Origin of the sequence: Streptomyces sp. NPDC051684 (assembly GCF_044453445.1) — a bacterium.
GTDB lineage: Bacteria > Actinomycetota > Actinomycetes > Streptomycetales > Streptomycetaceae > Streptomyces.
On sequence record NZ_JBITCS010000037.1, the window covers coordinates 1 to 55,500 of the forward strand.

Consider the following 55,500-nt stretch of genomic DNA (forward strand, 5'->3'; position numbering starts at 1 on the left):
CGCTACGACAAACGCGCCCTCCACTACAAAGCCATGGTCACCATCGCCTGCCTACGACTCTGGCTGCCATGACTTTGCGGACACGACCTAGGGCCCTAGAAGAGGGCGTCGGCCGTCGTAGGGGCCGAGCTGCCCCGGCGCTCGAAGGCGAGCAGGCGGCGCTTGCGGTCGAGGCCGCCGCCGTAGCCGGTGAGGTCGCCGTTCGCGCCGATGACGCGGTGGCAGGGGACGATGACGCCGACGGGGTTCTTGCCGTTGGCGAGGCCCACGGCGCGGGAGGCGTTCGGCTTCCCCAGCTCCTCGGCCAGCTCCCCGTACGTACGGGTCTCGCCGTACGGGATCCGCTGGAGCTGTGCCCAGACCGAGCGCTGGAACGGGGTGCCATGCAGGTCGAGCGGCAGGTCGAACTCCCGCAACCCGCCCTCGAAGTAGGCGTTCAGCTGGTCGATCACCGGGCCGAACGGGCGGTCGTCGCGGGTGCCGAAGGTCTCCTGCGGCGGGCGGTGGCGCTGGTCCGTCATATAGAGGCCGGACAGTGTGTCGTCGGTGGCCACGAGGGTGAGGGCGCCGTAGGGGCTGTCGATCACCGTGTGGTGGATCTGCTGCATGAGTGGAGTCCTTACGCGGGAAGGAAGTTGATCGGATGGCTGTCGGTCGCCCACAGGTACTGGGTGGCGTAGGCGCGCCAGGGGCGCCAGGCGGCGGCTCTCGCGGTGAGCGCCGCCGGGGTGTGCGGCAGGCCCAGCTCCTCGGCGGCGCGGCGCATGCCGAGGTCGGTGGGGAGGAAGGCGTCCGGGTCGCCGAGGGCGCGCATGGCGATGGCCTCGACGGTCCAGGGGCCGAATCCGGGGAGTGCGGAGAGCCGGGCGCGGGCCTCCTCCCAGTCGGACTCGGGGCCCAACGTCAGCTCTCCGTCGGCCAGTCGGCGTACGAGGGTGGTCAGCGTGGTGCGGCGGCTGCGGGGCAGCGCGAGCGACTCCGGGTCGAGGGCGGCGAGGGCCGCGGGGGACGGGAAGAGGTGGGTGAGTCCGCCTTCGGGGTCGTCGACCGGTTCGCCGTGGGCGAGGACCAGACGGGCGGCGTGGGTGCGGGCGGCGGCCGTGGACACCTGCTGGCCGAGCACGGCGCGTACGGCGAACTCGGCCTCGTCGACGGTGCGCGGCACCCGGCGGCCAGGCGCCTTGTCGACGAGCGGGGCGAGCAGCGGGTCGGCGCGCAGCTGGTCGTCGACGGCGACGGGGTCCGCGTCCAGGTCCAGCATGCGGCGGCACCGGCTGATGGCGACGGTGAGGTCACGCTGGTCGGCGAGGACCAGCCGGCAGTCGACGTACGCGGCCGCGGCGGCCGGCGGTGTCAGGGTCGCGATGCCGTGGCCGTGCGGCAGCCGGAGGGTGCGGCGGTACGCGCCGTCGCGCCACTCCTCGACACCGGGCACGGCGGTGGCGGCGAGGTGCCCGAAGAGGTTGTCGGGGTTGAGCGGCGCGCGGAACGGGAGACGGAGTGCGAGGGCGCCGGGCGCCGGGTCCGCGGTCCGCTGCGGCCTGCGGGCGCGCAGTTCACCCGGCGCGAGGGCGTAGACCTCGCGGACGGTGTCGTTGAACGCCCGGATGGACGCGAAGCCGGCCGCGAACGCCACGTCGGAGAACGGCAGTTGGGTGGTCTCGATGAGGAGGCGGGCCGTCTGGGCGCGCTGGGCGCGGGCCAGGGCGAGCGGGCCCGCGCCGAGTTCGGCGAGGAGCTGGCGCTCGATCTGGCGGGCGCTGTAGCCGAGTCGGCGGGCGAGTCCGGGGACGCCCTCGCGGTCCACGACGCCGTCGCCGATGAGGCGCATGGCGCGGGCGGTGAGGTCGGCGCGCCGGTTCCACTCCGGGGAGCCGGGGCTGGCGTCCGGCCGGCACCGCTTGCAGGCGCGGAAGCCGGCCTGCTGGCAGGCGGCGGCGCTCGGGTAGAACCGCATGTTGCGCGGTTTGGGCGGCACGACAGGGCAGCCGGGGCGGCAGTAGATGCGGGTGGTGACCACGGCGGTGAAGAAGACCCCGTCGAAGCGGGTGTCCTTGGCCTGCACCGCGCGTACGCAGCGATCCGTGTCGGTGTGCATGGGTCAAGCATCCTGCAAGGTGAGCGGGGCGGCTGGCGAGAATCCGACATCTACCTCCGGCCGGCGCAGGCTCAGGCCGCTGCGGTCCGCCACCCGGCAGCTTCAGCTCCTCGCGGACTCACCGTGGTGATCTTCGACGGGTCCGGCGGGGTGCGGCGAGCCGTTAGGAAGCGGCCTTCAGGTGGCGCGCGAACGCCTCGTGGGCCCGGTCGTCGAAGACCACGAAGCGGATCTCCTGCACGGCCGTGGTCGCGGACCGCACCGTCTCCACTGCGATCCGCGCCCCGTCGTCCAGTGGCCAGCCGTAGATCCCGGTCGAGATCGCCGGGAACGCCACCACGCGCGCGTGCAGCTCGTCGGCGACCCGCAGCGATTCCCGGTAGCAGGAGGCGAGCAGGCCGCAGCGGTCCTCCGTCGTCGACCAGCGCGGACCCACGGTGTGGATGACGTGGCGCGCCGGGAGCCGGCCCGCCGTCGTCGCGACGGCCTGGCCGGTGGGCAGGCCCTTGCCGTACCGCGAGGCCCGCAGCGCGCGGCACTCGGCGAGGATCTCGGGGCCGCCCCTACGGTGGACCGCGCCGTCGACTCCCCCGCCGCCGAGCAGCGAGGAGTTGGCCGCGTTGACGATCGCGTCCACTTCCTGCTGGGTGATGTCGCCCTGGACCAGCACGATTTGAGCTTGAGCAGTCATGACGCGCGCAGCCTCCTCCACACCGCCTTCGCGGCGTTGTGCCCCGACATGCCGTGGACCCCCGGTCCCGGCGGGGACGCCGAGGAGCAGATGTACACGGCGGGGTGCGGGGTGGTGTACGGGGACAGGGAGAGCTTGGGGCGCAGCAGGAGCTGGAGGCCACTGGCCGCGCCGGAGGCGATGTCGCCGCCCACGTAGTTGGCGTTGCGGACCGCGAGTTCGGGCGGGCCCGCCGTCGCGCGCGCGAGGACGAGGTCCCTGAACCCCGGGGCGAAGCGATCCAGTTGGCGCTCGATGGCGTCCGTGAGGTCGCCGTCCCAGCCGTTCGGCACGTGCCCGTACGCCCAGAACGTGTGCTTGCCCTCGGGTGCGCGCGTGGGGTCGGCGACCGTCGGCTGCACCGTGATGAGGAACGGCGCCTCGGGGCCGCGGCCCTCGCGGGACGCGGCGTGCAGCGCCTTGCCGATGTCCGAGCGGTAGGGGCCGACCTGCACCGTCCCGGCCGTGCGCGCCTCCTTCGCGGTCCACGGCACCGGTCCGTCGAGCGCGTAGTCGACCTTGAAGACGCTCGCGCCGTACTTGAACCGGTCGTAATAGCGGCCGAGTCCGGCGATCCTGGCGACGGCCGTCGGCGACGTGTCGAAGATGTAGGCGCGGGCGGGCGGCAGGTCGTCGAGCCGCTTCACCTCGTAGTCGGTGTGGATCGCGCCGCCGAGGTCCTTCAGGTATCCGGCGAGCGCGTCGGAGATCGCCTGGGAGCCGCCGCGGGCAACGGGCCACCCGCGCGCGTGCGCGGCGAGCGCGAAGACGAGGCCGATCGCGGACGTCGCGAAGCCGCCGAGCGGCGCGATGACGTGGGCGACGAGGCCCGAGAGCAGCGCCTGGGCCTTCTCGTCGCGGAAACGGCGCATCAGCCACGTCGACGGCGGCAGGCCGACGAGGCCGAACCGGGCGAGGGTGACGGGGTCGCGGGGCAGCGCGCTCAGCGGCAGCGACATGAAGTCGCGGACGAGCGTGTCCCAGTGCGGGAGGAGGGGCTCGATCAGGCGGCGGTACGCGCCCGCGTCGCGCGGGCCGAAGGACGCGGCGGTCTCGGCGACCGACCGGGACAGGACGGCCGCGCTGCCGTCGGGGAACGGGTGCGCCATGGGCAGTTCGTGCTGCACCCAGTCGAGCCCGTAGCGCTCCAGGGGCAGGTTCCTGAACGCCGGGGAGTTGATGCCGAGCGGGTGCGCGGCCGAGCACGGGTCGTGGCGGAAGCCCGGGAGCGTCAGCTCCTCGGTGCGCGCCCCGCCGCCCACCGTCCCCTCGGCCTCGAACACGGCAACGGAGAAGCCGCGCCTGGCCAGTTCAACGGCTGCGGTCAGCCCGTTCGGCCCCGCACCCACCACGACGGCATCGAGCATCGACGGCACCTTCGGACTCCTTTGTCAGCGGTTGGCCACTGCGAGGCCAGGATATGCCGGGCCACCGACACCACTGCCCGCGCGTCCACCTGGCCCCGGGGCTCCGCCCCGGACCCCGCTGCTCAATCGCCGCAGGGGCTCACGTAGTCCGCCACCCGCCGCACTGTCTCCGCGTCCCGCGCCGCGGTGAACGGCAGCGCGTTCCCCCCGCGGATCGAGAACGGGATCCCGTCGCGCGTGAGGTGTGCGCCGCCGGCCTCCTCGACCAGGAGGATCCCGGCCGCGTGGTCCCAGGCCAGCTCCCAGCTGAACGCGATGGCGTCGACGGCGCCGCGGGCGATGCCGAGGTATTCCAGGCCCGCGGAGCCGCACGGGCGCGGCGCGACGCCGTCCGTACGCAGGCCGAGCAGCGCGCGCTTCTGCTCGTCGGTCGTGAAGTCGGGGTGCGAGGTCGCGACCCGCAGGTCGGTGCCGGGGGCCGGGGGTCCGGCGTGCAGCACCTCGCCGTTGAGCCGCGCGCCGCGGCCGCGGACCGCCACGGCCATCTCGTCGAGCGCGGGCGCGTACGTCCAGGAGGCGAGCACCACGCCGTCGAGCGCGAGGGCGACGAGGGTGCAGAAGCCGGGGTCTCCGTGGACGAACTGGCGGGTGCCGTCGACCGGGTCGACGATCCACACCGGGGCGTCGCCCTGGATCGCCTCGTACGAGGCCGGGTCCGCGGCGACCGCTTCCTCGCCGACGACGACGGAGCCGGGCAGGAGGGCGGCGAGCTCGCGGGTGAGGTACTCCTCGGCGCGCTTGTCGGCGACCGTCACGAGGTCGTGCGGCGCGCTCTTCTCCTCGATCTCGTCGGCGTCGAGCTGCCGGAAGCGCGGGGTGATCTCGGCTGCCGCCGCGGCGCGGACGATGTCCTCGACGCCGGTCAGGAGCTTGTGGTTGATGTTCTGGGTCAGAAAGTCTTCGATGCTTTCCGTCTTCGTTTCGATCATGGCTCCATGAGAACACACGCCACTGACAACGCCCCCACGGCGGATGAACGACAGGTGGCCCCCGGATGATTTCCGGGGGCCACACACTGTGTGACGGGTCAGCGACCGACCGCGTATCCCTGCATGCCGCGCGGGTTCGCCGCCGCCGACAGGACGCCGGTGCGCGGGTCGCGGGCGACGGCGCACAGGCGGCCCTCGGACCAGGCATCACCGACGGTCACGTCGTGGCCGCGGCGGCGCAGCTCCTCGACGACCTCCGCGTCCATGCGGGACTCGACGGTGACCGAGCCCGGCCGCATGCCGCGCGGGAAGAAGGAGCCGGGGAACGAGTCGTTGTGCCAGTTCGGGGCGTCGATGGCGCCCTGGAGGTCGAGCCCGCCGCGCACCGCCCCGCGCAGCGCCACCGCCAGGAAGAAGTGCACCTGCCACTGGTCCTGCTGGTCGCCGCCGGGGGTGCCGAAGGCCATGACCGGGACGCCGTCCTTCAGGGCGAGCGACGGGGTGAGCGTGGTGCGGGGGCGCTTGCCGGGCGTGAGCGAGTTCGGCAGGCCCGCCTCCAGCCAGGTCATCTGGAGGCGGGTGCCGAGCGGGAAGCCCAGCTCGGGGACGACCGGGTTGGACTGCAGCCAGCCGCCGGAGGGCGTGGCGGCGACCATGTTGCCCCAGCGGTCGACGATGTCGATGTGGCAGGTGTCACCGCGGGTCAGGCCGTCCTCGCTCACGTCGGGCTCGCCCGGCACCGGGGACGTCGGGCTCTTGGCGACCGTCGGCTCGCCCGCGCCCGCGACACCCATGGCGTCGAAGCCCTCCTCCCCGGAGGCCACGGCGTGGGCGTGCGCGCTCACCCGCGGTTCGACGCCGAGCGGGCTGCCGGGGCGCAGCTCGTGGGAGGCCTTCTGCGGGTCGACGAGGGCGCGGCGCTCGGCGTTGTACGCGTCGGAGAGCAGCGCGTCCACCGGGACGTCCGCCGCGTCGCCGTACCAGGCCTCGCGGTCGGCCATCGCGAGCTTGCAGCCCTCGACGAGCAGGTGCACGTAGTCGGCCGACCCGTAGGCGGGCAGCTCCGGCGGGAGCAGGGCGAGCTGCTGGAGGAAGGCGGGGCCCTGGCTCCAGCCGCCGGCCTTGCACAGCGTCCAGCCGTTCCAGTCGTACGTCGCCGGGGCCTCGTAGGACGCCGACCAGCCGGCGAGGTCGGCGGCGGTCAGGGTGCCGACGTGCCGCTCGCCGCTGGTGTCCTTGGTGGGCCGCTGCGACTGGCGGACGAGGGCCTCGGCGATGAAGCCCTCGCGCCACACCCCGCGGGCCGCCTCGATCTGGGCGGCGCGGTCGTCGCCACCGGTCTCCTCGGCCTCGGCCATGAGGCGCTTCCAGGTCGCGGCCAGCTGCCGGTTGCGCAGCAGCTCGCCGGGCTTCGGGGAAGCGCCGTCGACGAGGTAGACCTCGGCGGACGAGGGCCACTCGGTCTCGAACAGCTCGCGCACCGTCTCGACGGTCTCACCGACGCGCTCCACGGGCGCGTGCCCGTCCTCGGCGTACCCGATGGCGTACTTGAGGACCTCGGCGAGGGTCTTTGTGCCGTGGTCCTTCAGGAGCAGCATCCAAGCGTCGAACGCGCCGGGCACGGCGGCCGCGAGCGGTCCGGTGCCGGGGACGAGGTCGAGGCCGAGGGACTTGTAGTGCGCGACGGTGGCGCCCGCCGGGGCCCCGCCCTGCCCGCACAGCACGCGCACCTCTCCCCCGGTCGGCGCGAGGATGATCGGCACCTCGCCCGCGGGCCCGTTCAGGTGCGGCTCCACGACGTGCAGCACGAAGCCCGCGGCGACGGCGGCGTCGTAGGCGTTGCCGCCGTCCTCCAGGACGGCCATCGCGGACTGGGAGGCGAGGTAGTGCGTGGAGGACACCATGCCGAAGGTGCCCTGGAGGGTCGGGCGGGTGGTGAACAAGGAGGCTCCTAGCTGGTGGCGGTGCGGGTGTTGGGGATCGTACGAGACGCTGCCGACAGCGCTTCCGAGGGCGCTGCCGCGTCCGGCGCGGTGCCGTCGTCGGCGACGAGGTGGCAGGAGACCTCGCGGCCGCCTCCCAGGGTCCGCAGCGCCGGGATCTCGGTGCGGCAGCGGTCGACGGCGAGCGGGCAGCGCGTGTGGAAGCGGCAGCCGGCGGGCGGGGCCAGCGGGCTGGGCAGTTCGCCGCTGAGGACGATGCGTTCGCGGCTGCGCTGGGTGGCCGGGTCCGGGACGGGCGCGGCCGAGAGCAGCGCCTGCGTGTACGGGTGCTTGGGGTCCGCGAACAGTTCGCGCGTCGGCGCCTGTTCGACGATCTGGCCGAGGTACATGACGGCGATCCGGTCGGCGAGGTACTCGACGGCCGCGAGGTCGTGCGTGATGAACAGGCAGCCGAAGCCGCGGTCGCGCTGGAGGTCGGCGAGGAGGTTGAGGACGGAGGCCTGCACGGAGACGTCGAGCGCGGAGGTCGGCTCGTCGGCGATCAGCAGATCCGGCTCGACGGACAGGGCGCGCGCGATGGAGATGCGCTGGCGCTGGCCGCCGGAGAGTTCGTGCGGGTGCCGGTCGGCGTGCTCGGGGCGCAGCCCCACCTGGTCGAGGAGTTCGGCCACCCGCGCGCGTGCCGCCTCGCCCTTCACGATGCCGTGCAGCTTGAGCGGCTCGGCGATGATCTGGCCGACCGTCATGCGCGGGTCGAGCGAGGACGACGGGTCCTGGAAGACCAGGTGGAAGTCCTTGCGCAGCGGCCGCAGGGCGCGTCGCGACATGGTGGTCACGTCGGTGCCGTTGATGCGGACGGTGCCGCCGGTGGGCTCGTCGAGGCGGACGGCGCAGCGCCCGACGGTCGACTTGCCGCTGCCGGACTCGCCGACGAGGCCGACGACCTCGCCGCGCCCGACGGCCAGTGTGACGCCGTCGGCGGCGCGCACGGTGCCGCCGGAACCGGCGAAGTGGCGCTCCAGTTCGATGAGTTCAAGCACGGGCGCGGTGCTCATGACGCGGTCTCCTGGAGGGTGTGCGGGTGCCAGCAGGCGGCGCGGTGCGGGGCGTCGGCCCCGGCGTCCGCGGCGACGGCCTTGAGGCCGGGACGGCCCGACGTACAGGTGTCGTCGGCGCGGGCGCAGCGCGGCGCGAACGTGCAGGCGTCGGGCTGGGAGTCGAGGCTCGGCACGAGGCCGGGGATCTCGGGGAGCCGCCGCTTGCCCTCACCGCCGGGGCGCAGCACGGCGGAGAGCAGCCCGCGCGTGTACGGGTGCTTGGGGTCGTCGAACAGCTCGTGCACCGGGGCCTGTTCGACGGGGCGGCCCGCGTACATGACGAGCACCCGGTCGGCGGTGTCGGCGACGACGCCGAGGTCGTGCGTGATGAGGACGATGGCGGTGCCGAGCCGTTCGCGCAGCGACTGGAGCACCTCCAGGATGCCCGCCTGCACGGTGACGTCGAGCGCGGTCGTCGGCTCGTCGGCGATGAGGACGGCCGGGTCGCAGGCGACCGCGATGGCGATCATGACGCGCTGGCGCATGCCGCCGGAGAGCTGGTGCGGGTACTCGTCGACCCGCTCGGCCGGGGCGGGGATGCCCACGAGGTCGAGGAGTTCGACGGCACGCGCGCGTGCCTGCTTCTTCGTCAGCCCCTGGTGGCGGCGGAGCACTTCGCCGATCTGCCGGCCGATGGTGAGCACCGGGTTCAGGGACGTCATCGGCTCCTGGAAGATCATCGCGATGTCGTTGCCGCGGATCTTCCCGTACGCCTTGTCGTCGGCGCCCGCGAGCTCCTTGTCGCCGATCCGGACGGATCCTGTGATGTGCGCGGTGGGCGGGAGCAGGCCCATGACGGCCATGGAGGTGACGGACTTGCCGCAGCCCGACTCCCCCACCACGGCGAGCACTTCGCCCGCGCGCAGGTCGAAGGAGACCTGGTCGACGGCGTGCACGGTGCGGGTGTCGGAGCGGAAGGACACCGACAGGTCACGGACGCTGAGGACGGGGTCAGTGGACACAGGGGCGCTCATCGGGTCGCTCCACGGGGGTCGAGGACGTCGCGCAGGCCGTCGCCGAGCAGGTTGAACGCCAGCGTCGCGGCGACGACCGCGAGGCCGGGGAACACCGCCATCCAGGGCGCCTGCGCGAGGAAGGACTGGGCGGAGGACAGCATCACGCCGAGGGACGGCTCGGGCGGCTGCACGCCGAGGCCGAGGAAGCTGAGCAGGGCCTCGCCGATGATGGCAGTGGGGATGCCCACGGTGGCCTGCACGATCAGCGCCGAGGTGGCGTTGGGCAGGATGTGCCGGAACAGGATGGTGCCGTCGCCGCCGCCGTTGGCGACGGCCGCGGCCACGTAGTCGACGTGCTTGAGGCGGAGCGTCTCGGCGCGGGAGATGCGGATGACGGCCGGGATCTGCGAGATGCCGATCGCGATGGTCGCGTTGGTGAGCGAGGGGCCGAGGACGGCGGCGAGGCCGACGGCCAGGACCAGGAACGGGAAGGCGAGCATCGTGTCGGTGACGCGGGAGACGACGCTGTCGGCGACCTTGCCGTAGTACCCGGCGAGGAGCCCCAGCGGGACGCCGACGACGAACGCGAGGACGACCGCGAGCACGCCGACCTGCATCGAGGCGCGGGCCCCGAACACGACGCGGGACAGCTGGTCGCGCCCGAGGTCGTCGGTGCCCAGCCAGTGCGCCCAGCTCGGCGCGGCGAGCACGTCGTCGAAGTTGGCGCGCGCCGGGTCGTAGGGGGCCACGAGCGGCGCGAACAGCGCGGCGAGCACGAAGACGGCGGCGATGACGGCGCCGGTCATGGCGAGCTTGTTCTTGCGCAGGGCGCGCAGCTTGGCGTTCCCGGCGGCGCGGGCGCGTATTCCTGTGAGAGCCAGCGTGGTCACCGGGCACCTCCGAGCCGGATGCGCGGGTCGATGACCGAGTACGCCACGTCGACCAGCAGGTTGATGAAGATGTACGCGAACGACGTGCACAGCACCACGCCCTGCAGCGTCGCGTAGTCACGGGTGAAGACGGCGTCGATGGTGAGCTTGCCGAAGCCGGGGAGCACGAAGATCTGCTCGGTGACGACCGCGCCGGAGATCAGGTGGCCGAGCTGGAGGCCGAGCACGGTGACGACGGTGACGAGCGAGTTGCGCAGCGCGTGCCCGCCGACCACCTCGCGGCGCGAGAGGCCCTTGGCGCGGGCGGTGCGCACGTAGTCCGCGGAGAGCGAGTCGAGCATCGCGGCGCGGGTCTGGCGCATGACGACGGCAGCGAGCCCGGAGCCGAGGACGATCGCGGGCAGCACCATGCGGCGCAGGTTGTCGATCGGGTCGGTGCCGAACGGGACGAAGCCGGACGCCGCGAAGACCGGCACGGCGATCGCGAAGGCGAGGACCAGGACGATGCCGAGCCAGAACGTCGGCACCGAAAGCCCGAGGAGGGCAAGGGCGTTGGCGATCCACTCGGCGGTCTTGCCACGCCGTACGGCGGCGATCACACCGGCGCCGACACCGAGGACGATCGCCAACAGCAGGGACAGCGAGGCGAGTTCGAGGGTGACGGGCAGCGCCTGCGCGATGGCGTCGGAGACCGGGAGCCCGGTGCGCGAGGAGTTGCCGAGGTCGCCCTGGAGGGCGTGCCCGATGAACCGGCCGTACTGGACGACGATGTTGTCGTCGAGCCCGTACGCGGCGCGGATGGCGGCCAGCGCCTTCGGGCTGCGCTCCTCGCCGGCGAGTGCGAGCGCCGGGTCGCCGGGCAGCGCGCGGACGCCGGCGAACACGACGATGGACACGAGGAACATCGTGATGACGGACTGCCGGATCCGGACGAGGACGTAACCGGCCATGGGGTGCCCGGCGAGCCACCCCGTCTTCTTCAACGTGGCCTTTTCTGCGGTTGCTTGAGCGGTCGTCACTTGACGTACCCCGCATCCTTGACTCGGACGAGGCCGTCGCCGTAGACGCGCAGGCCCGCGACGTCCTGCCCGGTGACGACGTAGTTCTTCTGGCGGTAGAGGTAGATCAGGGTGTGCTCGGCGTTCACTTTGCGGATCAGCTCGGCGTAGATCTTGTCGCGCGTGGCGGGGTCGGACTCGGTGCGGCCGCGCTTGATCAGCTCGTCGATCTTCGGGTCGCCGAGGCCGTAGGCGTTCATCGCGCCCTTGGTCTGCAGGAAGCTGGCGATGTTGCCGTCGGGGTCGAGCCGTCCGGACCAGCCGCTCTGGAAGGCCTGGTAGTGGCCGTCGTCGGTCTCCTCGAGCATCGTGGCGTACTCGGTGGGGCGCAGCGTGAGGGCGAAGCCGGCGTCCTTGACCATCGCCTGGACGACCTGGCCGATGCGGCTCCACTCGGGCGTCGTGGGGATCTTCAGCTCGACGTGCACGGCGCCCTTGACACCCGCCGCCTTCAGCAGCCGCTTGGCCTTCGGGACGTCGCGCTTCGGGCACTCGGACGCCTTGACGCCGGGCGCGATGGCGGAGGCCGGGGACATCGGGCCACAGGCGGGCTCGTACATGCCCTGGAACGCGACCTTGTTGATGAGGTCGCGGTCGATGGCCAGCTCGAAGGCCTCGCGGACCCGGACGTCCTTGGCCATCGGGGTGTCGACCTTGCCGGGTGCCTGGCCGAGTCCCTTGACGTTGCCGACGTTGATGCCGATGCCCTGGTAGCCCAGCGAGGGCGAGTTGAACAGGCGCAGCTTGTTGTCGGTGAGCGCGCTCTTCACGTCGACGGGGACCATCTGGTCGCCGACCTGGACGTCGCCGGAGCGCAGGTTGGCGAGGCGGACACTGCCGTCGGGGATCGGCTTGTAGATCACCTTGTCGAGGTGGACGTCCTTGGCGTCGTAGTAGTTCGGGTCCTTGCCGACGACGATGCGGTCGCCACCGACGCGCTCCACGAACCGGAACGGGCCGACGCAGGACGGGTGGTTGGTGAAGTTCTTGCCGTACTTCTTGAGCGCGGTCGGCGACATCACCATGCCGGAGCGGTCGGCGAGCACCGCGGTCAGCGGCACGTACGGCTGCTTCAGGGTGAGCTGCACGCTGTACGGGCCCGTGGCCTTCGCCGACTTCAGCGGGGTCAGCTCGGTGGCGCGGGCGGAGCCCGACAGGTCGCGGTGGCGCAGCAGGGAGGTGACGACGGCGTCCGCGTCCAGCTTGGTGCCGTCGCTGAACTTCGCGTCCTTGCGCACGTCGAAGGTGACGGTGCGGCCGTCCTTGGTCACCTCGGGCAGCTTGGTCGCGAGCTGCGGGACGACCTTGCCCTGCTCGTTGACGTCGTAGAGCTTCTCGCACATGCCCGCGAAGACGGTGCGGCCCACGAGGGTCTGGGCGAGGGTCGGGTCGAGCTTGTCGGGGTCGGCGTTGAGGGCCACGGTGAGCGTTCCGCCGTCCCGGACCGGACGGTCGTCGGTCATCCGCTCCCCGCCCACCTCCGTGGCCGAGGACTGCAGGGAGCCGCAGCCCGCCAAAGTGGACATCGCCAGGACAACTGCCGTCAGGGCAACCGCTGTTCGGCGCACGAGGGCGTACCTCCGCCAGGGATGAGGGTGGGCGATCGGTGAGCGATCAAGGAATACGGCAGAACGTATTTCGCATACAGTCCGCACACAAGAGGGTTGTCCGGGATCCGGACAACCCTTGGTGAAGATTGGATAACCCCGAGCGGCAAAAGGGACTCCCGCCCACAGATCGCCCACCCACTGACCCGTGGTTCAGTTCAGCGGAGCGAACTCCTCCCCTTCCACTTCGCGCAGCCGGCCGAACCGCTCCCTGATCTCCGCCCGGCGCGCCCGGTCCATGGCGAGATTCACCAGCTCGCCCGGATCCTCCTGGAGGTCGTACAGCTCGTGGTCGTTGTCGTCGAAGTCGGCGTCCGGGCCGTAGAGCATCGTCGAGGGCTCAGGACGGTCCGGCAGATCGGCGGGCAGGCCGCCGCCGACGCCGAAGTAGCGGGCGTACTTGAAGCGGCCGTCGAACATGCCGCGCACCGCGTACCGCGTCTGCTGGATCCGGTGGGTGTGCGTGGCCTCGTGCGCGAACAGGACGTGGTCGCGCACCACCGCCCGCGGGTCCCGGAACACGGGCGTGAGGTCCACCCCGCGGAACGACGCGGGCGCGGGCACCCCGGCCAGCGCGCAGATCGTCGAGGCCAGGTCGACGTGCGAGGCCAGGGAGTCGCTGACCGTGCCGGGCCGGGTCACCCCCGGCGCCTTCACGTAGCACGGCACGCGCATGATCTCGTCGTAGACGAAGGGCCCCTTGGAGCGCAGGCCGTGGCCGCCGCACATGTCACCGTGGTCCGACGTGAAGATGACGACGGTGTCGTCCCAGCCGCCGGACTCCTCCAGGGCGCCGAGGACCTTGCCCAGGGACTCGTCGGCGAGGCGGTGCAACTGGACGTAGTAGTCGAGCTGGCGCAGCCACGCCCCCTTGTCGGCCGGGTCGATGTAGCCCCACAGGCTGTGCTGCTGGTCGTAGCGCCACTGCCGCTGGGTGTCCGGCTTGGTGTGCAGGTCGTCGTCGAAGTTGCCGGGCAGCTCGCTGAACACCTCGTCGTAGGGCCGCTCGTAGGGCGGGATCGCCTGCCCGCCGCCCCAGTCGCCGTCGAGGAACTGGCGGATGAACTCCATGGTGCGGGGGTGCGCGCGCTGGTACTCGGGCTGGTCGATCGGGTACCACATCACGTCGTGCGGATTGACGAGCGCGACGGTGAGGAACCACGGGTCGGGGGCGTCCGCGTTGCGGCGCAGCCAGTGCGCGGCGTTGTTCGCGATGACCGGGTCGAAGTGCACTCCGGTGCCCGCGAGGCCCATGAAGTGGTGGTCGTTGCCGTCCCAGTCGCCGTAGCCGTACGCCTCCATGTCGGGCCGTGCCGAACGGGACAGGTGCCACTTGCCGATGTACGAGGAGCGGTAGCCGGCCCCGCGCAGCGCGCCGCCGATGGTGGTGACGGCCGGGTCGAGTTCGGGCTGCCAGGGGAAGATGACGTTCTCGGCGACCTGGTGCTGGGTGACGTACTGGCCGGTCATCATCGTGGCGCGCGACGGCGAGCAGGGCGAGGAGTGCGTCCAGTAGTTGGTGAACTCCATGCCCTCGGCCAACAGCCGCTCGCGCCAAGGGAGTTCGACGGCGGGCGGCAGCCAGCCGCGCTGGCGCTCCTGGTCGGAGACGACGAGGAGGATGTTGGGGCGACTGCCCCGCTCGGTACGCGTCATGTCAACCTTCCTTCTCCGGTGCGAGGTTCGGGTTCCGGCAGCGGCGGGCGCAGGCCGCCGGTGGCCGGGGTTCTGCCGTGCCGCATGAGCACGGCCACACACAGCGCGGCGACGGCGAAGCCCGCGGCGACCAGGAACGCGGACACGTATCCCGACTCGTCGTAGAGGACCTTGTCGCCGGCTCTTGATCCTTCGAGCACGTGCTGGGCCAGGACAGTGCCCAGGACCGTGACGCCGGTCGCGTTGCCGAGGTTGTTGGCGACGCCCATCATTCCCGTGCCCACGCCGGTGTGCGTGGCGGGCACCGCCTCGACGACGAGGTTGGACACGGACACGAAGAAGAAGCCGAACCCGACGCCCATGAACAGGGCGGCGAGCACGAGATGCCACACCCGCGAGTGCAGCGCCGACAGCAGCACGGCACTCGTCGCGAGGCAGGCCAGGGCCAGCAAGAGGCCGCCGCGCGGGGCGCGCCGCCGAGCGAGGAGCCCGCCGAGCGGTCCGCAGGTCGCGCCCAGCACCCCCTGCGGCACGAGGAAGACGGCGACGCCCAGCGGCGCCATCCCCAGCCCCGCGCCGGTCCACTCCGGCGCCTGCACCAGCTGCGGCAGCAGGAGCGCGGGCCCGCCGATCGCCACGGATCCGCCGAACGCGGCGAGCAGCGTCCAGCGCAGCGCGGGCCCCGCGAGCAGCCGCAGGTCGATCAGCGGATGCGGGGCGCGCAGCTCGCACACCACAAACAGGGCGAGCAGCACGCAGGTGACCAGCGCCACGGCGATCAGCCGCCCCGAGCCCCACCCCCACGCGGCGCCCTGCCCCACCACGAGCAGCACACCCGCGGCGCCACACCCGAAGAGCAGTCCTCCCGCGACGTCCACCCGCTGCCGCAGCCGGACGTCCGACTCGGGGAACGTGGCGACGAACAGCGGCGTGAGGACGACGACGTACAGCAGGCAGAACCAGAAGATCGCGCGGAACCCGAAGAGCTGGGTGAGCGCGCCGCCGACGATCGGGCCCGCGAGGGCGCTGAACCCGAGCCCGGTCGTGATCGCCCCCATCGCCACCGGCACGATGCGCGCCGGGAACACGTCGCGGATCAGCCCGTACGCGGCCGGGGCGACGACCATGGCCAGGCCCTGTACCGCGCGCCCCGCGAGCAGCATCGGGAAGCCCGCCGCGAGCGCGCAGACCAGCGATCCGGCACCGAAGGCGGCCGCGGCGAGCACGATCACCCGCTTCTTGCCGATGGCGTCGGCGACCTTGCCGAGCAGCGGCTGCGCCACCACGCCGACCAGGCTCACGACAGTGAGCGCCCAGCCGATCGACGGCGTCCCGAACTCCTCCGCCATGTGCGGCAACGCCGGGTAGACGAGGGAGAGTTCGAGCGCGACGACCTCGGTGAGCAGGATCAGCGGGACCAGGCGCAGGACGTACGCGGCGGTGCTGCGGCCTTCGAGCCGGGCGGTGTCGGTCACACCGAGTGTTTAACGCGCTTGCGTTAAACAGGCAAGAGGGACGACACTCCTCGCCATGAGCACCGGAACACGCAGCCGCCTCCTCGACATGGCGGAGCGCCTCTTCGCCGAACAGGGCATCCACGCCACGTCACTTCGGGAGATCGCCGCGGCGGCGGACCAGCGCAACACGTCCGCGGTCGCCTACCACTTCGGCACGAAGCGGGGGCTGATCGACGCGATCTACGAGGAGCGGCTCACGGTCACGACGGCGCGCCAGCTGGAGCTGCTGGAGGCCATCGACGCGCAGGGCCGGGGAAAGGAACTGCGGGCGCTCACCGGGGTGTTGGTCCGCCCGATGGTCGAGCGCCTGGAGGATCCGGAGCGGCCCAGCTGGTTCCTGCGGTTCGTCGTCAACGCCATGTACGTCGAGGGCATCGCACCGACCGACCTGAGGGCGCACCCGTGGACGCGCGGCCTGTTGCAGCTGTACTCCCGGATCACGGGCTGCATGCCCGAACTCCCGGACCGGGTACGGGAGAACCGGTGGGACTTCTTCATCGGCCTGCTGCTGCACACGCTCGCGCAGCGGGAACGGATGCTGCAGGCCGGCGCCGACCTGGGCGAGCCACGACTGCTGGCGGCGGACCTCGTCGACGCGGGGGTGGCCGTGCTCACGGCCGAGGTGTCGGACCCGCAGTGGTGAGCGGAGGGGCGATCAGCTGTCCACCCAGCCGTGCTTGCGCCCGCTCTGCACCAACTCCCGGCGGATGGCCAGGATCTGATCGCCTGTCAGGGTGGGGGCGGAGCGCAGCAGCAGCTCCGTGACCTCGTTGGTGAACTCGTCGACGCGCAGCACGTCGCAGAGCACGTCGTCGCCGTCGGCCGCGTGCCGTCCGGGCGTGGGGACCGAGGCTCCCTCGGCGAGCTGCACCGACGAGGCCTTGGGCCCGCGGTCGCCCTCCTCGATGTCGAAGGAGACCTTGAGGCCCGTGCGGATGTACGACTCGGGGATCAGGAGGTCGTTCACATGCAGGAAGACGTCCTCGCCGCCGTCGTCCGGCGCGATGAACCCATAACCACGCGCTCCGTCGAAGCGCACCACACGACCAGCGACCACGCCGACCCCCAACCACCTCGGCGGACCGGTGCCCGCAGCCTCCAACAACGTTTGCGGATCCTACCGGTCCGCCCCCGTGATCCCGCGGACCCGCCGCGGCGACGCCCCAGCGTGATGTCACAGTGACGGAAGTGGCGGTTTCCGCACACAGCAACTCATGTGAGACTGGCGTCCCCCCGCCCACCCTGACGTAAGGGACGTACGCGGTGCGTTCTCTCCCGCTCCCGGTCACCCTGACCGCACGCCTGCTGCCCGTCGCCGTGCTCGCCTGCGCGGGCTGGGCCTATTCGGGCCCCATGGCGGAACAGTCCGCCGGCAAGGACACGGCCGAGTCTGCGCCGCAGTCGTCCTCGGCGCCCGACGAGCCCGGCGAGTCCGTGGCCTCGAAGACCTTCGCGAAGCCGCCGGCACCCTGCGAGGCGCTGCCCACCTCGACGGTCAAGGACCTCGTGCCGGACGCCAAGTCGGCGGGCAAGGAGCTGTCGGCCACCGACGAGTCGGTCCGCCGCGGCTGCTCGTGGAGCGCCCTGAAGGGGTACGACTACCGCTGGCTCGACGTCTCCTTCGAGGTGAAGGACTCCGACGACCTGGCGAAGAAGGCGTTCGCCACCGGGAACGGCGAGAAGCGGACCAGCCCGCTCAAGGGCCTCGGGGACGAGGCGCGCGTGACGAGCTCGCTCACGACGAAGGACAAGCAGGACACCCGCGAGTCCGTCGTGACGGTCCGCGCGGGGAACATGCTGCTGACCGTCACCTACAACGGCAGCGACTTCGAGTCGAAGGGCGCGCCGTCGAACGACACCGTGATCAGAGGCGCCCGCAAGGCCGCCGGGGACGCGGCGGCCTCGCTCGGCTCCGACAAGGACTCCTGAGCCGGCCCTGCCTCGGTCAGCCCTGGCTCGGCGGCCAGTTCTTGAACGTCTTGGGGCGCGGCGGCGCGTACGTGCGCACCTTTGACGTGCTCAGACCCATCCGCACCAGCGACTCGGCGACGGTCACAGCCGCGGCGACACCGTCCACAACGGGCACCCCCGTGCGCGCCTTGACCTCGTCGACGAGGCCCGCCATGCCGCCGCAGCCCAGGCAGATCACCTCGGCCCGGTCCTCCTCCACGGCCCGCGCGGACTGCTCGACGATGGCCTTCACGGCGGCGTCGGGGTCGCGTTCGAGGTCGAGCACGGCGAGGCCGCTGGCGCGCACCGAGGCGAGCCGGTCGGTGAGCCCGGCCAGCTTGAGGCGGTCCTCGATGAGCGGCACGGCCCGGTCGAGCGTGGTCACCACCGAGTACGTGTGGCCGAGGTACATCGCCGTGCTCGCGGCGGCCTCGGTGATGTCGACGACCGGTACGTCGAGGAGCTCCTGGAGCCCCTCACGGCCGTGTTCGCCGTAGCCCGCCTGCACGACGGCGTCGAAGGGCTCCGGGTAGGCGCGGACCGTCTCCATGACGGCGATCGCGGCCAGGTAGCTCTCGTAGTTGCCCTCGCAGGAGTCGGGGCCGAACGCCGGGGTGAGCGGCACGATCTCGGTGCCCGGCGAGGCCACGGCCCGGGCCTGCGCACCGATGCTCTCGGTCATGTCCTCGGTGGTGTTGACGTTGCAGACGAGAATGCGCATGGCGGGCTACAGCTTTCTTCTTGTGGTGCTTTGTGGTGGTGCGGGAGCGGGGGTCAGGCGGCCGGGACCGCGATCTCCTCGCCGTCCATGTCCTTCGCGGTGCGGCTGCGGTCCGCGAGGACAACGTAGAGCAGCGCGGCCAGGCCGGCGCCGATGAACCAGGAGAAGCCGGAGAGCGACTTGAAGGCGGGCACGAGGGCGATCACGACCGCGACGGCGGCGGACGGGACGAACGCGCCGACGGCCCGCAGGTGGAACCCGGAGCGGTAGTGGTAGTCGCCGTCGGCGGCGTCGGTGTAGAGGTCGGGGACGTTGACCCGCGTCTTGCGGACGAGCCAGTAGTCGGCCATGACGACACCGAAGGCCGGGCCGAGCAGGGCACCGAGCCCGCCCAGGAAGTAGTTCACGACGGTCGGGCTGTTGTAGAGGTTCCAGGGCAGGATGACGAGCCCGATGACGGCGCTTACGACGCCGGCCTTGCGGAAGTCGAGCTTGCGCGGGAACAGGTTGACCAGCGTGTAGACGGGCGCCACGAAGTTGGCGAGCAGGTTCACCGCGATGGTCAGGACGATGAAGGCCAAGGAGGCGAGGACCATCAGCGGGGTGCTCGGGATGGTCGCGACGATGTCCTCGGGGCCGGAGATGACGTTCCCATTGATGGCGAACTGGCCACCGGAGAGCACGACGACGATGCCGGCGAAGAAGAGCATGTTCAGCGGGATGCCGACCAGGTTGCCCGCGACGATGGCGCGGCGGCTCTTCGCGGAGCGGGTGAAGTCGCAGAAGTTCAGGACGAACGTGCCATAGATGACCACCCACAGGGCCGCGGACTCGAAGATCTGCCGCCAGGCGTCGAACCCGGTGGGCGCGTGGCCGGTGGAGACCGCGATGGACATGTCCGCCTTGACGAAGATCCAGACGGCGAGCGCGCACATCGTGATGAGGATGGTGGGCGCGGCGAACGCCATGTACTTGCGGATCAGCTCCATGCCGTAGCTGACGATCACGACCTGGACGACCCACAGGACCAGGAAGGTGATCCAACCGAGGGTGGACAGGCCCAGGATCGAGTTGTGGTCGAGCGAGGCGGCGCCGGGCGCCAGCTTCTTGATCACGGCGCCGAGCACGACGGCGGCGAGATACGTCTGGATGCCGAACCAGGCGATGGCGACGGCCCCGCGCACCGCGGCGGGGATCTGCGCCCCGCGGATGCCGAAGGCGATCCGGCTCATCACGGGGAACGGCACGCCCGTCTTGTGCCCCATGTAGCCCGAGAGCGTGAGCAGCCCGAAGAGCAGCAGCGAGGCGACGGCGAAGGCGATCAGGATCTGCCAGACGCTGAGCCCGAGCGCGAACAGGCCCACGGCGAAGGCGTAGTTGCCGAGGCTGTGCACGTCGTTGCCCCACAGCGTGAAGACGTTGTACGCGCCCCAGCGGCGCCCCTCCTTCTTGGTGGGGGCCAGATCGGGACTGTAGAGACCCGGACTGGTCCGGGCGGGCCCGTCGACACCGGCGGTGGGGGTCTGTTCGTGCACGGCAGCCATGACGCGCTCCTGGAAGTCCACATTTTCCGCGATGAGGAATCTTATTTCCTCTTGGCGGGAAGACGCTACGGGTCTGTTTTGCGGTAATCAAGAGGTGTACGCGAAGAAAACACCGATTCCTCACGGGCCAACTGGCCGCCCAATTCGGGCATTTACGGGCCGGGCGCGCAGAGCACGCACAGCACCCGCGTCTCCAGTTTGGTATACCAAACCCGATGGAGGGGGGATCCGTCAATGGGAGACGGGTCACAGAAGACAAACGGAAGCCCCGAGACTCCAGTCGATCGCTCGACGGGAGCTCGGGGCGGTGCGTCTGTCGTCTACCGAGAGCGGCGCTCCCCCGCCATCAGCAGCGTGTAGAGGGCGAGCGACGCCGCGAGGCCCACCGCCCAGCCGTAGTCGGCCAGCGGCTTGAGGAAGGGGATCAGGCCGTCCACGGGGAACGGGCCCGCCTTCTCGCCCTGCGCGTTCAGCGTCGAGTACGAGCCGCCCACGGCCAGGACGCCGCCGACCGCGAAGGCGAGCACGGCGCGCCAGTTCCAACCGCCGCGGTACCAGTAGCGCCCGTCCCGCACATACAGGTCGGCGAGGTGCAGCACCGTGCGCCGCACGATCCAGTAGTCGGCGATCAGGATGCCCGCGACCGTGCCGAGCAGCCCGCCGACCACGCCGAGCCACGTGAAGATGTACAGCTCGGGCGTCGACGTGAGCTTCCACGGCATGACGAGCACGCCCACCACACCGGTGATGATCGCGCCCGTGCGGAAGCCGATCAGCTTCGGCGCCAGGTTCGCCAGGTCGTACGCGGGTGAGACCACGTTGGCCGCGACGTTGACGGAGATCGTCGCCACGAACACCGTGATCAGCGCGAAGAGCAGCCCGAACACGTTGTCCGTCTTCCCCGCGAGCGCCACCGGGTCCCAGATCGGCGCCCCGTACACCTTCTCCGAACCGGCCGTGACGAGCACCGACATGAGCGCGAAGAGCGTCATGGTGGTCGGCAGGCCCATCGTCTGACCCCAGACCTGCGCGCGCTGCCCCTTGCCGAAGCGGGTGAAGTCCGGGATGTTCAGGGACAGCGTGGACCAGAAGCCGATCATGCCCATCAGGCCGGGGAAGAAGACCTTCCAGAAGTCCGGTCCCCAGCCGACCTTCGACGGCTCGTGCAACAGCGGGCCGAAGCCGCCCGCCTTGTTCGCGATCCAGATCAGCAGCACCACCGCGCCGACGAGCACGAACGGCGCCGCCCAGTTCTCGAAGCGGCGCAGCGTCTCCATGCCCCGGTAGATGATGGCGAGTTCGAGCACCCAGAAGACGAAGAAGCAGAGCCACAGGGTCCACGGGTAGCCGCCGACCTCGGCCGCTCCCGTCCATCCTCCGAAGATCTTCCCCAGGAGCACGAAGATGCCCTGGCCGCCGATCCAGGTCTGGATGCCGAACCAGCAGCAGGCCACCGCGGCCCGCACCATCGCGGGCAGATTGGCGCCGCGGACGCCGAAGCCGGCCCGCGCCAGGACCGGGAAGGGGATGCCGTACTTGGGCCCCGCGTGCCCGGTGAGCAGCATGGGGAGCAGGACGATGACGTTCGCCAGGGCGATGGTGAGGACCGCCTGTTTCCAGTCCATGCCCAGCGCTACGAGCCCGGACGCGAGCGTCCACGACGGGATGCAGTGCGCCATCCCGATCCACAGGGCCACGAAGTTGTACGTGGTCCAGCGGCGGTCGGCGAGCGGAACGGGGCGCAGATCCTCATTGGCGTAGCGGCTGCCGGCCGGGTAGGCGTCGGCGGCGAGCTCCACCGCGGGCAGGGGTGCTCTCGGTGCGGTGTCGGTCATGAGCGGTGCGTCCTCCTACGTCATGCGTTCATCGCGGGGATCACGTCCCTGCCGTACGCCTCGATCACCGCCTCCTTCGCGTCGTGCATCGCGTACACGGCGAGCTGGTCGACGCCCAACTCCCGCAGCGCGCCCAGCCGTTCGAGCTGGGCGGCGGGCGGGCCGAGCAGACAGAAGCGGTCCACGATCTCGTCGGGCACGAACGCCGTGTCGGGGTTCCCGGAGCGGCCGTGGTGCGCGTAGTCGTACCCCTCGCGGGCCTTGATGTAGTCGGTCAGGGCGTCCGGGACCATGCCGGAGTGCGCGCCGTACTTGGCCACCAGGTCGGCCACGTGGTTGCCGACCATGCCGCCGAACCAGCGGCACTGCTCGCGCGCGTGGGCCAGCGCCTCGGGCGAGTCGTCGGCGGTGACGTAGGCGGGTGCGGCGACGCAGATCTTCACCGCCGACGGGTCGCGGCCCGCCGCCTGCGCCGCGTCGCGGACCGCCTTCACCATCCATTCGGTGAGGAACGGGTCGGCGAGCTGGAGGATGAATCCGTCGGCCTCCTCGCCGGCCATCTTGAGCGCCTTGGGGCCGTACGCCGCCATCCAGACCGGCAGTTCGGCGCCCTCGCGCACCCAGGGGAAGCGGACGACGGAGCCGCCGCCGAGGTCGGCCTCGTCCCCCCTGGCCAGCGAGCGGATCACCTTCATCGCGTCGCTGATCCGGGCGAGGGTATTGGGCTTGCGCCCGGCCACCCGCATCGCGGAGTCGCCGCGCCCGATGCCGCACACCGTGCGGTTGCCGTACATGTCGTTGAGCGTCGCGAAGGTGGAGGCGGTGACCTCCCAGGTGCGGGTGCCCGGGTTGGTGACCATCGGGCCGACGGTCAGCCGCTCGGTCTCCGCGAGGATCCGGCTGTAGATGACGAACGGCTCCTGCCACAGCACGGCGGAGTCGAACGTCCACCCGTACGTGAAGCCGGAGCGCTCCGCGCGTTTCATGAGGTCCACGACCGCGGAGGCGGGCGGGTCGGTCTGCAGGACGAGTCCGAAATCCATGGGGAGCCCCTCGTGTCGTGTGCCGAGTGCCGGGTGCCGGGTGCCGAGCCGCCATTGAAAGGCACAATCGTGGACTTCCCGGGGAGGCTTGGCAAGGGGTCCGCCGGATGAGTTCTACGCGCGTCCAGCATCCGTCACCCGTGCGGGTGAGGGGCGCACCCCCCTCACCCGCACCGCTCAGACCGCGGCCGCCCTGCGCGCCGGACGCCACCCAGGGCCCGGCACCGCCGCCCGAAGCTGTCGGGTGTACTCCTCTCGCGGGTCCGTCAACAGGCTTTCCGTCGTGCCCTGTTCGACCACACGGCCCGCGCGCATCACCAGCGCCCGGTCACTGATCTGCCGGACCACGGCCAGGTCGTGCGAGATGAACACATAGGCGATGTCGCGGCGTTCGCGGATGTCGGCGAGCAGGTTGAGGATCTGCGCCTGGATCGACACGTCGAGCGCGGCCACCGCCTCGTCGAGGACGAGCACGCGCGGTTCGACGGCGAGCGCGCGGGCGATGGCGACGCGCTGGCGCTGACCGCCGGAGAGCTGGGCGGGGCGCAGCTCCGCGTGACGCTCCACGAGGCCGACCGACTCCAGCAACTCCGTTGCCCGCGCCCTGCGTTCGGCGGCCGACGACGGGAAGTGCAGGGCGAGCGCGGTCTCGACGACGTCGCCGACGCGTTGCAGCCGGTCCAGGGACGCGTACGGGTCCTGGAACACGATCTGGATCTCGCGGGCGCGGCGCCGCCGCTCGGCCGACGGCACCCGGCGCCGAGCGGCGCGCTCCCTGCCGCACACGGTCAGGCGCCCCGCGTCCGGTGTCTCCAGACCGAGCAGCATCCGCGCGACCGTACTCTTGCCGGATCCCGACTCCCCGACGATCGCCAGGCACTCCCCGGCGGCCACGGTGAACGACACGTCGTCCACGGCCACGGCGTCGCCGAACGTCTTGCGCAGACCGGCCGCCTCGACGACGGCCCCAACACTGCCGCTCACCATGTCGCGACCTCCTCCGCCCGCAGGCACGCCACTCGGGCTCCGTCCGTCAACTCCCGTTCCTCCGGCTCCTGTTGACCGCAGACCTCGACGGCGTGCGCGCAGCGCGGGGCGAACGCGCAGCCGGGTCCCTCCTCCTTCGCCTCGAAGGCCGCGACCGGGCGGCCGGGGATGACCGGGAGGCGGTCGGCCCGCTCGGCGAGGCTCGGGCGGGAGCGGAGCAGGCCCGCCGAGTAGGGGTGCCGGGGGCGGGCGGTGAGCGCCTCGGCCGGCTGGGTCTCCACCGTGCGGCCCGCGTACATGACGGCGAGCCGGTCGCAGGTCGCGGCGGCCAGTTCCAGGTCGTGCGTGATCAGCAGCAGCGCCAGGCCCCGGGCCCGGCGCGTCTCGTCGAGGATGGCCATGACCTCGGACTGGGCGGTGACATCCAGCGCGGTGGTCGGCTCGTCGGCGAGCACGAGGTCGGGCTCGGCCGCGAGCACGGAGGCGATCATGACGCGTTGCAGCAGGCCGCCAGAGAGTTCGTGCGGGTACTGGCGCAGCCGCCGCGCCCCGTCGGGGATGCCGACGTCGGCGAGGATCGCGACGACGCGGCGCTCGGCCTCCCGGCGCGGCACGCCCCGTTCGGCGACCAGCGCCTCCGTGAGGAAGTCGCCCACGGAGCGCACCGGGTTGATGTGGGCGCGCGGGTCCTGGAAGACCATGGCGATCCGGCGGGCCCGCAGGGCACGCAGGGCACGGCCGCCGAGCGCCGTGACGTCACCGCCCTCGAACTCGACACGCCCGTGCGTGCGCGCGCCCTTCGGGGTGAGGCCGATGACGGCGCGGGCGGTCATCGACTTCCCGGAGCCGGACTCCCCCACGAGGCCGACGGCCTCGCCACGTCCGAGCGTGAGATCCACCCGATCGACGAGGGCCCGACGTGCGCCACCGTACGGAACATCGAGCCCGAACCCACGCAGGGCAAGCAGCGGTTCCGCTCGGTCAAGCCCCTGCGGCGATTGAGCAGCGGGGCCCGGGGCAGAGCCCCGAGACCGCAACGTCGGCTCCCCGGCACCCGCGTGCTTCCGCACAAACCTCATCGCGCGTCCCTCCCGATCCGATCCCCGAGAACATTCACCGCACACACCGCGAGGGCAATCGCCGCCCCCGCGGCGACCGCCTCGACCGGATTGCCGCGCATGGCGCTGTCGAGGCCCGACTTCACCATCAACCCCCAGTCGGGCGTGGGGGGTTGGACGCCGAGGCCGAGGAAGGAGATCGCCGCGAGGTCGATCACGGCGTACCCGAGCGCGGACACGGCCTGCGCCACGATGATCGGCCGCAGGTTCGGCAGCAGGTGCCGTACGCAGATGGTGACCGCGGGCCGGCCCTGCACCCAGGCGGCCGCGACGTAGGGCAGGTTCCGCTCCCGCAGCGCAGCGCCGCGCACCACGCGGGCGACGTACGGGGTGTACGCGACGGTCAGGCCGAGCGCGACCGGCATCAGGCCGGGGCCGAGCACGGCGACCGAGAGCAGCGCGAACACGATGCCGGGCACCGCGAACAGCACGTCGAGGACCCGCGAGACGACCATGTCCACCCAGCCGCCGCACCACGCCGCGGTGATGGCGAGGGCGGTGCCGACGGCGGCCGAGACGGCGATCACGACGACCGGGCCGAGCAGGGTGGGGCGGGCGCCCCAGATCAGCCGGGACAGCACGTCGCGGCCGAGGGCGTCGCCGCCGAGCCAGTGTCCTGGCGTGGCGTAGCCGAGCGTGTTGAACAGGTCGGGCAGGTCGGGGTCGTAGGGCGCGACGAGCGGCGCCGCGAGGGTGCCGAGGACGATCAGGGCGAGGACCGCGGCCGCGGCGCGGGCGAGCGGGTCGCGCGGCACCGCTCTGCGGGCGGCGGTCAGCGAGGTGGCGAGGGCGGTGGTCATCGAGCCATCCGGGGGTCGAGGACGGAGTAGAAGAGGTCGACGACGAGGTTGACGACGACGAAGGACGCCACGAGGACGAGCACCACGGCCTGCACCACGGCGAAGTCCCGCTGCATGATGGCGCGGACGAAGAGCGAACCGATGCCGTCGAGGGCGAACACGTTCTCCACGACGACGGCCCCGGCGAGCAGCCCGGCGACGGTCAGGCCGATGACGGTGGTGACCGGCACGGCCGCGTTGCGCAGCACGTGCCGCCGTACGATCCGGGACTCGGCGAGCCCCCGGCTGCGGGCGGTCTCCACGTGCTCGCGGCCGAGTTCCTCGCGCACGGAGGCGCGGGTGATCCGGGCGAGGTACGCGGCGGAGCCGACGGCCAGCGTGACGGCGGGCAGGGTGAGGTGGTGCACGCGGCCCCACAGTCCCTCGCCCGCGCCGAACACCGGGAACCAGCCGAGCCCGCGCGCGAACACGATCACGAGGACGACCCCGATGACGAACACCGGGGTGGCGAGCAGCACCGAGGAGACCCCGGTGACGGCGGCGTCGGTGCGGCCGCCGCGCAGCGCCGCGAGGGTGCCGGCGGCGAGCCCGCCGACGACGATGAGGAGCGACGAGTAGCCGACGAGCCACAGGGTGGTCGCGGCGCGCGTGGCGAGCAGCGTCGTGACGTCCTGCCGGTAGACGAGCGAGCGGCCGAGGTCGCCGCCGAGGGCGTCGCCGAGCCAGCTGACGTAGCGCACCAGGAACGGGTCGTCGAGGTGGTACTGGGCGCGGATCGCGGCGATCTGCTCGGGCGTTCCGGTGCGGTTGCCCAGCAGGAACGCCATCGGCCCGCCCGGCACGAGATACAGCAGCCCGTACACGAGGAAGGAGGCGACGAGCAGCACGGCGGCGAGCCCGACGAGCCGCAGCAGCACGAATCTCAGGGTCGGGTGCAGCGAGGGTTTCACAGCGGTGCGGTTCACAAGGGACGTCATGTGTCACCGACCTCCCAGGCCGGTGGCCCACGGGTAGTAGAGATACGGGAACGAAGGGACGGCGCCGGTGATCCGGTCGCTCTGGTAGAGGATCACCGGCAGGTTGTTCAGCGGCATCCAGGTCACGTCGTGCGCCACCCTGCTCTGGATTCGAGTGACGATGCGGGCGCGTTCGGCCCGGTCGGAGGTGGCGCGGGCCTTCTTGATGTCGGCGTCCACACCGTCGTACCCGCTGAAGTTGTTGTTGCCGCCGGACAGGAAGACGGTGTACGCGTCGAGCGGGTCCGGCACATTGCCGTACCAGGTGGACAGGAAGGCGTCGATGCCCCTGCGTGCCTTGGGGTCCTGGTAGAGGTTGCCGTACTGCTCGACGGGCACGACGCGGATGTCGATGTCGAGGCCGAGCTTCTTGCCGGTGGCCTTGACGAGGTTGCCGGTGAGTTCGTGCACGGAGGAGCTGCCCTGCACCGCGATGGTGATCCGCTTGCGGGCGGCGGGTCCTGCCTCCTTCAGCAGCTTTCTGGCCTTCTTCACGTCGGCCTTGCCGCTGGGGAGTTGGTCGTACGCCTTGCGGAAGGTGTCCTTCTCGTAGCCCCAGGTGGCCGGTCCGGCGAGGGCGCGTTGGGCGGGCGCCGTCCCTTGGAAGACGGCGGCGCCGAGCGCGTCGCGGTCGAGGGCGTAACTGAGGGCCTGGCGGACCTTCCGCATCGCGTAGGGGCCGTCCTTGGTGGCGTCGAGCAGCGCCCAGTACGTGAGGGAGCGGCCGAGGGTGACCTTGCCGGTGGGCGAGGACTGCAACTGGCCGATCGCGGCGGGCGGCAGGTAGAAGTACTGGCCGTCGACCTCACCGGAGCGCAGCGCGTTGACCGCGGTGGTCTCGTCGGCGATGAAGCGGAAGGTCAGCGACTTGGAGACGGGCCGGTGCGGGCGGTTCCAGTAGTCGTTGTTGCGGGTGATGGTGAGCGATTCGCCGGAGCGCCAGCGCGCGAACTCGAACGGGCCCGTACACATCACGCCGTGCTTGGGCGTCCCGTAGTCCGTGTCCGCCCGCTCCATGGCCGACTTCTCGGACACGGCGCCGGCCGCGGTGGCCATGGCCTGGTTGAACAGGGCGTCGGGCCGCTTGAGGGTGACCGTGAGCTGCATGCGTCCCGTGGCCCGCACGGAGTCGACGTTCTGGAAGTAGTCGCCCCACCAGGTGCCGAGCTTCGGGTCGAGGTGGCGGCTCAGACTGGCGGCCGCGTCGTCGGCGGTCAGCGGCCTGCCGTTCCAGAAGCGGACGCCCTCGCGGAGCGTGTAGACCCACTTCTTGGGGGTCGGGTTGGCGGCCTTGGTGGCGAGCCCCGGCTTGATCCTGAAGTCGGGGGTGAGTCGCAGCAGGCTTTCGCAGAGGTTCGAAAGGACCGTGTTCTCGGCGTAGTTGAAGGACTTGATCGGGTCGATGCCCTGGGGCTCGTACGGCAGGTTCCAGGTGATCGAGTCGAGCGGCTTCGTCGCCTTCGGGGTCGAGGTCTTCAGGTCGAGCGCGACGGCGGGGCGCAGCCCGCCGGGCCCGCCGCCGCAGCCGCCGAGGGTGGCGGTGAGGAGCAGCGCGGCGAGGACGGAGGTGAGGAAGCGGCGCTTCACAACGCCCCACCCCCGTCGACGAGTTCACCGTCGCGCGCGATGATCCGGCCGCCGCGCACGACCATCCGCGGCACGGGCCTGCGCACCACGGCGCGGGCCACGCTCGGCGCGTCCACGAGGATGAAGTCGGCCGGGTCGCCGGGCCGGAACGCGACCCGCTCCAGGCCCAGGAGGTCGGCGCCGCCGTCGGCCACGAGCGCGTAGCAGGCGGCGAGTTCGGCGTCGGTGCGCGCGTCGCTGCGGTAGGCCAGCAGATGGGCCCGGTCGAGCATCTGGGCGTCGCCGAACGGGGTCCACGGGTCGCACACCCCGTCCGAGCCGACGGCGACGGCGGCGCCCGCGCGGGTGAGCGCGGCGAAGGGGACAAGCGGGTCGGCGCCCAGGGCGCAGGTCGTGACGGTGATCCCGGCCGCCGCCAACGTGCCCGCTACATCGGTGAGTTGCGCGGCGCCCAGCCCGTCGAGCGCGAAGGCGTGACTGACGGCCACGCGGCCTTCGTGGCCCGCGGCCGCCGTGCGCCGGGCGATCTCCAGGATCTGGTCGATGCCGACGGCACCCCGGTCGTGGAGGTGGATGTCGAGCCCCACGCCGCGCCGCTCGGCGAGCGCGAAGAGCAGATCGAGCTGTCCGTCGCGGTCGCCGTCGAAGCCGACCGGGTCCAGGCCGCCGACCAGATCCGCCCCCTCGTCGAGCGCCTTCTCCAGGAGGACGTCGGTGCCGGGCGCGGCGAGGACCCCGAGCTGCGGGAACGCGACGACCTGTACGTCGAGGAGGCGCGCGCGGGCGTCGGCCGCCGCGCGCACGCCGCGAATGTTGTCGACCCCGTACTGCGGCGCCACGTCGGCGTGCGCGCGCAGGGCGCGGGTGCCGTGGGCGACCGCGTGGTCGAACAGCGCGCCCGCGCGCTCGGCGACCGGGGCCATGCCGGTGCGCACCGAGGCGTCGTACGCGATGAGTTCGGCGAGGGTCCCTGCGGGCTCGCGGTCGAGCCAGGGCCCGCCCCAGGTGGTCTTGTCCGGATGGATGTGGGCGTCGACGGGCGCGGGCAGCGCGAGCAGTCCGGCGCCCCCGCACTCCTCGCCGGCGCCGGCCAGTCCGTCGGCGTCGACGAACCGCCCGCCCTCGATCACCAGGTCGCGGGCGGTGCCGCCGAGCGGGCGCACCCCCGAATAACGCCTCCGGTCGCACTGCTCCATCGAGCCATCTCCCGTGTGTGGTTTCGGAGTTGCCGAGCCGCCGCATAGAGTTATCAGACATCTGATGTTTCGAGAAGAGGGTGTGCAGAAGGCGCCGGAGACGGCAGGGCGCATAATCGCGAGGGGCGCCCAGCGCGCCCTCCATTCACGACAGGCGGGGAGACATGAAGAGCGTCGGGCGGAAGTCCCTGGTGGACGCGGCGATCACCGAACTGCGCGGGGAGATCGCGAGCGGCAGGTGGCAGGTCGGCGACAAGATCCCTTCGGAGAGCACGCTCGCCGAGACCCTCGGCGTCAGCCGCCTGTCCGTGCGCGAGGCGGTCCGCGCGCTGGTGCACACCGGGCTCCTGACGACCCGCCAGGGCGACGGCACCTATGTGACGGCGACGGACGAGACCGCCGTCGCGTTCGGCCGGATGCTCGCGGACGTGGCCGACCGGGACGTGGAGGAGGTCCGTAGAGGGCTCGACCTCGTGGCGGCCCGGCTCGCCGCGAGCCGCCGCACGGAGGCCGACCTGGCGGAGCTGCGGGAGATCACGGGCCGCCGCCAACAGCACTTCGACGCACGGGAGTTGAAGGAGTTCGTCGAGGCCGACATCGAGTTCCACCTGTGCGTCGCGCGCGCCGGGCAGAACCCGCTGCTGCTCGACCTCTACACGACGCTCAGCACGGCGCTGCGCGACACCGTCCTCGCGGACGACATGCGGCACTCCACGACGGACGCGCACCAGGCGCTCGTGGAGGCCATCGCGGCGGGCGACCCGGCGGCGGCGGACGCCGCGGCGCTGGCGATCATCGACGCATAGGAACCGTCAGCCGGCGGCGGTCCGCTCGCCTTCCCGCCTCGGGAAAGTACCGAGGTCGCCGACCCGATAGCCGTTCGGGTAGCCGCGGATGTTGGGGCTCTGCCGGCCGAGCAGCGGGGTGCGCCTGGCCGGCAGGAGCCGGACGAACCGGCCGCGCAGCCTGAGCCCGCCGCGCACCACGCGCTCGACGGCCGCGTTCGGGTCCGGGTAACCGAACGCGGCCCGCAGCGGCGCGTCCATCAGGCACACCGAGGCCCGGCGGACCGCACCGCCGAGCGGCCCCGGGTACCAGGAGGCCATCAGGTCGAGGGTCGCCTCCGACACGGCGTGGCCGCCTGAGTCGAACCCGAAGTGGCGCCGCTCGTAGTCGTCCATGAGGCGCTCGAAGTCCTCGTACGTCTCGGGGATGTCCTGGATGTTCATGCGCCGGCCGAGCGCCCGGTAGTAGTTGGTGGTCGCCCGGACCTCGTGCGGCGAGTACGGCCGCCACGCGTAGTCGTCCATCCAGCGCTTGGGGACGACGACGAACGTCGACAGCACGTACCGGAAGTCGTCGTTGGGGATGTCGTAGGCGCGGTGCATCTGGTTCATCCGCCGGATGGCCTCGCGCCCCTCCCCCGTGTCCATGCCGTGCTCGCCGACGGCGTCGAGGATGAGCGCGGTGTCGTCGTACCGCTTCTGCGTGCGCCGGGTGAACTCGCCGGTGTGACCGAGGAGTTTGCCGATGCTCGGCACGGCGTACGTGCGGTAGAGCGCGAACCCGAGGGCCTGCATCGTGTCCCAGGGGAACTCGTAGGTGGCGCTGATCCGGTAGATCTCCTGGAAGTCCTCGTCGGGATCGAGCCGCCGGATCTGCCGGGTCCAGTGGTCGCGCCGCATGCTGGTCCTCCCTGGGCCGGGTCCCGTACACACCTGCGCCCCAGCTTCGTACGGCCGCCTTCAAGGATCAAGACCGACGCCGCCCGGACGCGGGGCACGAGGTGACGGAGCCGACGGGGTACCAGGTGACAGAGGTCACGCGGACACGCGGGTCGAACACGGAATGCGCGGGTCCGTCCCGCTGCTGCACGGGTTGTCGGCCGATCCCTGTCCCGGGGACCGGCCTCCCCGTTTCTTTGAAAGGCTTCCCGCACCATGCCGCTGGCCCTGTTGGCCCTGGCTGTTGTCGCGTTCGGCATCGGCACCACCGAGTTCGCCACGATGGGGCTGCTGCCCCAGATCGCCGACGGCATCGACGTGTCGGTGCCGCACGCCGGCAATCTCGTCTCCGCGTACGCGCTCGGTGTCGTCGTCGGCGCGCCGGTCCTGACCGGCATCGGCGCCCGGATTCCGCACAAGAAGCTGCTGCTGCTCCTGTCGGGCCTCTTCGTGGTCGGCAACGTCGCGTCCGCGCTCGCCCCGAACTTCGGCCTGCTCTTCGCCGCGCGCTTCCTCGCCGGACTGCCGCACGGAGCGCTGTTCGGTGTGGGCGCGGTCGTCGCGTCCCGGCTCGTCACCCCCGACCGGGCCGCGCGCGCCGTCTCGAAGATGTTCCTCGGCCTGACCGTCGCGAACATCGTCGGCGTCCCGGCGAGCACGGCCCTCGGCCAGCACCTCGGCTGGCGCTCCGCCTACTGGGCGGTCGCCGTCATCGGCGGTGTCGCCCTCGCGGCGCTCGCCCTCTTCGTGCCGCACCAGCCGCGCGGCGAGGGCGCCGGGATCCGGCACGAGCTGCGGGCGATGGGCAACCGGCAGGTCGTGATCGGCCTGGCCACGGCCGTGGTCGGCTTCGGCGGCTTCTTCGCCGTCTACAGCTACCTGGTGCCCATGCTGACGAACGTCACGGGCATCTCCGACGCCTCGACCACCCTGGTCCTCGCGCTGTACGGCGTCGGCATGACGCTGGGCACGCTGGTCGCGGGCCCGCTCACCGACCGGGCCCTGCGGCCCACGCTGTACGCGGGCCTCGCGCTGCTGGCCGCGGCGCTCGTGGCGTTCTACTTCGCGGTCCACAGCACGGTGCCCGCGCTCATCGTCATCACCCTGGTCGGGGCTCTCGGCTCGCTCATCACGACGCCGGTGCAGATGCTGCTGATGGCCAAGGCGGAGGCGGCCCCGACCATGGCGGCCGCCTCCAACCACTCCGCCTTCAACATGGCCAACGCGGGCGGCGCCTGGCTCGGCGGCCTCGCCATCTCCGCCGGCTGGGGCTGGACCTCCCCCAACCTGGTGGGCGCGGCCCTCGCGATCGCAGGCCTCGCCCTGGCCTTCGCGGGCGGCTTCCTGGACCGCGGCACCCGCCGCTCCGACGTGATCGCGTCCTCCGACCCCGAGCCTTCGGCTCAGCCCGACCAGGTCACGCTGACGAAGCCCTGACGACGACTCGGAGCCCCGTGGGCCGAGCACCCTCTCAGCTGCCGAAGGGCACATCCTGGCTGGTGGCCATCCGGCGGGTGTCCGGGTGCGCCTTCACGTAGTCCTGGATGTACGAGAGGGGGTCCCGTACGCCGCTGTCGTTCGTGCCGCAGCCCTTCGGGCCGCTGACGCCGTCGGGGTAGCAGGACATCCGGTTGCCGTAGATCAGGGAGTCCACGGCGGCGCCGTCGGCCGAGTCGGAGAGCAGGGTTTCGGTGCGCTCCCGGTCGCCGGTGCCCACGGTCCAGCCGACCGTGCCGGCGAGCTCTCCGCGGTCCCGGGCCGCACCGCCGGCCTGCAGTTCCTCGCGGATGCTGCCGAACTTGAACGCCATGTTGAACAGGCCGTCGTCCATCACCCGCTGGTTCCGTGCGATGGCCGTGCCATGCTCGGCGTAGCCGTCCCGGACGTCCGCGTAGGTGCCGCTGTAGGCGACGCCCTCCTTGCTGTTCAGGCTGCCCGTCACGTCCTTCCAGCCGCTGCCGCCCTCGGTCCCGTAGAAGCCGTAGAGCACCCGGATGCCCTGGCTCTCCAACTTGGCGCGGGCCAGGTCCCGCAGGGCGGCGGCGGAGCACTGCTTCCTGTCCGGGTCGCCGCTCTCGCACCAGTCGGGGTTCTTCATGTCCAGCCAGACGAACGACACTTGACGCCCCGTCCGGTGCTCCTTGGCGACCTGGTCGAACATGGCGGCCATCGTGTCGCCGTAGCTGGTGAGAGTGCCGTCGTGGTCCGCCCACCAGCCCTCCTTCCAGGCCGTTGCGTCGATCTCCAGCGCGTTGGCGCCGTCCCGGAGGGCCGCGCTCACCCCCTGAGTGGTGAGGACCCGGTGGGCGATGGCCCAGGTGGGGCGCTGCCCGCCGGACTCGTCGGCGGGCGCGGCGCCCTGGGCGGCGGGCGCGGTGCCCACGGTTCCCAGGGCGGCGGTGACGAAGGCCAGGGCCAGCGGAAGCAGTGTCCTGCGGCGGCTGCGTACGGCGCTCATCCGGACGGGGATCCTCTCTGTCGGACAGCAGGCAAAACTCGCAGGAGCTTATGCGGACTTACCAACCGGTAACCAGCGAGTGTGACGTAAGTAACCGGCCAGTAACCTGGTTCTCGCGGGACCGCCGGGATTCACTGCACCTCCCCAGCCCGTCCGGCCCCCGGATACGGAGACACAAGATGCAGTGGCAGGGAATCAGCAGGCGCGCGATGCTCGCGGGGGTCGGCGGCGTCGGCACCGCCGTCGCCCTGGGCGCGTTCGGCCGGCAGGCGCTCGCGGCCGAGAACGGTGTGGCCAAGTTTCCGATACCGGCCAAGGCCGAACTGAACGTGCTGGTCACAGGGGACGCCGGCACCGGTACGCCCGACCAGTTCGCCGTCGCGGCCGCCGCGCGCAAGCTCTGCGAGAGGCGCGGTGTCGACCTCGCGATCGGGCTCGGCGACAACATCTACGAGAACGGCCCCGAGGACGACCTGGACGACGAGTTCACCACCAAGTTCGAGGAGCCCAACAAGGGCATCGACGTCCCCTGGCTGATGGTGCTCGGCAACCACGACACCAGCGGCGTCATCCCCGGCAGCGGCGGCCGCCCGTCCCGCGGCGACCACGAGATCGCCTACCACCGGCACTCCGCCCGCTGGTACATGCCCGAACGCCACTACCGGGTGGCCGTCCCCCAACAGGCCCCCGTCGCCGAGTTCTTCGCCATCGACACGACGCCGCTCTCCTCGTACGTCCTGCAGACCGACCCCGAGTACCATTGGGACGGCCCCTTCGCCCACAAGCAGCGCGCCTGGCTGGCCGACGCACTCGCCGCCTCCCGCGCCCCCTGGAAGTTCGTCTTCGCCCACCACCCGCTGCGCAACAACGGCTCGCACGGCAACGCGGGCGCGTACGAGGGTGTCACCTGCGGCGACTACATGAGCGGGAAGCACGTCAAGGAGCTGTACGAGGAAGTGGTCTGCGGCAAGGCCGAGTTCATCCTCTCCGGCCACGACCACACGCTCCAGATCCTGGACACCGGCGCCGGCCACCACGGCACCCAGCAGATCGTCTGCGGCGCCGCCGCCAAGACCGGCGGGAAGGGCAACCAGGCCGAGAACAAGGAGTTCTGGGCGGCCTACGACACCCTCGGCTTCATGACGCTCTCGATCAACGCCGACCGCGTGGTCACCGACGCGTACACCGTGGATCCGGAGACGTCCGACTACCGGCACGCGTACCGCCACACACGGACGGACCGCATCGCCCGTTAGTGACACCCGCTCACCTATATGGTTCCCGCGGAGATGCGCGCGGTCGGCAACGAGGGTGGTCTGTCGGTCATGGCTTCTCACGACGACAGCACACCGGCAGCGGACACCACACGGCGTCGCGTCCTCGGCCTGTCCACGGCCCTGGTCGGCGGCGCCCTCACCACGTGTCTGACGCCCGACGCCGCCGCCCACTCCCCTGTTCCCATGGGGCCGCCCCGGCCCGCCGCCATGCCCCTCCATCGGCGCTACCGCGTCTCCGCCCGCTACGGAGTGCGCGGCAACTGGCAGGCGGGGCACCACACGGGAATCGACCTCGCGGTTCCCGAGGGGACGCCGGTCTTCGCCGTCCGCGCGGGCACCGTCGTGCTGGCCCAGCGGTCGGGCGACTACGGCAAGGCGGTGACCATCCGCATGTCGGACGGTCACTACGCCGTCTACGGACACCTCAGCCACATCCGGACCCGCAGGGGAGCCCGGGTCACCCCCGGCATGCGCATCGCGGACAGCGGCAGCACAGGACGCGCCACCGGTCCACACCTTCACCTGGAGATCCGCGCCCGCCGCGGGTACGGATCGGACGTGAACCCGGTCGCCTATCTGGCGAGGCACGGCGTCCGCCTCACGTGACACCGCCGTGCCACCGCTCCTGTCAGCCCAGGTACTGGCAAGTCCCCCGCGGCATGTACACCCCGTGTCCCGCACGCCCGGTGAACTCCCCTTCGTTCACCACGAGTTCGCCCCGCGACAACACCGTCTGCACCCGCCCCGTGATCTGCTTGCCCTCGTACGCCGAGTAGTCGACGTTCATGTGGTGGGTGTCCGCGGAGATGGTCTGCTCGGCCGCCGGGTCGTAGATCACGACGTCCGCGTCGGCGCCCGGCGCGATCGTCCCCTTCTTCGGATACAGCCCGAACATCCGGGCCGGCGCGGCGCACGCGATGTCGATCCAGCGGCGGCGCGAGATGTGCCCGTCCACCACGGCCTGGTGCAGCAGGTCCATGCGGTTCTCAACGCCCGGCATCCCGTTCGGGATCTTCGAGAAGTCGCCGCGGCCCAGCTCCTTCTGCCCGCTGAAGCAGAATGGGCAGTGGTCGGTGGAGACCACCTGCAACTCGTTCGTCCGCAGGCCCCGCCAGAGCGCCGCCTGATGCTCCTTCGGCCGCAGCGGCGTCGAGCACACGTACTTCGCGCCCTCGAAGTCCGGCTCCGCCAGGTTGTCCGTCGACAGGAACAGATACTGCGGACAGGTCTCGCCGAACACCGGCAGTCCCTCGTGCCGCGCCCGCGCCAGCTCCTCCACCGCCTCCTGCGCCGACACATGCACCACGTACACCGGCGCGCCCGCCACCTGCGCCAGCTTGATCACCCGGTGCGTCGCCTCCGCCTCCAGCAGCGCCTTGCGCACCTCACCGTGATACCGCGGATCCGTCTCACCGCGGGCCAGCGCCTGCTCCACCAGAACGTCGATCGCCAGACCGTTCTCCGCGTGCATCATCACCAGGCCGCCGTTGTGCTCGGCCTGCTGCATCGCCCGCAGGATCTGGCCGTCGTCGCTGAGGAACACGCCCGGATACGCGGTGAACAGCTTGAACGAGGAGACGCCCTCCGCCAGGAGACCGTCCATCTCCTTCAGCGACGACTCGTTCACGTCCGACATGATCATGTGGAAGCCGTAGTCGATCGCGCACTGGCCGTCGGCCTTCGCCATCCACGTGTCAAGACCCTCGCGCAGCGCGCCGCCGCGCGGCTGGATCGCGAAGTCGACGATCGTCGTCGTGCCGCCCCAGGCCGCGGCACGGGTGCCGGTCTCGAACGTGTCCGACGCGTACGTGCCGCCGAACGGCATCTCCATGTGCGTGTGCCCGTCGACGCCGCCGGGGATGACGTATTTCCGCGACGCGTCGATCGTGCGCGCGTCCGTCCAGGACGCGGCGGTGTCGCTTCCCGTGGCCGCGAGGGCCACGACACGGCCGTCCTCGATGAGGACGTCGGCGTGCATCTCGTCGGCGGCGGTGACGACGAGTCCGCCGCGGATGACCGTACGGACGGCGCTCATGTGCTCCTCCAAGGACAGCTGGTCAGGGTCGGGTCAGGGGCTCGTACGCCTGCGGGTTGCGGTCGCGGTAGAACTGCCAGCGGTCGCGGACCTCGCGCAGCTTCGCCATGTCGAGCTCGCGAACGACGAGTTCGGGCGCCTTGTCGTCGGCGACCTCGCCCACGAACCGGCCCTCGGGGTCGACGAAGTACGACGTGCCGTAGAAGTCGTTGTCGCCGTACTCCTCCACCCCTACACGGTTGATGGCGCCGACGAAGTACTCGTTGGCGACGGCCGCCGCCGGCTGCTCCAGCTGCCACAGGTAGCGGGACAGGCCGCGCGAGGTGGCCGAGGGGTTGAAGACGATCTGGGCGCCCTCCAGGCCGAGCGCGCGCCAGCCCTCCGGGAAGTGCCGGTCGTAGCAGATGTAGACGCCGACCTTGCCGACGGCGGTGTCGAAGACCGGCCAGCCGCTGTTGCCCGGGCGGAAGTAGAACTTCTCCCAGAAGCCCTTGACCTGCGGGATGTGCGTCTTGCGGTACTTGCCGAGATAGCTGCCGTCGGCGTCGATCACGGCGGCCGTGTTGTAGAGGACGCCCGGCTGCTCCTCCTCGTAGACGGGGAGGACGAGGACGATGCCGTGTTCGCGGGCCAGGGCCTGGAAGCGCTGGACGACCGGTCCGTCCGGCACGGACTCGGCGTACTCGTAGAACTTCGCGTCCTGCACCTGGCAGAAGTAGGGGCCGTAGAACAGCTCCTGGAAGCAGAGGACTTGGGCGCCCTGGGCGGCGGCGTCGCGGACCGCCTGCTCATGCACCTTGATCATGGACTCCTTGTCGCCGGTCCATGCGGTCTGGAAGATCGCGGCGCGGATCACGGGGCTCATCGGGACCTCCAAGGTTCTTCGATGGCTCGGGCGGTGCTGGCACAGACGGTAGGGGGCGGGGGCCCGCCGGCCGAGTCGCAGCGTGTCACGCGCGGGGCCGCGGGCGTTGCAAGCTGTCACGGGCCCGACTGCGCGTCGTGCGCGAGCAGGGCCAGATGGACGGACGCGGCCTGCTCGAAGTCGTCGAGGTCGACGCCGAGCAGCTTCTCCATGGACTCCAGGCGGCGGTAGAGGGCGGGGCGGCTCATGTGGGTGAGATGGGCGGTGCGGGACTTGTTGCGGCCGGTGGTGAGGTAGGCGCGCAGGACCGGGAGGAGCTCGGCGGCGTCCTCGGAGGCCAGGATGGCGTCCAACTCCCGTTCCGAGAAGGCCTGTACGCGGGGGTCGTCGCGCAACTGCCGGACGAGGCCGCGCAGTCGTACGTCACCCATCCGGACCACCGTCGGGAGTCCGGGCGGCGCGCCGGTGGCGGCGTCGGCGACGTGCAGCGCCTCCCGCAGCGCGTCCGGCACGTCCTCCCAGACGGGGCCCGCGGGGCCCGCCGCGACGAGGGCCCGCGCGTCGCCGCTCTCCGCGCGCAGCCGCTCCGCGAAGTGCGCGGCGAGGGCCTCGGGGGCCTGGTCGCGGGCGAGGCTGAGGAGGACGGCCGTGGAACGCTCGGCGAGTTCCGCCACGAGGCCGGCGAGACCCAACAGGCGCAGCAGCCGGTCGAGTTGGTCCGGTGCGGTGTCGCGCACGACGAGGGGCAGGAATGTACGGCGGTTCACCGGGAGGCCCGCCGCGCGTGCGCGGGGCAGCAGGCGGGCCGGCGCGCCGCCGGAGAGCAGGTCGGCGAGCAGGCAGCGGGCCGACTGCTCCTCCCAGCTCGGCCCGGACCCGGCCAGCAGGTGGTGCAGGACCAGGGCCTCCGCCGCGCGGTCCGCGAGCAGCCGTCCGGACGCGCCGTCGCCGCGGTGCCCGCACAGCACGACGGAGCCCCAGCGCTCGCCCCGGCCGCCGAGCTCCGCGCGGATCCAGCCCTCTCCGTCGATCCCGCCGGGCTGCCGCGCGATGCGGTCCCAGTCGCGCAACACGTCGTCGACGGCGGGGTGTTCACCGGCCGTGGCGAGGACGCGGTGCGCGAGGTTGGTGAGGACGACCGGGCAGCCGCTGTGCGCGGCGATCTCGTCGAGCAGCTCTTGCAGCGGGGCGCCCGCGGTGATGAGGCCGGTGAGCGCGCTGCGGATGCCCTCGGAGAGGCTGACGGCGGCGAATTTCCTTCGTACGAGCCGGGATTGCACCTCCTCCGTCAACTCGGCGAAGGGGAACGGGCGGTGCAGCACCACCATGGGCAGGCCGTGCCGCTCGGCGGCGCGCCGCATGCCCTCCGGGGAGGCGGGGAACGCGCGGCCGAGGCCCAGGACGATGGCGGCGGCCTCCGCGCGGTGCAGGGAGTCGATGTACTCGGCCTGCAGCCGCTCGTCGTCCGCGAGCAGCACGCCCGTGGTGAGGATCATCTCGCCGCCGCTGAGCATCACGCCGACGTCCGCGGCCTCGGCGACGTGCACCCAGCGGACGGGGCGGTCGAGGTGCCCCGCCCCGGCGACCACCTCCGGTTGTCCGGCGGCGATGCGGTCCAGGTCGAGTATTTGGCGGACGGAGAGGGTGTGCGGGGACATGTGCGGAGGCTCTCCCTCGTCATGCGCGGCTCCCCGGCGAGCGGTCGCGGGGCTCCGCCCCGGGCCCCGCGGCCTCTCGTCCGCACTGCGGGCTTGATCAGGTCGAACCGTGCAACGCCCGCTCCAAAATTCCCGCCCCTTCCTCCGCCTCCGCCACCGTCAAGGTCATCGGCGGAGCAATCCGCAGGACGCTCGAATCGTGGCCGCCGCCCTTGCCGATCAACAGGCCCTGCTCGCGGCACGACTCGATGACCTGCGCCGCGTTCGGACCCGGGCCCGTCGTCTCCAGCTCGATGCCGATCATCAGGCCGCGCCCCCGCACCTCCCGCACACCGGGCGCGCTCGCCGCGATGGCGCGCAGCCGCTCGATGAGGAGGCCGCCGACCCGCCGGGCGTTGCCCTGGAGGTCGTGCTCGAGGAGGTACGAGAGGTTGGCGAGGCCCGCCGCCATGGTGATCGGGGAGCCGCCGAACGTCGAAATGGAGTTGGCGTCGAGGCAGTTCATGACGTCGGCGCGGGCGACGACGCCGCCGATCGACATGCCGTTGCCGATGCCCTTGGCGAAGGTCAGGATGTCCGGCGGCCCCGACCGCGCGTGCGCCTGCCAGCCCCAGAAGTGCTCGCCCGTGCGACCCCAGCCGGTCTGCACCTCGTCCGAGATCCACAGGATGCCGTGCTCGCGCAGAACCTCCCGGAACGCGGCGTACAGACCGTCGGGCGGGGAGGTGAAGCCGCCGACACCCTGGATGGGTTCGGCGATGAGCGCCGCGACGTTGCCACGGGTCTGGCCGAGCATGTCCCGCAGGTCCGCGACGCACGCCTCGATGAACTCGGCGTCGGACAGGTGGGCGTAGGGGCCGCGGCCGCGCACGCCCCCGTGCACGTACAGCGTCTGGAGCGGCGACAGGCTCGTCGGCGACCAGCCCTTGTTGCCGGTGATGCCGACCGCGGAGAAGGAGCGGCCGTGGTAGCTGTTGCGCATCGCCAGGATCTGGTTCGAGCGGCGGTACGCGGTGGCGAGCAGCAGCGCCGTGTCGTTGGCCTCGGTGCCGGAGGTGGTGAAGAAGACGCGGGCATCCGGGATTCCGGACAACTGGGCGACGCGCTCGGCGAGTTCGACCATCGGCCGGTTCAGGTAGAGCGTCGAGGAGTGGATGATCCTGCCGGCCTGTTCGCTCACCGCCTTGGTGACCTCGGGCAGGGCGTGCGCCGTCATCGTCGTGAGGATGCCACCGAAGAAGTCCAGGTACTTCCTGCCCTCGGCGTCCCAGACGTGCCGGCCCTCGCCGTGCGTGAGCTCGATCGGGTCGTCGTAGTACAGGGCCAGCCAGTCCGGCAGGACGTCGCGGTGGCGGTCGTGCAGAGAGGTTCGGGAGGGGGTGGTCATCGGCGGCACTCCTTCTTCCTTACGTCTCTACGCAGGTACGTCGCTGCGTATCCCTCTACGCACGTAGAACGGCGGTAGAGGGACGAACGTAAGCCTCACAGGAGGGCTTGCCAAGGCCATCGTCGGCAACCCGCTGGATCAGGGAGCACGCGGCACCCGTGCGGGTGACGGTGCGGCGCGTCAGGCGGGGACCAGCGCGCAGTGCGTCACCAGCTCATCCATGGAAAGCCCCAGCTCCCGGGCGAGCGCGGCGACCGTGAAGAAGGCGGGGGTGGGCGCCCGGCCCGTCTCGATCTTGCGCAGCGTCTCGACGGAGACGCCCGCGCCCGCGGCCACCTCCGTCATGCTGCGCCCGACCCGTGCCTCTCGCAGCAGCCGGCCGAGACGCTCTCCGCGCTCGCGCTCTTCGGGGGTCAAGGGGGTTCGGACCATGTGCCCATGCTACCCGATGCACAATTCCTGTACCGGATTTCCGTACCGGATTTAAATACCGGTATAGTTATTGGCATGGTGGAACTGAAGACGGACACATCGATCGACGCGATGCGGGAGGCGGGGCGGGTCGTGGGCGACGCGCTCACCGCGGTGCGGAAGCACGCGGCCGTGGGCGTGAGCCTGCTGGAGCTGGACGAGGTGGCGCGCGGGGTGCTGCGCGATGCGGGGGCCACGTCCCCGTTCCTCGGCTATCGGCCGAGTTTCGCGCCGACGCCCTTCCCCGCGGTGATCTGCGCGTCCGTGAACGACGCGATCGTGCACGGGATCCCGACGACGTACCGGTTGCGGGACGGGGATCTGGTGTCGATCGACTGCGGGGCGGAACTGGGCGGCTGGGCGGGGGACTCCGCGATCAGCTTTGTGGTGGGCCGGGCGCGGCCCGAGGACGTACGACTGGTCGAGACGGCCGAGCGGGCGCTCGACGCGGGGATCGCGGCGGCGGCCGTCGGGAACCGGATCGGGGACATCGCGCACGCGATCGGGACGGTGTGCCGGGAGGCGGGTTACGGCATTCCGGAGGGGTTCGGCGGGCACGGCATCGGGCGCCAGATGCACGAGGACCCTCCGGTACCGAACGAGGGCCGTCCGGGACGCGGTATGCGCCTGCGCGCGGGGATGGCCCTCGCCATCGAGCCGATGGTCATCGGTGGCGGCGGGGACGGCTACCACGAGGCCCCCGACGGCTGGACCCTCCGCACGAACGACGCTTCCCGCGCGGCCCACGCGGAACACTCCGTGGCGGTGACGGAGGCCGGTCCGCGTGTCCTTACGGCCCGGTAGCCCTCCGCGGCAACGGCGTCGCGCCCACGGGGCTCTGCCCCGGACCCCGCGCCTCAATCGCCGGCGGGGCTTGATAAATCAACCCCCGCCGGCGATTGGCAGATCAAGCCCCGCGATGCTTGGCATTTCGAGCCCGGCGGTACTTGGTAGATCAAGTCCCGCGATGCTTGGCAGGTCAAGCCCGGCAGTACTTGGTAGATCAAGTCCCGCGATGCTTGGCAGGTCAAGCCCGGCAGTACTTGGTAGATCAAGTCCCGCGATGGTTGGCAGGTCAAGCCCGGCGGCGCTCGGCATTTCAAGCCCCTCGGCGCTCGGCATTTCAAACCCCTCGGCGCTCGGCATTTCAAGCCTCTGCGGCGATTGAGCAGCGGGGTGCGGGGCGGAGCCCCGGTTTTTTGGAGCCCCGCCGGCGATTGAGGCGCGGGGGCCGGGGCAGAGCCCCGAGGCCGTAACACCGGTCGACCGCAAGCTACTTACTGGGCGAAACGACCATCGCCGAACCCCCGCCCCGCCGAACCTTCTCCGCCGCCGCGAGCCACTTCCCGCCCGGCAGCCGCTGCACACCCGTCGCCGCCCCGATCTCCGGGTTCTCCTTGAAGGAGTGGCCGATGGCCTCCAGCCTCGCCCGGAGCGGACTCCCGTAAAGACCCGGTTCCAGCTCCGTCTGCGCCGCATTCCGCTGACTCGCCCGCGGCGCCGCGATCGCGTCGACCAGCGGCAGATCACGGTCGAGGAACCCCGTCAACGTCTGCAGCACCGTGGTGATGATGGTGGCCCCACCCGGCGACCCCACCGCGACCACCGGCTTGCCCGCCTGGTCGAGCACGATCGTAGGTGAGATCGAGGACCGCGGCCGCTTCCCGGGACCCGGCAGGTTCGGGTCGTGCACATCCGCGCTCGCCGGCGCGAACGAGAAGTCCGTCAGCTCGTTGTTGAGCAGGAACCCGCGCCCCGGCACCGTGATGCCGCTGCCACCGGTCGACTCGATGGTCAGGGTGTAGGAGACGACGTTGCCCCACTTGTCGGCCGCGGTGAGGTGCGTCGTGTTCTCGCCCTCGTACGTCGTGGGCGCCGCCTTGTCCCCGGCCTTGCCGCACTTCCCGGGGTTCCTCGGGTCTCCCGGCGCGAGCGGGCTCTTCAGCACCGCGTCGTCCTTGATGAGGCATGCGCGCGAGTCCGCGAACCGCTGCGAGAGGAGTCCCTTCGTCGGCACGTCCTCGAACGCCGGGTCACCCACCCAACGCCCCCGGTCGGCGAAGGCCACCCGGCTCGCCTCGATGAAGCGGTGCAGGTACTGGACGTCGGACGCCTTCGACAGGTCGGTGTTCTCAAGGATGTTGAGCGCCTCGGCGACACTCGTGCCGCCGGACGAGGACGGTGCCATCGAGTAGACGCCGAGGCCGCGGTACGAGGTCCGGCTCGGCGCCTGCTGCTTGGTGCCGTAGGCCGCGAGGTCCTTCGCCGACAGCTTGCCGGGGCGCGCGTTGTACCCCGAGGCCGGGTCCACCGGCGGCTTGTTGACCGTCCTCACGACGTCCTTGCCGATGTCGCCCCGGTACAGGGCCCGGGTCCCGTCCCGCCCCAACTGCGCGTACGTACGCGCCAGATCGGGGTTCTTGAACGTGGAGCCGACTTCGGGGAGCTTCCCGCCGGGCAGGAACAGCTTCGCCGTGTCGGGGAAGTTGCGGAACCGGGCCTCGTTCGACGCGGTCTGCGAGCGGAACGTGTCGTCGACGGTGAACCCGTCGCTCGCCAGCTTCGTGGCGGGCTTCAGCACGGAGGCGAGACCTCGGCTCCCCCACGCGTCGAGCGCCGACTGCCACGTCGCCGGGGTGCCCGGCGTGCCCACGCTCAGGCCGCTGGTGACCGCGTCGTTGAAGGCGAGCGGTTTGCCGTTCTCCAGGAAGAGGTCGGATCCTGCCGTCAGCGGCGCCGTCTCGCGGCCGTCGATGGTGTGCACCTTGCGGGACTTGGCGTCGTAATAGACGAAGTAGCCGCCGCCACCGACCCCGGACGAGTACGGCTCGGTCACACCGAGGGCGGCCGCGGTGGCGACGGCGGCGTCCACCGCGTTGCCCCCGTTCTTGAGCACCTCGATGCCGGCCGCGGACGCGTCCGCGTCGACGCTCGCCACGGCGCCGCCGGAGCCGACCGCGACCGGTTCCTTCACGGGCGTGTGCGAAGCGGACGAAGGAGGTGCCGCGGCACCAACCGCCACCATGCTGCCAAGTGCGGCGAAGACCGACAGATTCCGTACAACTGAACGTCTCATCAGTACCTCCGGTCAACAGGCGTCAGCGCAGCGTAACTTGATGTGTCCGTGCCGTCAGGACCCCCTCGAACACCGTTCACACGTCCCGCTAGAGTGCGCCACCATGACTGAAGACGTGCGCAACATCGTCCTCGGCCTGATCGCGGCGGGCATCAGCGCCTCGCTGGGCTGGCTCTGCCGCAGCTATGTGTGGAAGCGCAAGCTCCGCCGCAAGCAGGCCTTCTTCGGGCTGCCCGACAACTCCGAGTCGCTGCTGGTCGTGAACCGTGACGCGGGCGGCCCCGAGCTGACGGTGAAGCGCCACGACGTCTTCGCCCTCCTCGAACTCTCCGCGCTCATCAAGGACTGCAACGCGCACGCCCAGGTCGTCGCCCACGACACCGCGCAGCAGGGCTTCGGGGAGCGTACGGAATTCTGTGTCGGCGGCCCGGCCTCCAACCGACGCATGGCCGCCCACATGGTCAGCCTGCTGCCCGGCATCCGGGTCAACACCGATCCCGAGCCGGGCCCGGACCGCGGCGCCTTCCAGATCGGCTCCGAGCGCTACCGCCTGGAGCCGAGCAGAACCGAGTACGTCCTCCTGGCCCGCCTGACCGCCGGTCCCGCCACCCCCGAGGCGCGGCCGGTCTTTCTGTTCTGCGGGCAGTTGCCGATCACCAACCAGGCCGCCACCCGCTATCTCGCCCGCCACCACGAGCGGCTCGCCCGCAAGCACGGCAACAACTCCTTCGTCCTGCTGCTGAAGGTCGTGAACTCGGGGGCGTACGGGCCCGACGTCGTCGAGGTGGTCGCCGATGTCACGAAGGCGGCGGAGGCCCCGCTGCCCGCCGCCGCGACCAATGGCGGCGGCCGCGCGGCGCACCGCGCCAAGTAGGGCTCGCTCGCGAAGGGCGCCCAAAACCAAGGAGAGCGGCACCCTCGCCGCGTACGAATGCGACAAGGGCCCGCTCATCCTCGGCAAGCAGGCACGTCCCGACCGGCACGCTGCAGCTGACCTTCTCCCCCACGAACACACGAACTTCGTGAAGCAGTGATCTCCGGCTGCCGCTGGGCGGGGACGGGCCGATGCTTTCGTTTCGGCTACTGCGTACCTGGCAGCAGCGTCCCTGGCTCGGCCGGGGCGACATCGGCCGCCTCCGTCTTGGGGTTGCGCCGCTGGCGCTTGGCCACCCATTGGGCGAACCAGGACAGCACCATGCACATCCCGATGTAGATCGGCGAGATCACCATCACCACAGGGATGAAGGGCAAATCGTAGTCGAGGTTGGAAGCAATCAGTTTTCCGGCGTGGAGGAACTCCTCGTAGGTGATGAGATACCCGAGCGACGTGTCCTTCAGCGCCACCACCAACTGGCTGATGATGGCGGGCAGCATGGCCCGCACCGCCTGAGGGACAAGCACATGCGTCATGACCTGCGTCTTGCGCATGCCCAGCGCGTACGCCGCCTCGCGCTGTCCGCGCTCCACCGCGTTGATGCCCGATCTGAACACCTCGGCGAGCACGGAGCCGTTGTAGAGCGTCAGGCCGGCGACGAGCGCGGCCAGCGGCTCCATCTTCAGTGCCACGTAGATGAAGAAGATCATCACCAGGACCGGCATGGCGCGGAAGAACTCGACGAACAAGGTCGCGAGCCGGCGCACCGGTTTGTGGTCCGAGAGCCGCCCCACGGCCAGGATCGTGCCGAGCGCGAGCGACAGGACGGCCGCCATGGCGAAGGCCTTGAGCGTGTTGCCGAGCCCGCGCAGGAGCAGCTCCTGGATGCCCGTGTACTGGAAGGGCATCCACTTCGTGTACGTGAACTGGTCGGTGTCGAAGAGGAGGTAGAGGATCCAGGCGACCAGGGCGAGCACGATGAGCGTCGAGAGCAGCCCGTACAGCTTGTGCCGGCGTTCGGTCCTCGGGCCCGGGATGTCGTAGAGGGCGGTGGCGTCGTGCCGCATGGCCTTCATCGGGCGAACCCCCAGCGCTTCTCGAGGAAGTTGAACAGGGCGCTGATGGCGAGCGTGATGATCAGGTATCCGATCGCGATCCAGACGAAGGTCCAGATGATGTTGTAGCCGAGCTCGCTGAGCGTCTTGTACGTGCCGAGCAGCTCGACGACGCTGAAGGCGCCCGCGATCGCGGAGTTCTTGGCGAGCGCGATGAGCGTGGAGCCGATCGGCGGGATCACGGACCGGAAGGCCTGCGGCAGGATGACGTGGGTCAGGGTCTGGCCGAACGTCATGCCGAGGCTGCGGGCCGCCTCGCCCTGTCCCTTGGGCACCGTGTTGATGCCGGAGCGGACCGCCTCGCAGATGAACGCCGAGGTGTAGCAGCCGAGCGCGAGGATCGCGAAGACCGTGAAGGGCAGGACCAGGCCGAAGCGCGGCAGGCCGAGCAGCACCGCGAAGAACAGCAGGGTCAGCGGGGTGTTGCGCAACACGGTGACCCACGCGGTGCCGAAGGCCCGGAAGGAGCCGACGGGCGCGACCCGGAACGAGGCCATGAGGAAGCCGAGCACCAGCGCCAGGATCGAGGCGAACACGGTGAGCTCGACGGTGCCGAGGAAGCCTTTCCAGTACAGCTCGATGTTGTCGGTCAGGACATTCATGGGACGCCTCCTCAGTTCGCCGGGTAGCGGTCGATGGCGGGCGGTTTCGGGGCGGGCACTCCGGACAGGCCGAGCGTCGCGTCGTAGGCCCGCTTCCAGTCGCCGTTCTTCTGGCGCGCCTCCAGGGCGTCGTTGATCGCGAACCGCAGCGCGTTGTCCTTCTTGGGGACGCCGATCCCGTACGGCTCCTCGGAGAACGGCTTGCCGACGAGCTTCATCTCCTCCGGCGCCTTGGCTGCGTAGCCGAGCAGGATCGCGTCGTCGGTGGTGACCGCGTCGACCTGGTAGGTCAGCAGGTTGTCGACGCAGATCGAGTACGTGTCGTACGCGACGAGCTCGGCCTTCGGGTAGTCGGCCTTGATGCGCTGGTAGGGCGTGGAGCCGGCCGCCGAGCAGACCCGTTTGCCCGCGAGGTCGTCCGGGCCCTTGATGTCCTCCTCGTCGGTGCGCACGAGCAGCGACTGTCCCGCCATGTAGTACGGGCCCGCGAAGCCGACGAGCTTCTTGCGCATGTCGTTGATCGTGTACGTGCCGACGTAGTAGTCGATCTGCCCGTTCTGCAGGGCCGTCTCGCGGTTCGCCGACGCGATGGTCTTGAAGCGGATCTTCTTCGGGTCGAGGCCGAGGGAGGCCGAGACCATCTTGGCGATCTCGATGTCGAAGCCCGTGTACGTGCCGTCCGCGGGGTTCTTCTCGCCGAGGTAGGGCTGGTCCTCCTTGGCCCCGACGACGAAGTGGCCGCGCCGCTCCGCCTTCTTCCAGGTCGGGGAATCAGGCAGCGAGAAGCCCTGGGCGATCTTGTACTGGGGCAGCTCGGCGGCGGACGGGCCCTTGACGGGTGGGCTGCCCTCCTTGCCGCAGGCGGTGGCGGCGAGGGCCGTCACCGCCAGCGCGGCGAGCAGCCGTAGCGACTTGGCGATCATGTGCTGGTGCGCTCCCCCGGTCAGTGCTTCAGGATCTTGGAGAGGAAGTCCCGGGCGCGCTCGCTCTCCGGGTGGGTGAAGAACTCCTCGGGGTTGCGGTCCTCCACGATCTTTCCGTCCGCCATGAAGACGACGCGGTCGGCGGCGGTGCGCGCGAAGCCCATCTCGTGGGTGACCACGACCATCGTCATGCCGTCGCGCGCGAGCTGCTGCATGACCTCCAGGACCTCGTTGATCATCTCCGGGTCGAGGGCCGACGTCGGCTCGTCGAAGAGGAGGGCCTTGGGGTCCATGGCGAGGGCGCGGGCGATGGCCACGCGCTGCTGCTGTCCGCCGGACATCTGCGCGGGGAACTTGTCGGCGTGGGCGGCGAGTCCGACCCGTTCGAGCAGCTCCCGGGAGCGCTTGTCGGCCTCGTCCTTCTTGCGCTTCCTGACCTTCAGCTGGGCCAGCGAGACGTTCTGCAGCACCGTCTTGTGCGCGAAGAGGTTGAACGACTGGAAAACCATGCCCACTTCGGCCCGCAGTTGCGCGAGCGCCTTCCCCTCCTCGGGGAGCGGCTGTCCGTCGAGCCGGATCGTGCCGGACTCGATGGTCTCCAGACGGTTGATCGTCCGGCAGAGCGTCGATTTGCCCGACCCCGAAGGGCCGATGACCACCACCACCTCCCCCTTGCCGACGGTGAGGTCGATGTCCTGGAGGACATGCAGCTCCCCGTAGTACTTGTTCACGTCTCGCAGCTCGATCAACGGATCGACGGCCATCGGCAGTCCCTGCCCACTTTCAGCTGTGTCGGTCCGCGCAAACTATCCACGCTTACATGGGACTTAACAGACGACACGCACTTATGGGCATTAACCGTATTTGAGGCTCAGCTACGTGGCGACGCGCACCGGCCTACGACTCGGCTGCCTCCGCGTAGAACTGGGAGAGCTCCGGCGCCCCGCTCGCCGCCCACTCGTGCCCGGCCTCCACGACGTCGATCTCCCGGCCCGATGCGAGGCGCACCACCGGCTGCCCGTTGTCCCAGATCACCCAACCGGCGCCCGACACGTGCCGGACCATGACCGAGCCGAGGTAGAGGCCCGCGTCGTTGCCCAGCCAGTGCAGCGTGTCCTCGTCGCCCCGCCAGTTCGGCACGAGCTGGTCCAGGGCCTCCAAGGACCGCACCGACTCGTCGAGTTCGATCCCCGCGTCGTCGGCCTGGGACCGCAACAGTTCGCACTCGGAGAGCAGCTCGACGAGCCCGTCCTCGCTCTCGTCGCCGTCCTCACCGGTCGGGAACACGGCGACACCGTGGGCCGGACCGTGCTTCTTGCGCCAATGAGCCGCGAAAGGGATCTTCATATCGCCCAGATTGACATCCCCCCACCTGCCCGCACCACAGGCGCGCGGAGGCGGCGGCGCGCCGGGTTCAGGAACCGGACACCGGCCTTTCTCCCCCGGTTGCCTCGCGACACATTGACGGGCCATCACCCCATCCTTAGCTTCATGGCGCAACCACCACGGCGGACACACAAGCGGAGGGAGTCGGTCTTGCGCCGACGCATTTGGGGAGCCGCGTTCATACTGGCCGTCTGCGCGGGGGTCACTCCCGTCGCCGCGGCCCACGCCGCGCCCGCCAGACCCAAGCCGCTCCCCCTGGAGCGGCTCTTCGACAACCGGGCCGTCAGCGATGACGCGCGCCCCGGGGAAGCGGACTTCGACGGGGCGGGCAACTCCCTGTCCGCGCAGGACCTCACCGCGGCCGGCTGGACGCCCGGTCGCGCCATGGAGATCGACCGGGCCCGGCTGACCTGGCCGCGCACGGCGGGCGCCGGACCGGACAACGTACGGGCGAACGGGCAGTCCGTGCGGGTGAGCGGGCGCGGGGAAGCGCTGGCGTTCCTGGTCGCCGGCACCGGCGGAGACGCGGCCGGCAGCGGCGTCGTCCGGTACGCGGACGGCTCCCGCTCCACGTACTCGCTCACCGCGCCGGACTGGCGCACCGGGCCGCTGGCCACCAAGTCGGTCGCGCTGCCGCACCGGAACACGACGGCAGGGCAGGTCGCCGAGAAGACCCGGCTGTACGCGGTGACCGTGCCGGTGCGCAAGGGCCGGCAGATCTCCTCCGTGGACCTGCCGAAGGCGAGCGGCGGGACCCTGCACGTCTTCGGGATGTCCGTGCGCGCGGCGACATCCGGATGGACGGGCAGCTGGTCGGTCTCGCCCGCCGGGTACACCGCGGTGGGCCCGTGGGCGGACCGCACCATCCGGCTCGTCGTGCACACGAGCACGGGCGGGCCGAAGGTCCGCATCCGCCTGGAGAACACCTTCGCCGCGACCCCGGTGCGGATCGGGAGCGCCTCGGTGGCGGTGCAGGGGACGGGGGCTGCGGCGAAGGGCAAACCGGTGCCGCTGACGTTCCGCGGCAGGACCGGAACCCAACTCCCGGCCGGCGGGCAGGCGTTCAGTGACCCCGTGGACTTCGACGTGCCGGAGAGCTCCAACCTTCTCGTGAGCTTCCATCTGCCGGAGCCCGTCACCGCGGCGCCCGTGCACAGCCAGGCCATCCAGCGCAGCTACGTGAGCACGACGGGCGATCACGCGACGGAGCCGGACGGCTCCGCGTACAGCTCGACGATCTCCTACTGGCCGCTGCTCACCGGCGTCGACGTGGGTGGCGGCCCCGGCTCCGTCGTGCTGCTCGGCGACTCCATCACGGATGGCGTGAAGTCGACGCTGGACGCGAACCACCGCTGGCCCAATGTGCTCGCCACGCGACTCCTCGCACAGTCGAAGGTGCCGCACTACGGGGTGCTGAACGAGGGCATCTCCGCGAACCGGGTCGTCGCCGACCGCTACCCCGGCGACGGCCTCTCCACCGATACGGGCGGTGTGAGCGCGCTGCACCGCCTGGACCGCGATGTGTTCGCGCAGACCTCGGCGAGGACGGTCGTCGTCTTCCAGGGTGTGAACGACGTGCGCTGGGGCGCGAGCGCCGCGCAGGTCGAGGCGGGCCTGCGGGAGATCGTGGCGCGGGCGCACGCGCGGGGTCTGAAGGTGATCGGGGCGACGATCACGCCGTGCGAGGGCGAGGCCCTGTGCACGGCGGCCGCCAACGAGCAGCGGGAGACCATCAACTCCTTTGTCCGCGGCCCTGGTTCGGGCTTCGACGGCTGCCTCGACTTCGACGCCGTCGTGCGCGACCCGGCCCACCCGGCGCGGATGCTCCCCGCGTACGACAGCGGGGACCATCTGCATCCCGGCGATCCGGGGTTGAAGGCGCTGGCCGACTCGATCGACCTGGACGTGCTCAGGCCGTAGCGTCGTCCGGCTTGCGGGCGATCAGGACGGCCTGCCGTCCCTGGGTCGCCCGCTCGTAGTCCTCGGGCTCGCGGACCAGTTGCGCCTCCACCGGGAGACCGGACCGCTCCACGAGCCCGGAGACGTGCTCCGGGTCCAGCCAGTAGACGTCCAGCGAGAGGTCGTGGCCGTAGGCGTGGTCGAGGTGGCGCAACAGGTCGCCCACCTTGAAGCCGAGCAGCAGATGGCCACCGGGGGCGAGGACGCGGTGGAACTCGGCGAACACGGTCGGCAGCAGCTCGGGCGGCGTGTGCACCGTCGAGTACCAGGCGACGACGCCGCCGAGCGAGCCGTCGGCCAGGTCGAGGCCGGTCATCGTGCCCTCCTCGAACCGGAGTCCGGGGTGGGCGCGACGGGCCTCGGCGACCGTCTTCGGCGAGAGGTCGACGCCGAAGGCGGACAGGCCGAGCGAGTTCAGATGCGCCGTCACATGCCCGGGCCCGCAGCCGAGGTCGGCCACGGGCCCGCCGCCCGCCCGCCGGACGCGCTCGGCGAAGACGCCGAACATCGCGTGCGCGTACAGGTCCTACGGGAAGAGCGGGGGCACGATCTCGGCGTAGGCGCCGGCCGCGGTGTCGTAGGCCAGTTGGGTCGAGTTCAGGTACGTCGTCAGATCCGTCACGGGCGCAGACGCTAGCGCCCGCCACTGACAATCGACCCGGGCCGCCCTCAGACGTCGAGGTCCACCACGACGGGCGCGTGGTCCGAGGCCCCCTTGCCCTTGCGCTCCTCGCGGTCCACGTACGCGTCGGAGACCGCCTTGGCGAACGGCTCGTTCCCGTAGACCAGGTCGATGCGCATGCCCTTGTTCTTCGGGAAGCCGAGGGCGCGGTAGTCCCAGTACGTGAAGGGGTGGTCGTACTTGAGGGGGCGGGGCATGACGTCGGTCAGGCCCGTCTCGCGCAGCGCCGTGAGCGCCGCCCGCTCGGCCGGGGTGACGTGCGTCGCGCCGTCGAAGAGGGAGATGTCCCAGACGTCGTCGTCCGTCGGCGCCACGTTGTAGTCGCCCATCACCGCGAAGGGGCGCGAGCCCGCCGCGTCGCCCGCGACCGCCGCCTTCAGGGCTTCGAACCACTGGAGCTTGTACGCGTAGTGCGCGTGGTCGACCTCCCGGCCGTTCGGCACGTAGACCGACCAGACGCGGACCGGGCCGCAGGTCGCGGAGACGGCGCGGGGCTCCTGCGCCCCGTCGTAGCCGGGGTCGCCGGGCAGCCCCTGGACCACGTCCTCCAGGCCCACGCGGGAGAGCAGCGCCACCCCGTTCCACCTGCCGTTCGCGTTCACCGCCGACTCGTAGCCCAGCTCCCGCAGCTCGGCCGCGGGGAACTGCTCCGCCGAGCACTTGGTCTCCTGGATGCACAGCACGTCCGTGCCACTGCTCTCCAGCCAGGCAAGGAGGCGCGGCAGCCGCGCGGTGATCGAGTTCACGTTCCAGGTAGCAATGCGCATGTCCCACAACCTACCGGTCGGCACTGACAGCGAGCCCGCCACCACATAGACAGGTTGCCTTGCAAGTTTTCCTGCTAGACAGTTAGCCTGCCGAACATGACGATCAACTCCCCCCTCGACGAGCGCCCGGCCCTCGTCCTCATCGACCTGCAGAACGGCATCCTCGGCCTGCCGACCGTGCACCCCTCCGCCGACGTCCTCAAGAACGGCGCCAAGCTCGCCGAGGCCTTCCGCGCCAAGGGCCTGCCGGTCGTGCGCGTGAAGGTCGCCTGGTCGCAGGACGGCGGCGACCTGCCGACCGGCCGGGCCGCCGAGGGCGGCATGACGCAGGCGCCGCCGCCCGCGTTCTCCGAGTTCCCCGACGAGCTCGGCCCGCTGGGCGACGACATCGTGATCACCAAGCGGCACTGGGGCGCCTTCACCGGCACCGAGCTGGACCTCCAGCTGCGCCGCCGCGGCGTCACGCAGATCGTGCTGTGCGGCATCTCGACGTCCATCGGCGTCGAGTCCTCCGCCCGCTCCGCGTGGGAGCTCAGCTACCACCTGGTGCTCGTCGACGACGCGACGACCGACACGGACGCCGCGTCCCACGAGCACAGCTTCGGCAAGATCTTCCCGCGCATCGCGGAGATCGGCTCCACGGACGAGGTCGTCGGACTGCTCGGCAAGTAGCGGGCGGCGGGCTCAGACCTGCGCCGATCCGCCCGGGGCCAGGCGCAGGTGCTCCGTCCCGCCCAGCGCACCGATCTGGCCGTCGTAGATCGGCCGGGCCAGGTCCGTGAGCAGCGCGTCGTGGATGTCGTACGCGCGGCGCGGCTTGACCTCGCGTACGTAGTCGATCACTTCGGCGATCTTGTTCCAGGGCGCCATGACGGGCAGCATCAGCGTCTCGACCGGGTGATCGGGGACGGTGAGGGCGTCGCCGGGGTGGAAGACCGTGCCGCCGTCGACGAGGTAGCCGACGTTCGTGATGCGCGGGATGTCCGGGTGGATCACCGCGTGCAGCTCGCCGTGCGCCTGGACGTCGAACCCCGCGGCCGTGAACGTGTCGCCGTGGCCCACCGTGTGGACGCGGCCGGGAAACGCCGCCGAGAGCTGGTCCGCGACCGACTTCAGGGTCCAGATCCGCGCGCCGGGGTTGGCCTCCATCCCGGCGCGCAGCCGGTCCTCGTTGAAGTGGTCGGGGTGCTCGTGCGTCACGAGGATCGCGTCGGCGCCGACCGCCGCGTCCTCCTCGGAGAATCCGCCCGGGTCGATGACGAGCGTCTGCCCGTCCTTCTGGAGCCGGACGCAGGCGTGGGTCTTCTTCGTCAGCTTCATACGTCCCATCCTGCGCCCGCCCGCCCGCCGTTTCAGCCCCGGCTCACTCCTGGGGCGTGGTCTCCTCGCGGATCACCTGCTGGGCCACCTTGAACGCCGCGTTCGCGGCCGGTACGCCGCAGTAGACGGCGGTCTGGAGCAGGATCTCCTTGATCTCCGCGGCCGTGAGGCCGTTGCGCAGCGCCGCCCGCGTATGGAACACCAGCTCGTCGAGGTGGCCGCCCGCGACCAGGGTCGCGAGCGTCACCGAGGAGCGGGTGCGGCGGTCGAGCCCCGGACGCGACCAGATCTCGCCCCACGCGTAGCGGGTGAGGAACTCCTGGAAGTCGCCGGAGAAGTCGTCGGCCGTGGCCAGCGCCCGGTCCACGTGCGCGTCGCCGAGCACCTCGCGGCGCGTCTTGAGGCCCGCGTCGTGCGGGTCGGGCCGGGTCGCGGCCTCCGGCTGCTGCGCGGCCGCTATCTCCGCGCGCGGCGGGGCCGACGGGGGCGGCGGCGCGATGACCGGCTTGACCGGGGCGGCCTGGATGGCGGTCTGCCCCGTCTTCTCGTGCGCGGCGGGCCAGGCCGAGGTGAAGTGCCGTACGAGGAGGTCGGTGACGGCGGTCGGCTGCTCGACCGGGGCCAGGTGGGAGGCGCCGGGCACCACCGCGAGCCGGGCGTCCGGTATGCCGGCGACCAGCGTGCGGGCCTCGGCGGGGCCGGTGACCTGGTCCTCCGAGCCGACGAGGACGAGCGTCGGCACACCGATGTCGCTCAGCTCCTCGCGGACGTCGAAGCCCGCGAGCGCCTCGCACGAGGCGATGTAGCAGCCCGGGTCCGTCGTGCGGACCATCTGCACGGCCCAGTCCGTGATCGCGGGCTGCGCGGTGGCGAAGCCGTGCGTGAACCAGCGCTCGGGGGCCGTACGGGCGATGGGGTCGAGGCCGTTGCTGCGCACGATGACGCCGCGCTGGCGGAACTCGTCGGCGGTGCCGAACCGCGGCGAGGCCGCGATCAGGGCGAGCGACGCGACGCGCTCGGGGTGGCGCAGCGCGAGCTCCGCGCCGATCGCGCCGCCCAGCGAGCAGCCCGCATAGCCGAAGCGCTGGATGCCCAGCTCGTCGAGCGTGGCGAGCAGCCGGTCGGCGAGCGCCTCGACGGAGCCCGCCGGGTGGGCGGGGGAACCGCCGTGGCCGGGCAGGTCGAAGCGGAACACCCGCCAGTGCTGGGCCAGCTC

Annotated in this window: 51 protein-coding genes (1 of these 51 only partly in view); 10 read left to right on the forward strand and 41 right to left on the reverse strand. The window is 71.3% G+C overall.

Features of this window, described 5'->3' with window-relative positions; genetic code table 11:
- Positions 1-95: 95 nt before the first annotated feature.
- The 13 genes from ACIA8D_RS33455 to ACIA8D_RS33515 form a co-directional block, all read right to left on the reverse strand.
- Positions 96-608, reverse strand: coding sequence for a methylated-DNA--[protein]-cysteine S-methyltransferase (locus tag ACIA8D_RS33455; RefSeq protein WP_399237963.1), 513 nt, complete (start codon positions 606-608; stop codon positions 96-98).
- 11 nt (positions 609-619) lie between these two features.
- Positions 620-2,098 (reverse strand): AlkA N-terminal domain-containing protein, encoded by a 1,479-nt coding sequence (locus ACIA8D_RS33460; protein WP_399237964.1) that lies wholly within the window; start codon positions 2,096-2,098, stop codon positions 620-622.
- 163 nt (positions 2,099-2,261) lie between these two features.
- Positions 2,262-2,789 carry an O-acetyl-ADP-ribose deacetylase gene (locus tag ACIA8D_RS33465; RefSeq protein WP_399237966.1) on the reverse strand — a complete coding sequence of 176 codons (528 nt, stop codon included), beginning with the start codon at positions 2,787-2,789 and terminating at the stop codon, positions 2,262-2,264.
- On the reverse strand, positions 2,786-4,204 hold the full coding sequence (locus tag ACIA8D_RS33470) for a phytoene desaturase family protein (RefSeq protein ID WP_399237967.1): 1,419 nt from the start codon (positions 4,202-4,204) through the stop codon (positions 2,786-2,788). Before ACIA8D_RS33470 ends, ACIA8D_RS33465 begins: the two co-directional genes overlap by 4 nt.
- A gap of 113 nt (positions 4,205-4,317) precedes the next feature.
- Positions 4,318-5,184 carry an inositol monophosphatase family protein gene (locus ACIA8D_RS33475; RefSeq protein WP_399237968.1) on the reverse strand — a complete coding sequence of 289 codons (867 nt, stop codon included), beginning with the start codon at positions 5,182-5,184 and terminating at the stop codon, positions 4,318-4,320.
- Positions 5,185-5,282: 98 nt separating this feature from the next.
- On the reverse strand, positions 5,283-7,127 hold the full coding sequence (locus ACIA8D_RS33480) for a gamma-glutamyltransferase family protein (RefSeq protein ID WP_399237969.1): 1,845 nt from the start codon (positions 7,125-7,127) through the stop codon (positions 5,283-5,285).
- 8 nt (positions 7,128-7,135) lie between these two features.
- Positions 7,136-8,182: an ABC transporter ATP-binding protein gene (locus ACIA8D_RS33485; RefSeq protein WP_399237970.1), complete on the reverse strand. Its 1,047-nt coding sequence runs from the start codon at positions 8,180-8,182 to the stop codon at positions 7,136-7,138.
- Complete coding sequence (locus ACIA8D_RS33490; protein ID WP_399237971.1) at positions 8,179-9,198, reverse strand: ABC transporter ATP-binding protein; 1,020 nt, start codon at positions 9,196-9,198, stop codon at positions 8,179-8,181. Before ACIA8D_RS33490 ends, ACIA8D_RS33485 begins: the two co-directional genes overlap by 4 nt.
- On the reverse strand, positions 9,195-10,061 hold the full coding sequence (locus ACIA8D_RS33495; RefSeq protein WP_399238047.1) for an ABC transporter permease: 867 nt from the start codon (positions 10,059-10,061) through the stop codon (positions 9,195-9,197). The genes ACIA8D_RS33490 and ACIA8D_RS33495 overlap by 4 nt, the downstream gene beginning before the upstream one ends.
- Before the next feature lie 5 nt (positions 10,062-10,066).
- Complete coding sequence (locus ACIA8D_RS33500; RefSeq protein WP_399238048.1) at positions 10,067-11,020, reverse strand: ABC transporter permease; 954 nt, start codon at positions 11,018-11,020, stop codon at positions 10,067-10,069.
- A 65-nt stretch (positions 11,021-11,085) separates the two neighbouring features.
- Positions 11,086-12,654 (reverse strand): ABC transporter substrate-binding protein, encoded by a 1,569-nt coding sequence (locus ACIA8D_RS33505; RefSeq protein ID WP_399237972.1) that lies wholly within the window; start codon positions 12,652-12,654, stop codon positions 11,086-11,088.
- A gap of 234 nt (positions 12,655-12,888) precedes the next feature.
- Positions 12,889-14,391, reverse strand: coding sequence for a sulfatase-like hydrolase/transferase (locus ACIA8D_RS33510; RefSeq protein ID WP_399237973.1), 1,503 nt, complete (start codon positions 14,389-14,391; stop codon positions 12,889-12,891).
- Positions 14,388-15,866: an MFS transporter gene (locus ACIA8D_RS33515; protein WP_399237975.1), complete on the reverse strand. Its 1,479-nt coding sequence runs from the start codon at positions 15,864-15,866 to the stop codon at positions 14,388-14,390. The genes ACIA8D_RS33510 and ACIA8D_RS33515 overlap by 4 nt, the downstream gene beginning before the upstream one ends.
- Before the next feature lie 55 nt (positions 15,867-15,921).
- On the opposite strand from ACIA8D_RS33515, the gene ACIA8D_RS33520 reads away from it, so the two are divergent.
- Positions 15,922-16,551: a TetR/AcrR family transcriptional regulator gene (locus tag ACIA8D_RS33520; RefSeq protein ID WP_399237976.1), complete on the forward strand. Its 630-nt coding sequence runs from the start codon at positions 15,922-15,924 to the stop codon at positions 16,549-16,551.
- Positions 16,552-16,563: 12 nt separating this feature from the next.
- Here ACIA8D_RS33520 and ACIA8D_RS33525 read toward each other — a convergent pair whose 3' ends face one another.
- The gene (locus tag ACIA8D_RS33525; RefSeq protein ID WP_399237977.1) at positions 16,564-16,965 is read right to left on the reverse strand and encodes a cold-shock protein; all 402 of its coding nucleotides are present in this window, start codon (positions 16,963-16,965) and stop codon (positions 16,564-16,566) included.
- 206 nt (positions 16,966-17,171) lie between these two features.
- On the opposite strand from ACIA8D_RS33525, the gene ACIA8D_RS33530 reads away from it, so the two are divergent.
- Positions 17,172-17,837, forward strand: coding sequence for a hypothetical protein (locus ACIA8D_RS33530; protein WP_399237979.1), 666 nt, complete (start codon positions 17,172-17,174; stop codon positions 17,835-17,837).
- Positions 17,838-17,853: 16 nt separating this feature from the next.
- On the opposite strand, the gene ACIA8D_RS33535 is transcribed toward ACIA8D_RS33530, so the two are convergent.
- The 10 genes from ACIA8D_RS33535 to ACIA8D_RS33580 form a co-directional block, all read right to left on the reverse strand.
- Complete coding sequence (locus ACIA8D_RS33535) at positions 17,854-18,579, reverse strand: aspartate/glutamate racemase family protein (RefSeq protein ID WP_399237980.1); 726 nt, start codon at positions 18,577-18,579, stop codon at positions 17,854-17,856.
- Positions 18,580-18,632: 53 nt separating this feature from the next.
- Entirely contained in the window at positions 18,633-20,123 is a 1,491-nt protein-coding gene (locus ACIA8D_RS33540; protein ID WP_399237982.1) for an NCS1 family nucleobase:cation symporter-1, read from the reverse strand.
- Between the two features lie 320 nt (positions 20,124-20,443).
- Positions 20,444-21,958, reverse strand: a complete 1,515-nt coding sequence (locus ACIA8D_RS33545) for an NCS1 family nucleobase:cation symporter-1 (RefSeq protein ID WP_399237983.1) — start codon at positions 21,956-21,958, stop codon at positions 20,444-20,446.
- A 20-nt stretch (positions 21,959-21,978) separates the two neighbouring features.
- Positions 21,979-23,001 carry a TIGR03842 family LLM class F420-dependent oxidoreductase gene (locus tag ACIA8D_RS33550; RefSeq protein WP_399237984.1) on the reverse strand — a complete coding sequence of 341 codons (1,023 nt, stop codon included), beginning with the start codon at positions 22,999-23,001 and terminating at the stop codon, positions 21,979-21,981.
- 177 nt (positions 23,002-23,178) lie between these two features.
- On the reverse strand, positions 23,179-23,988 hold the full coding sequence (locus ACIA8D_RS33555; protein ID WP_399237985.1) for an ABC transporter ATP-binding protein: 810 nt from the start codon (positions 23,986-23,988) through the stop codon (positions 23,179-23,181).
- Complete coding sequence (locus tag ACIA8D_RS33560) at positions 23,982-24,887, reverse strand: ABC transporter ATP-binding protein (protein WP_399237986.1); 906 nt, start codon at positions 24,885-24,887, stop codon at positions 23,982-23,984. Before ACIA8D_RS33560 ends, ACIA8D_RS33555 begins: the two co-directional genes overlap by 7 nt.
- Positions 24,888-25,063: 176 nt before the next feature.
- Positions 25,064-25,906 carry an ABC transporter permease gene (locus tag ACIA8D_RS33565; protein ID WP_399237988.1) on the reverse strand — a complete coding sequence of 281 codons (843 nt, stop codon included), beginning with the start codon at positions 25,904-25,906 and terminating at the stop codon, positions 25,064-25,066.
- Positions 25,903-26,883: an ABC transporter permease gene (locus tag ACIA8D_RS33570; protein ID WP_399237989.1), complete on the reverse strand. Its 981-nt coding sequence runs from the start codon at positions 26,881-26,883 to the stop codon at positions 25,903-25,905. Before ACIA8D_RS33570 ends, ACIA8D_RS33565 begins: the two co-directional genes overlap by 4 nt.
- Positions 26,884-26,886: 3 nt before the next feature.
- Positions 26,887-28,509, reverse strand: a complete 1,623-nt coding sequence (locus tag ACIA8D_RS33575) for an ABC transporter substrate-binding protein (protein WP_399237990.1) — start codon at positions 28,507-28,509, stop codon at positions 26,887-26,889.
- On the reverse strand, positions 28,506-29,705 hold the full coding sequence (locus tag ACIA8D_RS33580) for an amidohydrolase (protein ID WP_399237991.1): 1,200 nt from the start codon (positions 29,703-29,705) through the stop codon (positions 28,506-28,508). Before ACIA8D_RS33580 ends, ACIA8D_RS33575 begins: the two co-directional genes overlap by 4 nt.
- A gap of 164 nt (positions 29,706-29,869) precedes the next feature.
- Here ACIA8D_RS33580 and ACIA8D_RS33585 point away from each other — a divergent pair, with 164 nt between their 5' ends.
- Positions 29,870-30,511, forward strand: a complete 642-nt coding sequence (locus ACIA8D_RS33585) for a FadR/GntR family transcriptional regulator (protein WP_399237992.1) — start codon at positions 29,870-29,872, stop codon at positions 30,509-30,511.
- 6 nt (positions 30,512-30,517) lie between these two features.
- Here ACIA8D_RS33585 and ACIA8D_RS33590 read toward each other — a convergent pair whose 3' ends face one another.
- Entirely contained in the window at positions 30,518-31,390 is an 873-nt protein-coding gene (locus tag ACIA8D_RS33590) for an oxygenase MpaB family protein (RefSeq protein WP_399237993.1), read from the reverse strand.
- A 255-nt stretch (positions 31,391-31,645) separates the two neighbouring features.
- Here ACIA8D_RS33590 and ACIA8D_RS33595 point away from each other — a divergent pair, with 255 nt between their 5' ends.
- A complete protein-coding gene (locus ACIA8D_RS33595) occupies positions 31,646-32,866 on the forward strand; it encodes an MFS transporter (RefSeq protein WP_399237994.1) in 1,221 nt (406 codons plus the stop codon).
- Positions 32,867-32,900: 34 nt separating this feature from the next.
- Here ACIA8D_RS33595 and ACIA8D_RS33600 read toward each other — a convergent pair whose 3' ends face one another.
- The gene (locus ACIA8D_RS33600; protein ID WP_399237995.1) at positions 32,901-33,887 is read right to left on the reverse strand and encodes a phospholipase; all 987 of its coding nucleotides are present in this window, start codon (positions 33,885-33,887) and stop codon (positions 32,901-32,903) included.
- Positions 33,888-34,066: 179 nt separating this feature from the next.
- On the opposite strand from ACIA8D_RS33600, the gene ACIA8D_RS33605 reads away from it, so the two are divergent.
- Together ACIA8D_RS33605 and ACIA8D_RS33610 are read left to right on the forward strand one after the other, a co-directional pair.
- Entirely contained in the window at positions 34,067-35,143 is a 1,077-nt protein-coding gene (locus ACIA8D_RS33605) for a metallophosphoesterase (RefSeq protein WP_399237996.1), read from the forward strand.
- A 69-nt stretch (positions 35,144-35,212) separates the two neighbouring features.
- Positions 35,213-35,770 carry a M23 family metallopeptidase gene (locus ACIA8D_RS33610; RefSeq protein WP_399237997.1) on the forward strand — a complete coding sequence of 186 codons (558 nt, stop codon included), beginning with the start codon at positions 35,213-35,215 and terminating at the stop codon, positions 35,768-35,770.
- Between the two features lie 22 nt (positions 35,771-35,792).
- Here the strand turns inward: ACIA8D_RS33610 and hydA are convergent, their stop codons facing one another.
- The 5 genes from hydA to ACIA8D_RS33635 form a co-directional block, all read right to left on the reverse strand.
- Positions 35,793-37,199: a dihydropyrimidinase gene (hydA, locus tag ACIA8D_RS33615; protein WP_399237998.1), complete on the reverse strand. Its 1,407-nt coding sequence runs from the start codon at positions 37,197-37,199 to the stop codon at positions 35,793-35,795.
- A 22-nt stretch (positions 37,200-37,221) separates the two neighbouring features.
- Positions 37,222-38,064, reverse strand: a complete 843-nt coding sequence (locus ACIA8D_RS33620) for a nitrilase-related carbon-nitrogen hydrolase (RefSeq protein ID WP_399237999.1) — start codon at positions 38,062-38,064, stop codon at positions 37,222-37,224.
- Positions 38,065-38,180: 116 nt separating this feature from the next.
- A complete protein-coding gene (locus tag ACIA8D_RS33625; RefSeq protein ID WP_399238000.1) occupies positions 38,181-39,722 on the reverse strand; it encodes a PucR family transcriptional regulator in 1,542 nt (513 codons plus the stop codon).
- A 97-nt stretch (positions 39,723-39,819) separates the two neighbouring features.
- The gene (locus ACIA8D_RS33630) at positions 39,820-41,109 is read right to left on the reverse strand and encodes an aspartate aminotransferase family protein (protein WP_399238001.1); all 1,290 of its coding nucleotides are present in this window, start codon (positions 41,107-41,109) and stop codon (positions 39,820-39,822) included.
- A 180-nt stretch (positions 41,110-41,289) separates the two neighbouring features.
- On the reverse strand, positions 41,290-41,541 hold the full coding sequence (locus ACIA8D_RS33635) for a helix-turn-helix domain-containing protein (protein WP_385766579.1): 252 nt from the start codon (positions 41,539-41,541) through the stop codon (positions 41,290-41,292).
- 75 nt (positions 41,542-41,616) lie between these two features.
- On the opposite strand from ACIA8D_RS33635, the gene map reads away from it, so the two are divergent.
- On the forward strand, positions 41,617-42,384 hold the full coding sequence (gene map / locus ACIA8D_RS33640) for a type I methionyl aminopeptidase (RefSeq protein ID WP_399238002.1): 768 nt from the start codon (positions 41,617-41,619) through the stop codon (positions 42,382-42,384).
- Positions 42,385-42,853: 469 nt separating this feature from the next.
- Here the strand turns inward: map and ggt are convergent, their stop codons facing one another.
- Complete coding sequence (gene ggt / locus ACIA8D_RS33645) at positions 42,854-44,656, reverse strand: gamma-glutamyltransferase (protein ID WP_399238003.1); 1,803 nt, start codon at positions 44,654-44,656, stop codon at positions 42,854-42,856.
- Positions 44,657-44,759: 103 nt separating this feature from the next.
- On the opposite strand from ggt, the gene ACIA8D_RS33650 reads away from it, so the two are divergent.
- Positions 44,760-45,530 carry a hypothetical protein gene (locus tag ACIA8D_RS33650; RefSeq protein WP_399238005.1) on the forward strand — a complete coding sequence of 257 codons (771 nt, stop codon included), beginning with the start codon at positions 44,760-44,762 and terminating at the stop codon, positions 45,528-45,530.
- A gap of 206 nt (positions 45,531-45,736) precedes the next feature.
- On the opposite strand, the gene ACIA8D_RS33655 is transcribed toward ACIA8D_RS33650, so the two are convergent.
- The 5 genes from ACIA8D_RS33655 to ACIA8D_RS33675 form a co-directional block, all read right to left on the reverse strand.
- On the reverse strand, positions 45,737-46,606 hold the full coding sequence (locus tag ACIA8D_RS33655; RefSeq protein WP_399238006.1) for an amino acid ABC transporter permease: 870 nt from the start codon (positions 46,604-46,606) through the stop codon (positions 45,737-45,739).
- Positions 46,603-47,247 carry an amino acid ABC transporter permease gene (locus ACIA8D_RS33660; protein WP_385766595.1) on the reverse strand — a complete coding sequence of 215 codons (645 nt, stop codon included), beginning with the start codon at positions 47,245-47,247 and terminating at the stop codon, positions 46,603-46,605. Before ACIA8D_RS33660 ends, ACIA8D_RS33655 begins: the two co-directional genes overlap by 4 nt.
- An 11-nt stretch (positions 47,248-47,258) precedes the next feature.
- On the reverse strand, positions 47,259-48,170 hold the full coding sequence (locus ACIA8D_RS33665; protein WP_399238007.1) for a glutamate ABC transporter substrate-binding protein: 912 nt from the start codon (positions 48,168-48,170) through the stop codon (positions 47,259-47,261).
- 20 nt (positions 48,171-48,190) lie between these two features.
- Positions 48,191-48,934, reverse strand: a complete 744-nt coding sequence (locus ACIA8D_RS33670; RefSeq protein WP_399238008.1) for an amino acid ABC transporter ATP-binding protein — start codon at positions 48,932-48,934, stop codon at positions 48,191-48,193.
- A gap of 133 nt (positions 48,935-49,067) precedes the next feature.
- Positions 49,068-49,517, reverse strand: a complete 450-nt coding sequence (locus ACIA8D_RS33675) for a DUF6278 family protein (RefSeq protein WP_399238009.1) — start codon at positions 49,515-49,517, stop codon at positions 49,068-49,070.
- Between the two features lie 144 nt (positions 49,518-49,661).
- Here ACIA8D_RS33675 and ACIA8D_RS33680 point away from each other — a divergent pair, with 144 nt between their 5' ends.
- The gene (locus ACIA8D_RS33680; protein WP_399238010.1) at positions 49,662-51,476 is read left to right on the forward strand and encodes an SGNH/GDSL hydrolase family protein; all 1,815 of its coding nucleotides are present in this window, start codon (positions 49,662-49,664) and stop codon (positions 51,474-51,476) included.
- Here the strand turns inward: ACIA8D_RS33680 and ACIA8D_RS33685 are convergent.
- Both ACIA8D_RS33685 and ACIA8D_RS33690 read right to left on the reverse strand, forming a co-directional pair.
- Complete coding sequence (locus tag ACIA8D_RS33685; protein ID WP_399238011.1) at positions 51,466-52,023, reverse strand: class I SAM-dependent methyltransferase; 558 nt, start codon at positions 52,021-52,023, stop codon at positions 51,466-51,468. The two genes, ACIA8D_RS33680 and ACIA8D_RS33685, sit on opposite strands and share 11 nt — an antisense overlap.
- Before the next feature lie 161 nt (positions 52,024-52,184).
- A complete protein-coding gene (locus tag ACIA8D_RS33690) occupies positions 52,185-52,964 on the reverse strand; it encodes an exodeoxyribonuclease III (protein WP_399238012.1) in 780 nt (259 codons plus the stop codon).
- A 96-nt stretch (positions 52,965-53,060) separates the two neighbouring features.
- Between ACIA8D_RS33690 and ACIA8D_RS33695 the strand changes: the two genes are divergently transcribed.
- Positions 53,061-53,636: an isochorismatase family protein gene (locus ACIA8D_RS33695; RefSeq protein ID WP_399238014.1), complete on the forward strand. Its 576-nt coding sequence runs from the start codon at positions 53,061-53,063 to the stop codon at positions 53,634-53,636.
- A 12-nt stretch (positions 53,637-53,648) separates the two neighbouring features.
- Here the strand turns inward: ACIA8D_RS33695 and ACIA8D_RS33700 are convergent, their stop codons facing one another.
- Positions 53,649-54,284: an MBL fold metallo-hydrolase gene (locus ACIA8D_RS33700; RefSeq protein ID WP_399238015.1), complete on the reverse strand. Its 636-nt coding sequence runs from the start codon at positions 54,282-54,284 to the stop codon at positions 53,649-53,651.
- 43 nt (positions 54,285-54,327) lie between these two features.
- Positions 54,328-55,500, reverse strand: partial view of a 4-carboxymuconolactone decarboxylase gene (gene pcaC, locus ACIA8D_RS33705; RefSeq protein ID WP_399238016.1) — the 3' portion only. 126 nt of this gene lie beyond the right edge of the window; the window shows 1,173 of its 1,299 coding nt (coding positions 127-1,299); the start codon falls outside the window, past its right edge; its stop codon occupies positions 54,328-54,330.

Bases quoted from the DNA above. Each gene is read 5' to 3' on its own strand.
- ACIA8D_RS33500 (WP_399238048.1), bottom strand. From the start codon at position 11,020: ATGGCCGGTTACGTCCTCGTCCGGATCCGGCAGTCCGTCATCACGATG.
- ACIA8D_RS33630 (WP_399238001.1), bottom strand. From the start codon at position 41,109: ATGACCACCCCCTCCCGAACCTCTCTGCACGACCGCCACCGCGACGTC.
- ACIA8D_RS33540 (WP_399237982.1), bottom strand. From the start codon at position 20,123: ATGGCTGCCGTGCACGAACAGACCCCCACCGCCGGTGTCGACGGGCCC.
- ACIA8D_RS33580 (WP_399237991.1), bottom strand. From the start codon at position 29,705: ATGGAGCAGTGCGACCGGAGGCGTTATTCGGGGGTGCGCCCGCTCGGC.
- ACIA8D_RS33660 (WP_385766595.1), bottom strand. From the start codon at position 47,247: ATGAATGTCCTGACCGACAACATCGAGCTGTACTGGAAAGGCTTCCTC.
- ACIA8D_RS33685 (WP_399238011.1), bottom strand. From the start codon at position 52,023: ATGTTCGGCGTCTTCGCCGAGCGCGTCCGGCGGGCGGGCGGCGGGCCC.
- ACIA8D_RS33670 (WP_399238008.1), bottom strand. From the start codon at position 48,934: ATGGCCGTCGATCCGTTGATCGAGCTGCGAGACGTGAACAAGTACTAC.
- ACIA8D_RS33460 (WP_399237964.1), bottom strand. From the start codon at position 2,098: ATGCACACCGACACGGATCGCTGCGTACGCGCGGTGCAGGCCAAGGAC.
- ACIA8D_RS33635 (WP_385766579.1), bottom strand. From the start codon at position 41,541: ATGGTCCGAACCCCCTTGACCCCCGAAGAGCGCGAGCGCGGAGAGCGT.
- ACIA8D_RS33595 (WP_399237994.1), top strand. From the start codon at position 31,646: ATGCCGCTGGCCCTGTTGGCCCTGGCTGTTGTCGCGTTCGGCATCGGC.
- ACIA8D_RS33695 (WP_399238014.1), top strand. From the start codon at position 53,061: ATGACGATCAACTCCCCCCTCGACGAGCGCCCGGCCCTCGTCCTCATC.
- ACIA8D_RS33690 (WP_399238012.1), bottom strand. From the start codon at position 52,964: ATGCGCATTGCTACCTGGAACGTGAACTCGATCACCGCGCGGCTGCCG.
- map (WP_399238002.1), top strand. From the start codon at position 41,617: ATGGTGGAACTGAAGACGGACACATCGATCGACGCGATGCGGGAGGCG.
- ACIA8D_RS33465 (WP_399237966.1), bottom strand. From the start codon at position 2,789: ATGACTGCTCAAGCTCAAATCGTGCTGGTCCAGGGCGACATCACCCAG.
- ACIA8D_RS33620 (WP_399237999.1), bottom strand. From the start codon at position 38,064: ATGAGCCCCGTGATCCGCGCCGCGATCTTCCAGACCGCATGGACCGGC.
- ACIA8D_RS33655 (WP_399238006.1), bottom strand. From the start codon at position 46,606: ATGAAGGCCATGCGGCACGACGCCACCGCCCTCTACGACATCCCGGGC.
- hydA (WP_399237998.1), bottom strand. From the start codon at position 37,199: ATGAGCGCCGTCCGTACGGTCATCCGCGGCGGACTCGTCGTCACCGCC.
- ACIA8D_RS33570 (WP_399237989.1), bottom strand. From the start codon at position 26,883: ATGACGTCCCTTGTGAACCGCACCGCTGTGAAACCCTCGCTGCACCCG.
- ACIA8D_RS33535 (WP_399237980.1), bottom strand. From the start codon at position 18,579: ATGCGCATTCTCGTCTGCAACGTCAACACCACCGAGGACATGACCGAG.
- ACIA8D_RS33675 (WP_399238009.1), bottom strand. From the start codon at position 49,517: ATGAAGATCCCTTTCGCGGCTCATTGGCGCAAGAAGCACGGTCCGGCC.
- ACIA8D_RS33610 (WP_399237997.1), top strand. From the start codon at position 35,213: ATGGCTTCTCACGACGACAGCACACCGGCAGCGGACACCACACGGCGT.
- ggt (WP_399238003.1), bottom strand. From the start codon at position 44,656: ATGAGACGTTCAGTTGTACGGAATCTGTCGGTCTTCGCCGCACTTGGC.
- ACIA8D_RS33455 (WP_399237963.1), bottom strand. From the start codon at position 608: ATGCAGCAGATCCACCACACGGTGATCGACAGCCCCTACGGCGCCCTC.
- ACIA8D_RS33625 (WP_399238000.1), bottom strand. From the start codon at position 39,722: ATGTCCCCGCACACCCTCTCCGTCCGCCAAATACTCGACCTGGACCGC.
- ACIA8D_RS33665 (WP_399238007.1), bottom strand. From the start codon at position 48,170: ATGATCGCCAAGTCGCTACGGCTGCTCGCCGCGCTGGCGGTGACGGCC.
- ACIA8D_RS33585 (WP_399237992.1), top strand. From the start codon at position 29,870: ATGAAGAGCGTCGGGCGGAAGTCCCTGGTGGACGCGGCGATCACCGAA.
- ACIA8D_RS33545 (WP_399237983.1), bottom strand. From the start codon at position 21,958: ATGACCGACACCGCACCGAGAGCACCCCTGCCCGCGGTGGAGCTCGCC.
- ACIA8D_RS33555 (WP_399237985.1), bottom strand. From the start codon at position 23,988: ATGGTGAGCGGCAGTGTTGGGGCCGTCGTCGAGGCGGCCGGTCTGCGC.
- ACIA8D_RS33505 (WP_399237972.1), bottom strand. From the start codon at position 12,654: ATGTCCACTTTGGCGGGCTGCGGCTCCCTGCAGTCCTCGGCCACGGAG.
- ACIA8D_RS33565 (WP_399237988.1), bottom strand. From the start codon at position 25,906: ATGACCACCGCCCTCGCCACCTCGCTGACCGCCGCCCGCAGAGCGGTG.
- ACIA8D_RS33490 (WP_399237971.1), bottom strand. From the start codon at position 9,198: ATGAGCGCCCCTGTGTCCACTGACCCCGTCCTCAGCGTCCGTGACCTG.
- ACIA8D_RS33510 (WP_399237973.1), bottom strand. From the start codon at position 14,391: ATGACGCGTACCGAGCGGGGCAGTCGCCCCAACATCCTCCTCGTCGTC.
- ACIA8D_RS33700 (WP_399238015.1), bottom strand. From the start codon at position 54,284: ATGAAGCTGACGAAGAAGACCCACGCCTGCGTCCGGCTCCAGAAGGAC.
- ACIA8D_RS33475 (WP_399237968.1), bottom strand. From the start codon at position 5,184: ATGATCGAAACGAAGACGGAAAGCATCGAAGACTTTCTGACCCAGAAC.
- ACIA8D_RS33600 (WP_399237995.1), bottom strand. From the start codon at position 33,887: ATGAGCGCCGTACGCAGCCGCCGCAGGACACTGCTTCCGCTGGCCCTG.
- ACIA8D_RS33485 (WP_399237970.1), bottom strand. From the start codon at position 8,182: ATGAGCACCGCGCCCGTGCTTGAACTCATCGAACTGGAGCGCCACTTC.
- ACIA8D_RS33680 (WP_399238010.1), top strand. From the start codon at position 49,662: ATGGCGCAACCACCACGGCGGACACACAAGCGGAGGGAGTCGGTCTTG.
- ACIA8D_RS33605 (WP_399237996.1), top strand. From the start codon at position 34,067: ATGCAGTGGCAGGGAATCAGCAGGCGCGCGATGCTCGCGGGGGTCGGC.
- ACIA8D_RS33520 (WP_399237976.1), top strand. From the start codon at position 15,922: ATGAGCACCGGAACACGCAGCCGCCTCCTCGACATGGCGGAGCGCCTC.
- ACIA8D_RS33650 (WP_399238005.1), top strand. From the start codon at position 44,760: ATGACTGAAGACGTGCGCAACATCGTCCTCGGCCTGATCGCGGCGGGC.
- ACIA8D_RS33550 (WP_399237984.1), bottom strand. From the start codon at position 23,001: ATGGATTTCGGACTCGTCCTGCAGACCGACCCGCCCGCCTCCGCGGTC.
- ACIA8D_RS33590 (WP_399237993.1), bottom strand. From the start codon at position 31,390: ATGCGGCGCGACCACTGGACCCGGCAGATCCGGCGGCTCGATCCCGAC.